49 protein-coding genes, 2 tRNA genes, 2 pseudogenes and 1 other annotated feature are annotated in these 57,671 nt (G+C 36.2%); of the genes and pseudogenes, 7 read left to right on the top strand and 46 right to left on the bottom strand.

Going from position 1 to position 57,671, the window contains the following annotated elements:
- Positions 1–13 precede the first annotated feature (13 nt).
- Both JCM12304_RS01485 and JCM12304_RS01480 read right to left on the bottom strand, forming a co-directional pair.
- The gene (locus tag JCM12304_RS01485; RefSeq protein ID WP_157360417.1) at positions 14–937 is read right to left on the bottom strand and encodes an SPOR domain-containing protein; all 924 of its coding nucleotides are present in this window, start codon (positions 935–937) and stop codon (positions 14–16) included.
- A 95-nt stretch (positions 938–1,032) separates the two neighbouring features.
- On the bottom strand, positions 1,033–2,313 hold the full coding sequence (locus tag JCM12304_RS01480; RefSeq protein WP_060678352.1) for a bifunctional folylpolyglutamate synthase/dihydrofolate synthase: 1,281 nt from the start codon (positions 2,311–2,313) through the stop codon (positions 1,033–1,035).
- 61 nt (positions 2,314–2,374) lie between these two features.
- Between JCM12304_RS01480 and JCM12304_RS01475 the strand changes: the two genes are divergently transcribed.
- Both JCM12304_RS01475 and JCM12304_RS01470 read left to right on the top strand, forming a co-directional pair.
- On the top strand, positions 2,375–3,271 hold the full coding sequence (locus JCM12304_RS01475; RefSeq protein WP_019376800.1) for an ATP-grasp domain-containing protein: 897 nt from the start codon (positions 2,375–2,377) through the stop codon (positions 3,269–3,271).
- Positions 3,272–3,280: 9 nt separating this feature from the next.
- On the top strand, positions 3,281–4,147 hold the full coding sequence (locus JCM12304_RS01470) for an ATP-grasp domain-containing protein (protein WP_060678351.1): 867 nt from the start codon (positions 3,281–3,283) through the stop codon (positions 4,145–4,147).
- Between the two features lie 19 nt (positions 4,148–4,166).
- Here JCM12304_RS01470 and JCM12304_RS01465 read toward each other — a convergent pair whose 3' ends face one another.
- Entirely contained in the window at positions 4,167–6,812 is a 2,646-nt protein-coding gene (locus tag JCM12304_RS01465; protein WP_060678350.1) for a valine--tRNA ligase, read from the bottom strand.
- A gap of 233 nt (positions 6,813–7,045) precedes the next feature.
- Positions 7,046–7,290: a binding site (T-box leader), on the bottom strand.
- Positions 7,291–7,433: 143 nt separating this feature from the next.
- Between JCM12304_RS01465 and JCM12304_RS19845 the strand changes: the two genes are divergently transcribed.
- Positions 7,434–7,622: a YszA family small membrane protein gene (locus tag JCM12304_RS19845; RefSeq protein WP_019376797.1), complete on the top strand. Its 189-nt coding sequence runs from the start codon at positions 7,434–7,436 to the stop codon at positions 7,620–7,622.
- Here JCM12304_RS19845 and JCM12304_RS01455 read toward each other — a convergent pair.
- The 8 genes from JCM12304_RS01455 to hemA all read right to left on the bottom strand — a co-directional run bounded on the left by JCM12304_RS01455 (position 7,619) and on the right by hemA (position 16,159).
- A complete protein-coding gene (locus tag JCM12304_RS01455) occupies positions 7,619–8,632 on the bottom strand; it encodes a phosphotransferase (protein WP_060678349.1) in 1,014 nt (337 codons plus the stop codon). The two genes, JCM12304_RS19845 and JCM12304_RS01455, sit on opposite strands and share 4 nt — an antisense overlap.
- Positions 8,633–8,686: 54 nt before the next feature.
- Positions 8,687–9,769, bottom strand: coding sequence for a stage VI sporulation protein D (gene spoVID, locus JCM12304_RS01450; protein ID WP_060678348.1), 1,083 nt, complete (start codon positions 9,767–9,769; stop codon positions 8,687–8,689).
- A gap of 162 nt (positions 9,770–9,931) precedes the next feature.
- Positions 9,932–11,221, bottom strand: a complete 1,290-nt coding sequence (gene hemL / locus JCM12304_RS01445; protein WP_060678347.1) for a glutamate-1-semialdehyde 2,1-aminomutase — start codon at positions 11,219–11,221, stop codon at positions 9,932–9,934.
- A 33-nt stretch (positions 11,222–11,254) separates the two neighbouring features.
- Entirely contained in the window at positions 11,255–12,235 is a 981-nt protein-coding gene (gene hemB, locus JCM12304_RS01440) for a porphobilinogen synthase (protein WP_019376793.1), read from the bottom strand.
- A gap of 6 nt (positions 12,236–12,241) precedes the next feature.
- Positions 12,242–13,003: a uroporphyrinogen-III synthase gene (locus JCM12304_RS01435; protein ID WP_060678346.1), complete on the bottom strand. Its 762-nt coding sequence runs from the start codon at positions 13,001–13,003 to the stop codon at positions 12,242–12,244.
- Positions 13,003–13,932, bottom strand: a complete 930-nt coding sequence (gene hemC, locus JCM12304_RS01430) for a hydroxymethylbilane synthase (RefSeq protein ID WP_019376791.1) — start codon at positions 13,930–13,932, stop codon at positions 13,003–13,005. Before hemC ends, JCM12304_RS01435 begins: the two co-directional genes overlap by 1 nt.
- Before the next feature lie 11 nt (positions 13,933–13,943).
- Positions 13,944–14,768: a cytochrome c biogenesis protein gene (locus JCM12304_RS01425; protein WP_019376790.1), complete on the bottom strand. Its 825-nt coding sequence runs from the start codon at positions 14,766–14,768 to the stop codon at positions 13,944–13,946.
- Positions 14,769–14,797: 29 nt separating this feature from the next.
- Entirely contained in the window at positions 14,798–16,159 is a 1,362-nt protein-coding gene (gene hemA / locus JCM12304_RS01420) for a glutamyl-tRNA reductase (RefSeq protein WP_060678345.1), read from the bottom strand.
- Positions 16,160–16,438: 279 nt separating this feature from the next.
- Between hemA and JCM12304_RS01415 the strand changes: the two genes are divergently transcribed.
- Positions 16,439–16,918: a LiaI-LiaF-like domain-containing protein gene (locus JCM12304_RS01415; RefSeq protein WP_019376788.1), complete on the top strand. Its 480-nt coding sequence runs from the start codon at positions 16,439–16,441 to the stop codon at positions 16,916–16,918.
- An 82-nt stretch (positions 16,919–17,000) separates the two neighbouring features.
- Here JCM12304_RS01415 and JCM12304_RS01410 read toward each other — a convergent pair whose 3' ends face one another.
- The 16 genes and pseudogenes from JCM12304_RS01410 to JCM12304_RS01335 all read right to left on the bottom strand — a co-directional run bounded on the left by JCM12304_RS01410 (position 17,001) and on the right by JCM12304_RS01335 (position 33,837).
- Positions 17,001–17,741, bottom strand: a complete 741-nt coding sequence (locus JCM12304_RS01410; RefSeq protein ID WP_060678344.1) for an amino acid ABC transporter ATP-binding protein — start codon at positions 17,739–17,741, stop codon at positions 17,001–17,003.
- A 17-nt stretch (positions 17,742–17,758) separates the two neighbouring features.
- Positions 17,759–18,409 carry an amino acid ABC transporter permease gene (locus JCM12304_RS01405; RefSeq protein WP_026041359.1) on the bottom strand — a complete coding sequence of 217 codons (651 nt, stop codon included), beginning with the start codon at positions 18,407–18,409 and terminating at the stop codon, positions 17,759–17,761.
- An 83-nt stretch (positions 18,410–18,492) separates the two neighbouring features.
- A pseudogene (locus JCM12304_RS01400) lies at positions 18,493–19,310 on the bottom strand (transporter substrate-binding domain-containing protein).
- Between the two features lie 671 nt (positions 19,311–19,981).
- Entirely contained in the window at positions 19,982–20,563 is a 582-nt protein-coding gene (gene yihA / locus JCM12304_RS01395) for a ribosome biogenesis GTP-binding protein YihA/YsxC (RefSeq protein WP_019376783.1), read from the bottom strand.
- On the bottom strand, positions 20,550–22,880 hold the full coding sequence (gene lon / locus JCM12304_RS01390) for an endopeptidase La (RefSeq protein WP_060678343.1): 2,331 nt from the start codon (positions 22,878–22,880) through the stop codon (positions 20,550–20,552). Before lon ends, yihA begins: the two co-directional genes overlap by 14 nt.
- A gap of 423 nt (positions 22,881–23,303) precedes the next feature.
- Entirely contained in the window at positions 23,304–24,584 is a 1,281-nt protein-coding gene (clpX, locus tag JCM12304_RS01385) for an ATP-dependent protease ATP-binding subunit ClpX (RefSeq protein WP_019376781.1), read from the bottom strand.
- Between the two features lie 315 nt (positions 24,585–24,899).
- Positions 24,900–26,186: a trigger factor gene (gene tig / locus JCM12304_RS01380; RefSeq protein ID WP_060678342.1), complete on the bottom strand. Its 1,287-nt coding sequence runs from the start codon at positions 26,184–26,186 to the stop codon at positions 24,900–24,902.
- Between the two features lie 132 nt (positions 26,187–26,318).
- Positions 26,319–27,299 (bottom strand): tetratricopeptide repeat protein, encoded by a 981-nt coding sequence (locus JCM12304_RS01375; RefSeq protein ID WP_060678341.1) that lies wholly within the window; start codon positions 27,297–27,299, stop codon positions 26,319–26,321.
- A 907-nt stretch (positions 27,300–28,206) separates the two neighbouring features.
- Positions 28,207–28,280, bottom strand: a tRNA-Arg gene (locus JCM12304_RS01370).
- A gap of 13 nt (positions 28,281–28,293) precedes the next feature.
- Positions 28,294–28,366 (bottom strand) — tRNA-Gly (locus JCM12304_RS01365).
- A 139-nt stretch (positions 28,367–28,505) separates the two neighbouring features.
- A complete protein-coding gene (locus JCM12304_RS01360; RefSeq protein ID WP_060678340.1) occupies positions 28,506–29,015 on the bottom strand; it encodes a metallophosphoesterase in 510 nt (169 codons plus the stop codon).
- Positions 29,016–29,041: 26 nt separating this feature from the next.
- Complete coding sequence (locus JCM12304_RS01355; protein WP_060678339.1) at positions 29,042–29,635, bottom strand: XTP/dITP diphosphatase; 594 nt, start codon at positions 29,633–29,635, stop codon at positions 29,042–29,044.
- Positions 29,636–29,645: 10 nt separating this feature from the next.
- Complete coding sequence (gene rph, locus JCM12304_RS01350; protein WP_060678338.1) at positions 29,646–30,392, bottom strand: ribonuclease PH; 747 nt, start codon at positions 30,390–30,392, stop codon at positions 29,646–29,648.
- A gap of 238 nt (positions 30,393–30,630) precedes the next feature.
- Complete coding sequence (locus tag JCM12304_RS01345; protein WP_060678337.1) at positions 30,631–31,707, bottom strand: GerMN domain-containing protein; 1,077 nt, start codon at positions 31,705–31,707, stop codon at positions 30,631–30,633.
- An 849-nt stretch (positions 31,708–32,556) separates the two neighbouring features.
- On the bottom strand, positions 32,557–33,363 hold the full coding sequence (gene racE / locus JCM12304_RS01340; RefSeq protein WP_060678336.1) for a glutamate racemase: 807 nt from the start codon (positions 33,361–33,363) through the stop codon (positions 32,557–32,559).
- Between the two features lie 21 nt (positions 33,364–33,384).
- Positions 33,385–33,837, bottom strand: coding sequence for a MarR family winged helix-turn-helix transcriptional regulator (locus JCM12304_RS01335; protein WP_019376772.1), 453 nt, complete (start codon positions 33,835–33,837; stop codon positions 33,385–33,387).
- Between the two features lie 221 nt (positions 33,838–34,058).
- Here JCM12304_RS01335 and JCM12304_RS01330 point away from each other — a divergent pair, with 221 nt between their 5' ends.
- Positions 34,059–34,283, top strand: a complete 225-nt coding sequence (locus JCM12304_RS01330; RefSeq protein ID WP_019376771.1) for a helix-turn-helix domain-containing protein — start codon at positions 34,059–34,061, stop codon at positions 34,281–34,283.
- A gap of 45 nt (positions 34,284–34,328) precedes the next feature.
- On the opposite strand, the gene JCM12304_RS20245 is transcribed toward JCM12304_RS01330, so the two are convergent.
- The 5 genes from JCM12304_RS20245 to JCM12304_RS01310 all read right to left on the bottom strand — a co-directional run bounded on the left by JCM12304_RS20245 (position 34,329) and on the right by JCM12304_RS01310 (position 38,156).
- Positions 34,329–34,454: an acyl-CoA thioesterase family protein gene (locus JCM12304_RS20245; protein ID WP_369813123.1), complete on the bottom strand. Its 126-nt coding sequence runs from the start codon at positions 34,452–34,454 to the stop codon at positions 34,329–34,331.
- Between the two features lie 41 nt (positions 34,455–34,495).
- On the bottom strand, positions 34,496–34,771 hold the full coding sequence (locus tag JCM12304_RS20240) for an acyl-CoA thioesterase (protein WP_369813122.1): 276 nt from the start codon (positions 34,769–34,771) through the stop codon (positions 34,496–34,498).
- Positions 34,772–34,976: 205 nt separating this feature from the next.
- Positions 34,977–35,741 (bottom strand): succinate dehydrogenase iron-sulfur subunit, encoded by a 765-nt coding sequence (sdhB, locus tag JCM12304_RS01320; protein ID WP_060678335.1) that lies wholly within the window; start codon positions 35,739–35,741, stop codon positions 34,977–34,979.
- Positions 35,742–35,743: 2 nt separating this feature from the next.
- Positions 35,744–37,507, bottom strand: coding sequence for a succinate dehydrogenase flavoprotein subunit (gene sdhA / locus JCM12304_RS01315; protein ID WP_019376768.1), 1,764 nt, complete (start codon positions 37,505–37,507; stop codon positions 35,744–35,746).
- A 28-nt stretch (positions 37,508–37,535) separates the two neighbouring features.
- On the bottom strand, positions 37,536–38,156 hold the full coding sequence (locus JCM12304_RS01310) for a succinate dehydrogenase cytochrome b558 subunit (RefSeq protein ID WP_019376767.1): 621 nt from the start codon (positions 38,154–38,156) through the stop codon (positions 37,536–37,538).
- 296 nt (positions 38,157–38,452) lie between these two features.
- On the opposite strand from JCM12304_RS01310, the gene JCM12304_RS01305 reads away from it, so the two are divergent.
- Entirely contained in the window at positions 38,453–38,887 is a 435-nt protein-coding gene (locus JCM12304_RS01305) for a YslB family protein (RefSeq protein ID WP_060678334.1), read from the top strand.
- A 66-nt stretch (positions 38,888–38,953) separates the two neighbouring features.
- Here the strand turns inward: JCM12304_RS01305 and uvrC are convergent.
- From uvrC to zapA, 12 genes and pseudogenes are all read right to left on the bottom strand, one after another.
- Positions 38,954–40,743 (bottom strand): annotated as a pseudogene (uvrC, locus tag JCM12304_RS01300) (excinuclease ABC subunit UvrC).
- Positions 40,744–40,833: 90 nt separating this feature from the next.
- Complete coding sequence (gene trxA, locus JCM12304_RS01295) at positions 40,834–41,148, bottom strand: thioredoxin (protein ID WP_060678333.1); 315 nt, start codon at positions 41,146–41,148, stop codon at positions 40,834–40,836.
- Between the two features lie 186 nt (positions 41,149–41,334).
- Positions 41,335–42,306: an electron transfer flavoprotein subunit alpha/FixB family protein gene (locus tag JCM12304_RS01290; protein ID WP_060678332.1), complete on the bottom strand. Its 972-nt coding sequence runs from the start codon at positions 42,304–42,306 to the stop codon at positions 41,335–41,337.
- 30 nt (positions 42,307–42,336) lie between these two features.
- The gene (locus JCM12304_RS01285; protein ID WP_060678331.1) at positions 42,337–43,110 is read right to left on the bottom strand and encodes an electron transfer flavoprotein subunit beta/FixA family protein; all 774 of its coding nucleotides are present in this window, start codon (positions 43,108–43,110) and stop codon (positions 42,337–42,339) included.
- Between the two features lie 17 nt (positions 43,111–43,127).
- Positions 43,128–43,901 (bottom strand): enoyl-CoA hydratase, encoded by a 774-nt coding sequence (locus tag JCM12304_RS01280; protein WP_060678330.1) that lies wholly within the window; start codon positions 43,899–43,901, stop codon positions 43,128–43,130.
- Between the two features lie 55 nt (positions 43,902–43,956).
- A complete protein-coding gene (fadR, locus tag JCM12304_RS01275; protein WP_019376760.1) occupies positions 43,957–44,541 on the bottom strand; it encodes a fatty acid metabolism transcriptional regulator FadR in 585 nt (194 codons plus the stop codon).
- Between the two features lie 117 nt (positions 44,542–44,658).
- A complete protein-coding gene (locus tag JCM12304_RS01270; RefSeq protein WP_060678329.1) occupies positions 44,659–46,365 on the bottom strand; it encodes an AMP-binding protein in 1,707 nt (568 codons plus the stop codon).
- Positions 46,366–46,549: 184 nt separating this feature from the next.
- Complete coding sequence (locus JCM12304_RS01265) at positions 46,550–46,960, bottom strand: DUF350 domain-containing protein (RefSeq protein WP_019376758.1); 411 nt, start codon at positions 46,958–46,960, stop codon at positions 46,550–46,552.
- Positions 46,961–46,993: 33 nt separating this feature from the next.
- Entirely contained in the window at positions 46,994–49,336 is a 2,343-nt protein-coding gene (locus JCM12304_RS01260; RefSeq protein WP_060678328.1) for an endonuclease MutS2, read from the bottom strand.
- 52 nt (positions 49,337–49,388) lie between these two features.
- Entirely contained in the window at positions 49,389–51,107 is a 1,719-nt protein-coding gene (gene polX, locus JCM12304_RS01255; protein ID WP_060678327.1) for a DNA polymerase/3'-5' exonuclease PolX, read from the bottom strand.
- A 284-nt stretch (positions 51,108–51,391) separates the two neighbouring features.
- Entirely contained in the window at positions 51,392–51,946 is a 555-nt protein-coding gene (locus JCM12304_RS01250; protein WP_060678326.1) for a CvpA family protein, read from the bottom strand.
- A 1-nt stretch (position 51,947) separates the two neighbouring features.
- Positions 51,948–52,211 carry a cell division protein ZapA gene (gene zapA / locus JCM12304_RS01245; RefSeq protein WP_040955165.1) on the bottom strand — a complete coding sequence of 88 codons (264 nt, stop codon included), beginning with the start codon at positions 52,209–52,211 and terminating at the stop codon, positions 51,948–51,950.
- A gap of 156 nt (positions 52,212–52,367) precedes the next feature.
- Here zapA and rnhC point away from each other — a divergent pair, with 156 nt between their 5' ends.
- The gene (rnhC, locus tag JCM12304_RS01240; protein ID WP_060678325.1) at positions 52,368–53,300 is read left to right on the top strand and encodes a ribonuclease HIII; all 933 of its coding nucleotides are present in this window, start codon (positions 52,368–52,370) and stop codon (positions 53,298–53,300) included.
- 550 nt (positions 53,301–53,850) lie between these two features.
- Here rnhC and pheT read toward each other — a convergent pair.
- Positions 53,851–56,277, bottom strand: coding sequence for a phenylalanine--tRNA ligase subunit beta (gene pheT, locus JCM12304_RS01235; protein WP_060678324.1), 2,427 nt, complete (start codon positions 56,275–56,277; stop codon positions 53,851–53,853).
- Between the two features lie 14 nt (positions 56,278–56,291).
- Complete coding sequence (gene pheS, locus JCM12304_RS01230; RefSeq protein WP_060678323.1) at positions 56,292–57,326, bottom strand: phenylalanine--tRNA ligase subunit alpha; 1,035 nt, start codon at positions 57,324–57,326, stop codon at positions 56,292–56,294.
- Between the last annotated feature and the right edge of the window lie 345 nt (positions 57,327–57,671).

Raw genomic sequence — 57,671 nt, 5'->3', positions numbered from 1 at the left:
ATTTAGCCTGTTTTTATTTTGATTCTAATTCTTTTATCGTATTTTCATACGTAAGCCACATAGATAATAACATTTCTTGCGCCTGATCGTTATTGCCTTCACTCAACTTATTTAAATTTTCCTCCAGATGTGAATTCAATTGTGACAATTTTTTTGTATCTTTTGGAAAACCATCAACTATTTGTTTCCAAGCTTTTGATTCAAGCTCTTCACCTGCGGATAATAATTTTAAAGATTTATTCCATTCGTTCTGAAAATTTTCCAACCATTGATGTTCAACACTGGATAAATTAGCTTCAACCCCTTCTGTCTGCCATTCTTTCACATATACTTCTAATTCATTTTTTTGAAATTGCTGACTTAAATGGTTAGCTTGCGATTCTGTTTCAGCTATCCCCGCAAATAAGTGAAACCGCTTATCTTTCTCCCACACTACTGTAGGTATCTTTTTATTCTCATACTTTTCTTTCCATTCTAAAGCATTTGCTTCTTCACTAAATACACCTGCTTGAAGAACATATGCCTGTACACCTTCTACGTGGACTATTGATGACTCGTTTTGCAACTTTTGCTCCTCTTTGTCTTTTTCTATTGCAGAAATAGGAATGTCATCATTTCCTGAAGTTGCATCACTATCCAATGTTACAAACATTTTTAGCATAATTAGTCCTAAAACAGAGCCTATTAAGAGGGCTGAAAAAATTGGAATAATAACAGGTTTTATATATTTGCGCTTTAGTTTGTTCGCCATATTTTTATTTGTATTTGTTGTTAATCTAGCGAATGTTGGTACAGGTTCGTTTTCTTCTTGAACAGCAGCTTGTTCTTTTCTAAATAACTGGTTGGAGTGCTTACAGCTTGTCTCTTTCACCTTTATTTTTACTGGTTTACCGTTCTCCCATACAGTTATCACTCTTTGCTTATCTATTTCGCTCACCTCCGCTAGAATTAATTATACTTACTCTAGCATAGGAAAATTAAAAAGTAAGACGTAAATTGTCACATTACTAAAAAATAATTTCGCATAAAACGTCAACTTTCTTTATTTCTAAAAAATTCTCTAACTCTTGATATAAAATGCAATGAACCAGTAATAAAATAGATATGCTCACTATGTTGTATTTTTTTTATTGCTTCCTGCCAATCCTCAGTCATAAATTTATGCTTATGATTTGTCATTTCATAAAGTTTATCTGCTTTAGCTGCCCGTGGATGCTCAAAAGAGGTAAGGATTATAGAAGAAAAAGTAGTTTTTAATCTTTCTAGCATTGCAGAAAAATTTTTATCCTTAAATGCAGCAAAAATTAGATGCTTCGTATTATTTGGATAATATGCTTCTACCGTATCCAGAAAAGTCTCTATTCCTGCAACATTATGTGCGCCATCTACTATCACAAGTGGATGACTATTGACCACTTCAAACCTTCCTGGCAGCTTGGATATATTAAAAGCTTCCACTGTTTTGTCCATATCTATAGTAAAGTTCATTTGTTTAAGTAAATATAAACTCATAAAAGCAAGGGATGCGTTTTTTACTTGGTGTTTTCCTCTCATTTGAATGGTTAGGTTATACTGTTTCCCCAACCGAATCCAAGAGAAATGTTGATAATTGTCATCTATTACAATGTTACTGTAACTAAAATCTTTTCCTAATTTATATACTGCTGTTTGTACAGTCTTCGCCTCTTGATTAAACACTAATTCAGCATCAATTGTGACTTCACCTATAATTGTTGGAGCATTCGTTTTTATAATTCCAGCCTTATGGTAGGCTATTTCTTCTATTGTATTACCCAAAAACTGCGTATGATCCTTTGCTATGTTTGTTATAATGGATAAGATTGGGTGAAAGCAGTTTGTTGTATCTTCTCTTCCCCCCATCCCTGTTTCAATAATAGCAATTTCTTTATTTTCTTGAAAATACATAAAAGCAATTACCGTCAATATTTCAAATTCGGTGGGCATCTCTTCTTCACTATCTAAAACTTTAATGGCAGGATATAACCTATTAAATAGAGAAAGAAAAACTTGTTCCTTAATCGGGGCATCTCCATCCAGTATGTGACCTGGCAATCCATACATACTTGGAGAGGTAAATATCCCTACATTGTATCCGTTGGCCACCAACGCTCGCTGAATAAACTGAATGGTAGAACCCTTTCCATTCGTACCTGCAACATGAATTGCTTTAATTTTATCTTGGGGGTCCCCTACTTCTTTGAGAAGCTTTTTCATTCGGAATAAACCAGGTTTAATTCCTAAGCTTGCTCTCGAAGAAAAAAAGGCCTCTACTTGTTCGATTTGTTGAAACATATGTACACCACATTTCTTAATTATTATACTGTAGGTAAGTATAACAGAAAGGATAAGGACTATGAATTTACATGGATGGATAATATATAATGGAAGTTTAACAGGAAATAAGTTTCTTGATTATGCTGAGTGGATCCAACAAGCCGCTTATGCAAGAGGAAGTGAAACAACTATTTACAAAAATAATGAACTTAATCCCTACCTTGTCTCCGGGGAGTCAGGTCTAATTAAAAAGAAAGATGAAAAAATAGCAGATTACGTTGTTTTTGCTGATAAGGACATCTACTTGGCAAAACAGCTCGAATTAATGGGATTACATGTTTTTAATTCTTCTCAAGCAATTGAAATTAGTGATGACAAAATTGCCACGTACCAGCACTTAGCAAAAACAGGATTACCAATTCCACGAACAATCGTATATCCGAAAGTTTTTATTACAACTCAACCTGATGAGGATGTAATTAACAATGCTATAAAATCTCTTGGCTTTCCTATGGTAGTAAAAGAGTCTTTTGGCTCTTTTGGTGAACAAGTTTATTTAATTCATACTAGAGAGGAACTATGGAACAAAGTGAATGAATTACTGGGAAAAGCATTTGTCTTTCAAGAATTTATTTCATCAAGTTATGGAAGAGATATGCGGCTTCAAGTAGTTGGTAATGAAGTAGTTGCAGCAATGAAGCGAGCGTCCAAAAATGATTTTAGAGCAAATGTTTCTGCTGGCGGTACAATGGAAGCGTACACCCCAACCAAAATAGAAAGGGAGATGGCTGTACAAGCAACAAAGTCAATTGGCGCGGATTTTGCAGGAGTTGATTTGTTATATGGAACAGATGGAACTCCCTTAATTTGTGAAATTAACTCTAATGCTCATATAAGGAACATGTACGACTGTACCAATATTAATGTAGCAGATTTTATTATGGATTATATATTAAATACATTAATTCAAGAATGAGGTTAAAACATGGTAACAGGATGGCTAATATACAGTAGGATAGATGCTAACGAAAACAGCTCTTACATTAACTGGTTTTTGGAGGAAGCAGCTAAACAAAATATCTCCCTTACCCTCATTATAAGGGAAGAAATGACTTTTGGAATTATTAATAACCAACGAACAATTTTAGTTGGAGGAAAATCGTTACATCTCCCTGACTTTGCAGTTGTTCGAACAATAGATACAATGATTCAGCTACAACTGGAAGCTTGTGGCGTTCTTTGCTGCAATTCTTCTGCGATTTCTCATATTTGTAATGACAAAGCTTTAACCCATCATCACATTAAAGATCTAGGGATACCTATGGTGGACACTATTTTTCAACATAACAAAAGCTTACCAAAAAAGTCTCCCTTGCCTCTTCCTTGTGTAGTGAAGGAAGTTTCTGGCAGGGGAGGAAAGCAAGTATATCTTATCCGAAAAGAACAAGAATGGGACAAGATTTCCAAATTAGCCACTAATAATCTTATCGTACAATCCTGTAATGTCCAACTAGGAAAAGATTTGCGTGTATTTGTAGTAGGAAAGAATATTATCGGCGCAGTTCTAAGACAAAGCAACAACGATTTCCGTGCAAACTATAAGCTTGGTGGTACAGCAACCCTTTTCAAATTAAGCAACGAACAAGCTTCTATGATTCAAGATATTATTGATTATTTCGATTTTGATATGGTAGGAATTGATTTTTTATTTGATAAGACAGGTGACCTTCTCTTTAATGAGATTGAGGATGTGGCAGGATCAAGGATTTTAAGTGCTGTCACAGACTCTAACATAGTTAAGACGTATATTTCTCATATCATAGAGAAATTGAAAAAACGGAATCCCATTTGACAGGATTCCGTTTTTATAATTACCCTTTTAATTCATTCAATCTTGCAGTAACCTTTGCCTGCTTCTCAAGGTAATCCTTCTCTTTTTGTCTCTCTTCTTCTACTACAGCTTCCGGTGCCTTACTAACAAATCCCTTATTAGAAAGCTTTTTCTGAACACGCTCTACCTCTTTTGTCCACTTAGTTAATTCTTTTTCTAATCGCTCTATTTCTTTATTAAAGTCAATTAAATCCTCTAATGGTAAAAACAATTCTGCACCTGTTATCACTGCTGACATTGCCTTTTCAGGTGCTTCCACATTTGTGGCAATTACTAACTCACTTGGATTACAAAAACGTTGCAAGTATTCCCGATTGCTTTCCAAAGCGTCCATAATTGATTGACTTTCTGCTTGTATAATTAATTTAATTTGTTTAGACATCGGTGTGTCTACTTCTGCTCGTATATTTCTCACTGACTTAATAATTGATACGAGCAGTTTCATTACCTTCGATGCTTCTTCATCGTGAAATTCTTCTCTCACCTTAGGCCATTTTGCTACAGTAATAGATTCACCTTTATGTGGGAGCTTCTGCCAAATTTCCTCTGTGATAAACGGCATGTATGGATGAAGCATTCGCATTGTTTGATCTAGCACATAAGCGAGTACAGATCTCGTTGTAGTCTTCTTAGCTTCATCATCGCCATATAATGGTAATTTCGCCATTTCAATATACCAGTCACATAGGTCATCCCAAATGAAATTATATAAATATCGACCAGCTTCCCCAAATTCATATTTATTTGTGTTCTTTGTAACATGCTCAATTGTCTCATTTAAACGAGTTAATATCCATTTATCAGCAATAGTTTTTTCACCAGACAAATCAATATCTTCATAATTGAATCCTTCCATGTTCATGAGAGAAAAGCGAGAAGCGTTCCAGATTTTATTTACAAAGTTCCATGTTGACTCTACTTTTTCCCAATGAAAACGAAGATCCTGTCCTGGGGTAGATCCAGTCAATAAGAAATACCGAAGTGAGTCTGCTCCATATTTATCAATGACCTCCATAGGGTCGACTCCATTTCCAAGTGACTTACTCATTTTTCTTCCATCTGCATCTCGAATCAATCCGTGAATTAAAACATCTTTAAATGGCTTTTGATCAGTAAATTCTTTGGATTGAAAAATCATACGGGCTACCCAGAAAAATATAATATCATAGCCTGTCACTAATACATCTGTTGGGAAAAAGCGTTTAAAATCCTCTGCCTCTAAATCTGGCCATCCCATCGTTGAGAACGGCCAAAGTGCAGAGGAGAACCATGTATCCAAAACATCTTCATCCTGTTCCCATTTATCAATATCGTCGGGAGCTTCTTTACCTACATATATTTCTCCTGTTTCCTTATGGTACCAAGCAGGAATACGGTGGCCCCACCATAGTTGGCGCGAAATACACCAATCTCGTATATTGTCCATCCAGTTCAAATATGTTTTTTCAAACCGATCAGGCACGAAGTTCACTTTATCCTCAGTATTCTGCAGATCAATAGCCGAGTCAGCTAATGGTTGCATCTTTACAAACCATTGGGTGGATAAGTACGGTTCTACAACAGCGCCACTTCGTTCTGAATGACCAACTTGGTGAGTATGATCTTCTATATCAAATAGAACTCCTAGGGCTTGTAGATCTTGGACAATCTTTTTACGACAATCAAATCGATCAAGACCTTCATAACTTCCGGCATTTTCATTCATTGTGCCGTCCTCATTCATTACCAAGACACGTTCCAGATTATGTCTATTTCCGATTTCAAAATCATTTGGATCATGAGCAGGGGTTATCTTAACAGCTCCAGATCCGAAATCTCTATCTACATAATCATCAGCCACTATTTCAATTTCCCGACCGATTATCGGCAAAACAACCTTTTTGCCAATTAAATGCTGATATCGTTCATCTTTTGGATGTACAGCCACTGCTGTGTCTCCCAGCATTGTCTCTGGACGAGTAGTGGCTATCTCAATCGTTTCATCGCTATCTTTAATTGGGTATCTTAAATGATAAAACTTGCCTTGAACTTCCTCATAAATAACCTCAATATCAGATAAAGCGGTCTTTGTTTTGGGGTCCCAGTTAATTATATATTCCCCACGGTAGATTAAACCCTTTTCATACAACTTTACAAATACTTCTTTTACTGCTTCTGACAGTCCTTCATCCAAGGTAAATCGTTCTCTGGAATAGTCCAATCCCAGCCCCATTTTTTCCCACTGTGAACGAATAAAATCAGCATATTCTTCCTTCCATTCCCATGCGGTTTCAAGAAATTTCTCTCTCCCTAAATCATAGCGAGTTGTGCCTTGCTCTTTCAGCTTTGCTTCCACTTTTGCTTGCGTAGCAATACCTGCGTGGTCCATTCCTGGTAACCATAACACATCAAATCCTTGCATTCGTTTCATCCTTGAAATGGTATCCTGCATGGTTGTATCCCAAGCATGCCCTAAATGTAATCTTCCTGTTACATTCGGAGGGGGAATAACAATTGTAAATGGCTCTTTATCTTTATCGCCACTAGCCTCAAAAAACTTTCCTTTTAACCAAAATTTATAACGATCTTGTTCAACTTCCTGAGGATTATACTTTGTAGATAGTGAATTTTGTTGTTTATCATTCATTATGGAAAACCTCCTTATTCATTTAAAGACTTTGTCAAACAGGCTAAACACATGTATGAACAAAAGGGCCAGCATCTTGATCATCACCGCTATGCCTAAGCAAGAAATTGTAATGATGTTGTTTGCAATGTAGAGTTATTGCTTAAGTTTTCGGGAATGGGAAGCACTGAAGCTGGTCATGGTGTGATACTTGTATAAAACTTAATAAAAAACAAAAAAACCCTTTCATCCTAAGAAAGGACGAAAAGGTATATTTCCGTGGTACCACCTTTGTTTACAAGTAAAATACACTTGTACACTCATGTTCAGTAACGGTTTCTCACCGGCATTCTTCTACATGTATAATCAGTTAATTACACGTTCAAAGAAGCAGCTCAAGGGCGACCTTCCAATATAATTCATCCTAGGAAGTTTTCAGCTTAATACTTCCCTCTCTTATAGGTAATCATAATGTACTCTTCCCATTCATTGCATTTACATCCATTATTCAACTAGTTTCATCTTCTTATATTTTATAGATAACCAGTTCAATCGTCAACTATTAATATAGTTGCACAGAACAGCTATCTTTATACATATCATATTACATAATGAAAGAAAAGTGAATAAAGAGGTGATAAAATGGCTCGCTATTATCGTTATAAACTCCCGCCATGGTGTAGAAAATGTATAATTGTTATAGAAAGAGTAACTCTGCCAATATTACTTTTCCAATTGATCCGAACACTTTTACTGCCTACAACGTTTGATGTAATACTGCTTGGTCTGCTAGTGGGATTATTTGTTGCTTTTTATTTAGAGTGGTTTTAACTTTCAAGGTCATCTAAGGATATAGTTTCATATTCTCGCTCCACATATGCTGTCCACTTTAAAGCAAATATGATCCTTCGATATGTAAATTGCAAATTTCTTACTTGGTTGAACATCGTATCATTTAATGGATCCATCATGTATTTATCTATGAATTCCAAATAAGGAGATGGGTTTAGCAAGTATATAGACAGAATAAGTAGTTCTATTTTTGAAAGCTCGTTTTCTTGATAATAAGTGGAAAAAGACTCAATTAATTCATCAACAGGTGTATTAAATCTCCACGTTTCATTTTCAAAGAAAGATACCAAATCCATTATTGGATTATCCATTTGTGCTCTTTCCCAATTGAGCAGATAGGTTTGATCACTGCGTATACTATGTTCAAATGCCAAATTGCCATGACATAAACACCTATCCCATGATAGTTCTTTTTCTTCAATTTCATTCAGCGCCATAATCCGCTCATCAATTTTTTGAAATGCTTGGTCTATGTCTCGAAAGTGGGTACAGACCTGAAGCTCAAGTGGAGACATGAATTGAATTTGTTCATAAGCATCTACAGCTGAGTACAATTTTTTTCTCATCTGGGAGCAAAATGTTCTGTATTCTATAAAGGGATCTTTTACTTTATGCATAGGAATAGTCTTCAATACTTTAGTTTTTGCATGAATTCGGCCAATTGCCTGATATAATGGATTAATTTCTTCATTTCTTTCCGCACCATCTTTACGTTCCAACCATGGCTGCAAATAATAAGTTTGTCCATCAACCATTGAATATAAAGCCCCGGCGTCAGAAAGGTAAATAGGTAGGATTTCTGAGAGTTGTTTACTATACGCTTGCTGGTACACACTCTCCCACATCGAAAAAGTTGTCTTGGAGAAATTTGCTTGCTTAATTGCATAGTCCTTATTACCATCAGAAACCTTATATAAGCGATCAGTTATTTTAGTAATATGCATTGGATATATTTTATAGTTACGTAAGACATTATATATATGCTCCAATTTATTACCCCCTATGTAGCAGACCCCTTGATTTTTCAACCAAGGGGCCCATTTTTATTTCTTAGTATGAGGGATATAAAGTAATTGCCCTTCAGATACATCATATTCTTCATCTAATCTATTCTGCTTTATCAATTGTAAAGTTGTTATCTGATAACGTTCAGCTATGGTTTCAATCGTGTCATTTGGCTGCACAAAACAGAGTCTCATCTTAGAATATTGCTCCTCATCAGAATGACGGAACATGTCAGACAAATAACTCACATCCTCAACTTCACGACTATTACTACTTTCCATTATTTCATGTGAGATTGATGGTGAATCAGAGGATGGAGAAGAATAATCATCTGCAATACTAGAAGAGGAGATTTCTGGATCCTCGACACTTAGTTCTTCTTTAGATGATAAATCTTCAAAAAACTGCGTTAACGTTTTTGTTTCCTTATACTTCCATCGGTTTCCTTTTTCGTCTTCCTCTATGTTATTCTCTTCCTCCTTATCTTCCCCTTCTTCTTCAAGAGAATCATCCCTTAGAGAGCTTGGAAGAAAACGCGGAATTTCTTGTTCTTCCTGTGTAGAATCCAATTCATTTATTGACTCATTCTCTGGCTTAATCTCAAATTCAAATGTTTCTTGCTCTACTCCTTCAGATGACTCTTCTTCCTGTTCTACATCCACGCGGTTTTCAGCACTTTCTACCAGTTGATTTACCCCATGGATTTGTACGGTAGAATAGAGTTTCAAATGATCTTTTTCGGGTAACTCATAATCGAAAGACTCAATATATACGCTTACCTCTTCCAAGTTTTCTACACGGTATGTTGGTACCGAAATCTCTACTGGAAATCGATGTGTAAATTCCAAGGTGCCATCATCATTATCCATAACCCTTTCTACAAAACGTTTTGACTGAAAAGCATCATAGTCGAATCGATTTTCCTTATCTTCTATTTGGACTTCTTTTACATATTCTCCTTGCAATTCAATAACACCACGAATGGAAATGTATTCATTGAATGGTTGTATAGAGATTTCTGGATCAAGTGAAATGCCTCTCATTTCCAAAACTTCCTGTCCCTTTTCAAAATAAAGGGACTCGTTCAACTCAAAACTGAAAACTGAACTTTCGTTTTCCAACAGACTTCCTCCCTTCAACATATATTTCCTTAAACTCATATGTCTTAATTATCTATATGTTCTTTTCAAATAAGATATGCTTTAAAAACAATAGAAAAATAGAAAAAGCTATTCCTTAATTAAGGAATAGCTTTTAGTGTATTATTAAGATTAAAATTCATTTTATTTTTCAATTTTAGAAAAGGCATTTCTTATCGCTTTAACTGTTTTCTCAATATCCGCATCAGTATGAGCAGTAGAAAGAAATAATCCTTCAAACTGAGAAGGCGGAAGGAATACGCCTTCTTCAATCATATTTCTATAATATTGTGCAAAATAATCGAGATTGGAGGTCTGTGCTGTTTCATAATTAATTACTTCTTCATTAGTGAAGAACACCCCAACCATAGAACCAGCACGGTTAATTTGTAAAGGAATATGGAACTCTTCTGAAGCTTGTTTAAACCCATTAATTAACTTATCCACTTTTTTATTTATTTCTTTGTAAGATTCTTCATTTAGAGCTCGTAGCGTTTCATAACCAGCCGTCATGGCCAATGGATTTCCTGACAAGGTACCCGCCTGATAAATGGATCCTGTAGGCGCTACTTTTTCCATAATCTCGCGTTTTCCACCATATGCCCCTACAGGTAGACCTCCACCAATCACTTTACCAAGACAAGTCAGGTCAGGTGTTACACCGAAATGCCCTTGTGCGCAATTATATCCGACACGGAAACCAGTCATCACTTCATCAAAGATTAAAACTGTTCCGTTTGCTTCAGTAATTTCTCTTAACTCTTTTAAGAAATCATCTTTTTGTGGAACTACTCCCATATTACCAGACACAGGCTCTACAATTACAGCAGCTAAATCCTCACCATAGTTCTCAAATGCATAACGTACACTTTCCATATCATTGTAGGGTACAGTAATCGTATTTTTAGCAATTGACTCTGGAACACCTGGACTATCAGGTAATCCCAGTGTTGCAACACCAGAGCCTGCCTTAATTAATAAGGAATCGCCATGTCCATGATAATTTCCTTCGAACTTTAATATTTTATCTCTTCCTGTATAACCTCTGGCCAATCGTAATGCACTCATCGTTGCTTCTGTGCCTGAATTAACCATACGAACCATCTCAATAGATGGCACACGATCGATCACAAGCTTTGCCAATTCATTTTCCAACTTAGTTGGTGCACCGAAACTAGTGCCCTTCTCAGCTACACTTTTCAACTTCTCTACCACCCTATCATCGGCATGTCCAAGAATAAGTGGCCCCCAGCTTAATACATAATCTATATATTCATTTCCATCAATATCCACAATTTTAGAACCCTTTCCGGACTCCATAAAAATTGGCGACATGCCAACAGATTTAAATGCACGAACAGGTGAATTTACACCACCAGGCATTAAATCAACAGCCTCTTTGTATGCATCTACTGAATTTTCAAAGCTCTTCATAGTTTCTCACTCCAATTTAAGTTAATCTGAATCTTACTCACTTAACCACTTAGCAACATCTTTAGCAAAATAGGTAATGATTAAATCTGCTCCAGCTCTTTTCATGGAAGTAAGCTTTTCAAGTACTAATTCTTTTTCGTTTATCCATCCATTTAATGCTGCTGCTTTAACCATTGAATATTCACCACTGACATTGTAAGCTACTACAGGTGCATTAAATTTATTTTTCACATCACGAACGATATCCAGATAAGATAAAGCTGGTTTTACAATCAAGAAGTCAGCACCTTCTTGCATATCAGATTCTGCCTCACGCATGGCTTCTAGTCTATTTGCAGGATCCATTTGGTAACTTTTTCGGTCTCCAAATTGAGGAGTACTATCTGCAGCATCACGAAACGGTCCATAAAAAGAAGAGGCATATTTTACCGCGTAAGACATGATCGGAATATTTGTAAACCCTGCTTCATCCAAAGCTTTACGAATAACTGTTACAAACCCATCCATCATATTGGATGGAGCAATAATGTCCGCACCGGCTTCAGCCTGGGAGACAGCCGTTTTGGCCAATAGTGCAAGTGATTCATCATTATCTACATCTTGATTATGAATTACTCCACAATGGCCATGAGATGTATACTCGCAAAGGCAAGTATCTGCGATTACTAGCATATCAGGGACTTCCTTTTTAATCACACGTGTTGCTTCTTGGATAATCCCGTCTTTTATGTATGCACCTGTTCCATGTTCATCTTTTTCATTAGGTACTCCAAAAAGTATCATGGATTTTATTCCAAGGGAATGAATTTCTTTTACTTCTTCTTTTAAAATATCCATTGTAATTTGGTAAACACCTGGCATCGAAGGTACTTCATTTTTCGTGTTCTCACCTTCCAAAATGAATAAAGGATAAATTAAATCATCTGTGCTTATATGTGTTTCCCTCACCATGGAACGCATAGCTGCTGAAGATCTTAATCTGCGATGTCGCTTAAATTCCGGCATGTTCTTCATATCTATCTATCCTTTCATAGAAATATATTTACTTATACTTCTTACCATTTCTTCTATAGTAAATTCGCTTGGAGAGATAATAGGTGATAACCCTACTTCCCTCGCCTTATTCTCAGTGGTCGTTCCAATACATACATACACAAATCCTGTTTTTTTAGCAGCCATTGCGCAAAATGACTCTACCGTTGAAGGGCTTGTAAAGGTAATAAAATCAATTTGGCTTTTTTCCAGATGTTTGTTCAATTGCTCTTTGACTAGAAAATTATAAGATGTTTCATATACTTCTATAGAATCAAAGTTTAAACCATTATCAATAAAAGTAGTTGGAAGTACATCCCTGGAAAGGTTCCCTCTTACAAGTAGAATAGACCCAGGGTTGGGGAATTCTGTTAAAAATTCCATCCCCATTACTTCTGCGTTATAAACGGATGGTCTGAACTTTGCACTATAACCAAACCTTTTTAACGCGTTTTCTGTCTTATGACCAACTACGGCAATATTAGTTGGAAGTGCATTTTCAGGGGTGAGATACTTCTCTACCGTTTCAAAAAAGCACTTCACCCCGTTAGCACTTGTGAAGAAAATCCAATCATAATTTGAAATGGATTGCAAAACCTCTTGATTCTCTTTACGATCCTTGCATGAAACAGTTAATAGAGGAACTTCAATGGGTATTCCTTGATGCTCCAGAATTAAGTCAGCAAATTCTTTTGCTTGTTTTTTTTCTCTAGTTACAAGTATTTGTTTTCCTTGTAAGGATACATTCATTATTGATCCAATTCCTCTTTTACTTTTTCCACTATTTCTTTTGCACCCTGCTTAATTAATCGATTTGCTGCAATTTCTCCAACTGATTCCGGATCTTTTCCTCGCACTTCTTCCTTTAATATTGTTTTCCCATCCGGGGTACCAACCAATGCAGTAAGAATTATTTCATCACCTTCCAGGTAAGCATATCCTCCAATCGGAACCTGGCAACCACCTTCCAATAAGCGCAAGAAGGTTCTTTCCGCTTCCACAGTTCTTGTAGTATACGAATTATTGATCTTTTCTAACAAGTTGCGCATTTCCGTGTCATCTTCTCTACATTGAATAGCTAACGCACCCTGTCCTACAGCAGGGACACAAATTTCAGGTTCAAGATATTCGGTTATCAACTCTTCACTTAATCCAACGCGTTTAAGTCCCGAAACTGCCAGTATAATGGCATCATAGTCCTCTTCCTCTAGCTTACGTAATCTAGTTTCAATATTACCTCTTATCCATTTAATAGTTACATCTGGTCTCTCTGCGAGTATCTGAGCAGATCGTCTTAAGCTACTTGTACCTACAATCGCTCCAGCTGGAAGATCACGAAAAGGTGTGTTTCCCTTAGCAATATAAGCATCACGATGATCTTCCCGATCAGGAATTGATGCAATTACGAGCCCTTCTGGCATAACTGAAGGCATATCTTTCATACTATGAACAGCAAAGTCTATCTCCTCATCATACATAGCCTGTTCAATTTCTTTCACAAACAGACCTTTCCCACCTACTTTTGACAATGTTACATCAAGAATTTTATCCCCTTTTGTCACAATTTTTTTCACTTCAAAATCATTTGTAACTCCAGCTTTTTTCAACTGGTCAATCACCCAATTTGTTTGTGTTAATGCAAGGTTACTCTTTCTTGAACCAACAACTATTTTACGCAACTAAATTCCTCCTAAAATGAAAAATGAAAATTTGATAGCAAGCTAAATAAAAAGAAGTTAATTAAGAGAACTAGAAACGCAGCGGTATTATAAATTGCTATCGTCTTCCCTTTGTAGCCACCTACCAATCGCAAGATTAAATATAAAATATACACAGCTAACACAAGTATAGACCCTATTGTTTTGAGATCAAACCAATAAAACTCCGCACGGGAAGAATATGCCCATACGACACCCAGAATAATCCCTATTAAAAGTAAAGGTACTCCTATTGTTATTGCCCAAAAAGAAAAGGTATCCAATCTATTCAAATCACCAAATCTCCACATCCACTTAAATCCTTTTTTCTTCTTGAGCAACTTATATTGAACTAAGTACATAACAGAAATTAAGAAGGATACAGTGAAAAAGCCATAAGACACGATTGCTAATGTAATATGGCTCACTAAGATTTCATGCACCAATTGGACGCCATTAGCTTTCATGTCATTTTGTGCAACTGTAGAGATATGAAATAACAAAATAAAAAAGCCAAATAAATTAGTAAAAAAAGCGATGAAATGAATCGTAAAAAGCTTGTTAATGATTAAGGATATTGTAACAAGTACCCAGGCATAAAAAAACAGGCCGTCATTTAATGTGATTACAGGAAAATTCCTTTCTATCACTACTTCAAGCAATAAAAAAAGGGTTTGAATAACCCAAACCATACTAAGTAACCAGAAAGCAATCCGATTTGCTCTCCGGTTATCTTGGATAAAATCAAGGAAGTAACTAACCAAACTTAAGCCATAAATAATTAAAATAAATTCATAAACCCATTTTAATTCAAACATAGTTAGAATCCTTTCACCTTAAAAAGTAGTTAATGGACTAATATTCGGAAAGGATACTTCTTTCTCGTTGTTTTTTTCATTATTATTCTTTTTTTAACTACTTGTTTTGCTAACTCTTCTTTCACTTCTTCTTCAATACCAAAAATATTGACAAACAGTGCTAATGCTTCATCGGCATCTTTACTATCCGCTAGTTCCTTTGCTTGAGTAACCGGCTCTTTAAGAAGCTGATTTATAATACTTTTCGTATGTTTATTCAATACCTTTTTCTCTCTTACTGTTAGATCAGGGATCTTTCTTTCAATGCTTTTCATCGTTTCAGCTTGAATAGAAAGAGCCTTTTGGCGCAGAGCGGAAATAACCGGAACAACTCCTAAGGTTTTTAGCCACTCTTTAAATAAAACAATTTCTTCTTCAACTTGAATTTCAATTTGCTCAGCAGCCGCTTTTCTTGCTTGAAGATTTTCATCCACAATATGTTGTAAATCATCAATATCATACAAGAATACGTTCTCAAGCTCTCCAATTCGTGGATCTAAATCTCTAGGCACAGCAATATCTACAAGAAATAAAGGATTACCCTTTCTTTTCTTTTGAATAGCTGCCAAGGACTGTTTTGTAAGGACAAGCTCTTCTGACCCCGTCGAACTAATAAGAATGTCCGCTTTCTGCAAAACAGGAAGTAAATTATCGAATTGATCTGCTTTCGCTGCGAACTTATCAGCTAATGCCTCAGCCTTTTCTAATGTACGATTAACCACCGTGATTTCAGTTGCTCCAGAACCTTGAAGATTTTTAGCAGCCAACTCCCCCATCTTGCCAGCACCAAGAATAACAACATGCTTATTCGAAAGGTCCCCAAAAATCTTTTTTGCAAGTTCTACAGCAGCATAACTCACGGATACTGCATTTTCACCAATTGTTGTTTCTTTTTGCATTCGTTTTCCAAAGGTGATGGCTTGCTTAAATAATTGGTTAAAGATAGTCCCTGTTGTTTTTGTATCTTGCGCAGTAAAAAAGGCTTGTCTTACTTGTCCGAGTATCTGGGTTTCCCCTATAATCATGGAATCAAGTCCTGATGTAACACGAAATAAATGCTCTAATGCTCCGTCATTTTCAGCAATACGAAGATATGAGGTAAATGCTTCTTTTTCTAATTGAAACCAGTCAGCTAAAAATTGTTTAATATAATAACGACCAGTATGAAGTTGATCTACAACGGCATAAATCTCTGTTCGATTACATGTTGAGACGATTACATTTTCCAAAATACTCTTCTGCTGCTTTAAATTATTTAAGGCATCAGGAAGTGTATGCTCGGCAAATGTTAGTTTTTCCCTGACTTCCACAGGAGCTGATTTATAATTGAATCCTACTTTTATGATATGCACATGATCTACCCCCAACTAAACGCTAGTCTACATAGACAAACGCACAGCGAAAATGATTAATGTTTACACTATTATTATATCCCACTAATATAAAATAAATCTCAGTCGATACTTATTATAACATGGATGAATCATCAGTTTCAGCTAAAATGTGAACACATTCTGAAACTATATGTTAAGATGGTACGTAACTATATTGTAAATTGTGTAACCCGAATGTACTTTATCACATTGAAATACATATGGCAAGAAAACAAGATGGTTAAATGGGGTGAATATATGAGGAAGAATAGCTTAGCGGCTTATATCATCATTGGCATTGGTATTTACTTTTTGCTAAAAGAATTGCGATTACCTATTATCACCAATTTTTATTCATGGCAGACACTACTTATTATTATTGGATTAGCTTTTCTTATACATAGTTACACAACAAAGCAACATCAAAATTTATTTGTTGGAACAATTTTGCTTGGTTTTGGTATTCATTTTCACGGAGTACAAAATTATTCTTTTTGGATCGATCATTGGGGTGTTTATTTATTAATAATAGGAATCGCCTTTCTTATTAAATTCACGCAAACAAAAGAAGGGTTATTTCCTGGATTATTACTCATTAGTATAGCTCTAGTATTCATATTTTCTGTTCAATTACCGGAATGGCTGACATGGGTCTATGTATTAATTGATTATGGGGAAAGATTTTGGCCGATTATCCTTATTATTCTCGGAATCTATTTATTAAAGAGAAAGAAGTAGATTCTTTTAACATAATAAGGCAAAAATCCTATCTAAAAAAGAACCCCTTCAGGACGAGGTTCTTTTTTAGAATAGTTGAATGCTATAGTACGGAGCTTATAAAGGATCGAGTTCGCTCTTCTCTTGGTTGATCAAATATTTCGTTCGGGTGACCATATTCAATGATCCTTCCATCATGCATATATACAACCCAATCACCTACTTCTCGTGCAAACCCCATTTCGTGTGTGACTACTACCATTGTCATTCCTTCTTCAGCAAGTTCCTTCATTGTAGAAAGAACTTCACCGACCAACTCTGGATCCAAAGCAGATGTCGGCTCATCAAACAACATAACTTCCGGTTTCATTGCAAGGGCACGAGCAATAGCTACTCGTTGTTTTTGTCCGCCAGATAAAGTAGAAGGATAAACATCATATTTATCTTCCAAACCTACTTTATCCAATAGTTTTTTCCCTTCCTTTATAGCATTTGCTTTATTCTCTCCTTTCACATGAATAGGAGCTTCAATTACGTTACCGAGAACAGTTTTATGTGGAAAAAGATTGAAGTGCTGAAACACCATGCCCACCCGTTGTCTAATATCATTTAAATCATGGGTACTTTTGTTGATTTTCTCTCCATCCAGAAAAATTTCTCCACCATTTTTCATTTCCAAAAAATTCAAGCAACGGAGTAATGTACTTTTCCCTGAACCACTAGCCCCAATTAATACGACAACCTCACTTTCCATAACTGTCAAATCAATATCCTTTAATACGTGCAAATCACCAAATGACTTATTTAATTGATCTACACGAATAATTTCCTTTTTATTATCCATTGTGCTCTTCCCCCCTTTTAATCACTTACTGCCAATCTTTTTTCAATTCTGTTAACCAATACGGTTAATACTAATACAATGAATAAATAATATACTGCAACTGTAAAGAAGTATGATAAGTAATCAAAACTATTTGACCCCATCGTACTTGCTACTCCAAATAAATCCTGCATCCCGATAAAGGAAACTAAGGAAGAATCCTTTATGCCTATAATAAACTGATTACCTAGAGATGGGACTGCTCTTCTAAATGCTTGCGGAAGGATGATTCTTCGCATAGTTAAACTTGTACTCATTCCAAGCGATCTCCCTGCTTCCCTCTGTCCTTTTTCAATTGACTGAATTGCACCTCGAATTATTTCAGCTATATATGCCCCACTATGAAAAGCAAGTCCAGCTACTCCTGCCCAAAACATTGGTATTAATAATATGTCTGTTAAACCATAAAACAGGATAAAAATTTGAACGATTAAGGGTGTGCCTCTAACAATCCAAATGTAAGCATCAGCAATCCATTCAAGAATCCTAATATTCGATATTTTTAATACTGCAAAAAACAAACCTATAAAAAAAGCTATGACCAAAGAGGCTAGTGATAATTTGAAGGTTATCCATAATCCATCAAGGAAAACATCATAACTATTTATAAACACATCAAAAAAATGCATAATTGCTGCCAAACTTATCCACTCCCTTATATCCATATAAACACAAACGTGCGCATATACTGCGCACGTTACAGACAAGTAGATTATTCTTCTATCTCCTCTGGTTTCTCAGTAATATCTACGCCCACCCATTTTCCGCTAATGCTGCCAAGTCGCCACTTTCTTTCAATTCTTTAAGTGCATTATTTATATCCTCAAGTAGTTTTTGGTCATCTTTAGCTACAGCTACAGCTTGTTCACTAACACCTAACTGACCGCGATTTTCAATATCTAAACCATTCTCAATTGCTGTTTTTCCAGTAATATCATCTGTTATTACTGCATCATGATGTCCTTTTGCCAATGATTGCAGTGCAACTACATCACTGTCTACCTGTGGTATATTATCTGTATATTCTTGAGCCATTTCCACATATGTAGAACCCCGTGACACGGAGATTTCTTTTCCTTTTAGATCATTAGCTTTTTCAATATCACTATCAGTCCTTGTATAAATAACCGGCCCTGAATAATAATAAGGGTCCGAAAAGTTCACTTGCTCTAATCTTTCGTCGGTAATTGTATGACTTGCGACCGCGATATCATAACGACCTTGGTTAACACCTGTAACAATCCCTGAAAATTTAGCTTTTTGTTGCACAGCTTCCAATCCAAGTTTTTCAGCGATAGCTTCAGCCACTGCAATGTCGTAACCTACCATTTTGCTTCCTTCCATATAACTAAAAGGTTTGAATTCTCCGGAAGCAGCAAAAGTCAATTTTCCTTTCTCCACGAGATTGTAGTTATCTTCTTTTCCGTTCTGAGCTGAGGAAGTATCTGTTTCTGTTTCATTTTCAGCACCACAGGCTGCCAACATTAGAGTAATTATAACTAATATTAACGCAATATTCAGTCTTTTCATTCGCCAAAATTCCTTTCACTAGGTATTTTTTCTCTTTCGCTAAACTGTACTATTAAGTATACAAGCAGTGGGAAAAAGAACCAAGTGCCTGAAAATTTGATATAAGCCCATATACTCCCATATATACTAGCATAGCGATAATAACTCCATCCACCTTACATATACCCCAAAATGCTAAAATATAATACTGAACAATTAAACTTTTTTGAATTTTACCCAAAATTGACTGTCTGTAGTTTAAAAATTTTGCTATATTGCAACTGATAGGCGGACAAGGTTATCTCTGTTATTTATAGTTGGAGTAAACTGCTCATTAGAGAAAAACTTATTTCTCAGTTAATATAAAATAGCTAAATAACACCGCTACGGAAAAACACTGCGCTTTTCGGGGGCGGCTGATGCCATGCCGGGCGGCAAAGAAGACACTGCGAGATAAAGAGGAGCACGATGTTGCACTTGTACCCGGGGATGTGAAAGCGTCCGCCTGAAACGCAAATCAATGGGGGCTTCCTCTGTAAAATGAATTACTCCATTCTCCACAAATTACGTAATAGTTTATCTGTTTTGCGAATCATGGGATAATGACTACCTACATATTAAAACCATCCATTTAAATAATTATAAATAAAAAAGCTATCGAAGTTTTTGTTTATTCTTCGATAGCAATAATATTAAATAAATTTCTTTAGAAGATTCCATGCTTCTTCTTTTCCGTATCCTTTTTCTGCCGAGAATGGCAATAGATAATCATCTGCTTCCATTTCTAATGTTTCTTTTGTTCTCTTTAAATGGGCATCTATTTTATTCTTTGGAACCTTATCCAATTTTGTTGCAACCACAATGACTGGAAGCTGATAATACTTTAGAAAATCATACATTTGGATATCATCTGAAGTTGGCTCATGTCTTACATCAGTAATGAGGATCACAGCATTTAAAGTATCCCTTGTCTGAAAATACTCTTCCATCATCTTGCCCCATTTTTCTCTCTCTTTCTTTGAAACCTTTGCGTAACCATATCCGGGAACATCAACAAAGTAAAATGCATTATTTAATTTATAAAAATTAAGAGTTTGTGTTTTCCCAGGTTTTGAAGAAGTTCTCGCTAAATTTTTCCGGTTTATTATGGTATTAATAAAGGATGATTTACCCACATTAGAACGACCTGCCAAAGCAATTTCCGGTAACTGATCATTTGGATATTGTTTTTGACTAACCGCACTAATTACAATTTCAGCATTAGTTATTTTCATTGTTCTCCCCCACTAAAGCGTGTTCCAATACTTGATCCAAGTGACTAACAGGTATAAAAGTTAGATCTTTACGGACACTTTCAGGTATGTCCTCGATATCTTTTTCGTTTTCTTGCGGAATAATAATTGTTCTAATTCCAGCTCTATGAGCACTTAACGATTTCTCTTTTAACCCGCCTATTGGCAATACCCTGCCCCTTAGTGTAATTTCTCCTGTCATGCCTACTTCTTTCTTTACAGCTCTTCCTGTAAGAGAAGAAACCAGCGCAGTTGCCATCGTTATCCCAGCTGATGGACCGTCTTTTGGCGTAGCCCCTTCAGGAACATGGATATGAATATCAAATTTCTGATGGAAATCACGGTCAATATTTAATTCTTCTGCTCTTGATCTAATATAACTAAACGCCGCTTGAGCAGATTCTTGCATCACTTCACCTAATTTTCCTGTTAAGGTTAATTTACCTTTTCCTGGGTAATGTGATACTTCGATAGAAAGCGTATCTCCCCCAGCAGAAGTATAAGCAAGTCCAGTAGCAGTACCTACCTGATCTTCTTTTTCCATTAATCCATATCTGTAAACTGGTTTTCCGAGCAACTCTTCCAAGCTGTTTTCCGTAATAATAACTCTTTTCTTTTCATTCGAAATAATAATTTTAGCAGCTTTTCTACACAACGCTGCTAGTTGTCTTTCTAAATTACGAACTCCTGCTTCTCTAGTGTACTTACGGATCAGTTTCAATAATGCTTCGTCTCTTACTTGTAGATTGGCTTTCTTTAACCCATTTTCTTTCAGTTGCTTAGGTAGTAAATGCTCCTTCGCAATGTGCAGTTTTTCCACCTCTGTATAACCAGCGATAGAAATAAGTTCCATACGATCAAGAAGTGGACCGGGTATATTATTTACATAGTTAGCCGTTGCAATAAAAAGAACATTTGATAAATCATATGTTTCTTCGATGAAGTGATCACTAAAGCTATTATTTTGTTCAGGGTCTAAAACTTCCAGCATAGCTGATGAAGGGTCTCCTCTAAAGTCATTTGACATTTTATCAAGCTCGTCCAATAGAAAGACTGGATTGATTGTTTTAGCTTTTTTCATACCCTGGATAATCCGCCCAGGCATTGCTCCAATATAAGTTCTTCTATGTCCCCTGATTTCAGCTTCATCTCGTACTCCACCTAAGGAAATACGTACAAAATTCCGGTTAATAGATCTTGCAATTGACTTGGCTAACGAAGTTTTACCAACCCCAGGAGGTCCCACTAGGCAAAGAATAGGTCCCTTTATTGAATTTGTCAATTTTTGTACAGCAAGGTATTCTAGAATACGTTCTTTTACTTTTTCTAAGCCATAATGATCGTGATTCAAAATACCCTCTGCACGTTGAATATCAATAGTATCTTCCGTAGCGTTTGTCCATGGTAATTGTAATAGCCAATCTAAATAATTTCTAATTACAGAACTTTCGGCAGAACTTTGAGGTACTTTTTCAAAACGACCTAGTTCCTTGGTGGCTACATGCCTAATATGTTCAGGCATATCAGACTGCTCTATCTTTTCCCTAAGTTCATTTACCTCACCGCTTTTACCATCTTTCTCCCCAAGTTCTTGTTGAATAGCTTTCAACTGTTCCCGTAGATAATACTCTTTTTGAGTCTTCTCCATTGAAGTTTTTACGCGTGCCCCTATCTTTTTCTCTAAATCGATTACTTTTTTCTCATTAGAGATTAATTTCACAAGTCTTTGTAGTCTTTTACGAACATTAGTCATTTCCAATAGTTCTTGTTTCTCGTTAATTCGTAAAGTCAAATGGGAGGTTATAATATCAGCAAGTCTTCCAGGTTCTTCAATATCTGCTACAGTAGAATAAATGTCTTTCGTTACCTTACGAGATATTTTTGTGTATTGCTCAAATTGCTCTAGTAAAGATCGCATTAATGCTTCTTCTTCATTTTCATTTTCATGCACTTCTTCAAGTTTCACAAATTCAACCATGAATTCATCATTATCTTCAATAAACCGCTCGATTTCCGCTCGATATAACCCTTCCACTAAAACCCTGATTGTGCCATTGGGGAGCTTAAGCATTTGATTAACTTTTGCTACAGTACCCACTTGAAAGATTTCATCTGGATCAGGCTCATCTATACTAACTTTCTTTTGAGCAGCCAGAAAAATGGTTTGGTCACCCATCATCGCTTTTTCCAAAGCAGCAATTGATTTATCTCGTCCTACATCCAGGTGCAACACCATGGATGGAAAGACAAGCAAACCTCGTAATGGAAGGAGGGGTAGTTGAATAGTCTCTTTTGTCATTTTTATTCCTCCAATTTTTATGTAATCTATACAGATTTTAATCGATTTTTTTTGTTCATATGTTCTTAAAGTCTAAATAATACTCTTAATGTTGTAAAGCTCAACTTCTTAAAGCAATCAATTAGCTACTTTTAGTATTCACCTTCAAAATTATACTAAACATGTAATTTAGAAACAAATCAGAACACCGATTGTAGAATTTCGGATAAAATATTCCGTTCTAAACAAAATATTTTATTACCTTTAGCATATGTATTATTTTATTATTAAACTTCCACCAAATAGAATGAGAATTTAGATCTTTCAATCCATACCTAATCATTGGACCAACTTTTATAAAAATTAATTCTGCAATGAAAAAGACTGACTACAGCCATTTCTAATTGAAACGACTAGCCAGTCTCCTTCTTTAGATTTTATAAATTAAGCACTCTCTTTTGGTAGCTTCTTATTTCCTTCTTTAACTGTACCGTCTCTAAATACCAGTTTCGGACTACCGTCTTCATCCAATACTGTATTTTTTGTAATAATACATCTCTCAATGTCTTCTCTTGAAGGCAACTCAAACATTACATCAAGCATAATGCCTTCTATAATAGAGCGAAGACCACGAGCACCGGTTTTTCTTTCTATTGCTTTTTTAGCAATCTCACGTAACGATTCTTCTTCAAATTCCAATTCAACATTATCGATTTGGAATAATTTTTCATATTGCTTGACCAAAGCATTCTTCGGCTTAGTTAGAATTTCAACCAATGCATCCTCATCTAACGGCGTCAGACTACCGATAACTGGAATTCTTCCTATAAATTCCGGTATTAAACCATAACGAAGGAGATCTTCAGGTAATACCTTCGAAAGTAATTCGCCCATTTCTAAATCTTGTTGTTTTTCGTTTGCACCAAAGCCAATAACTTTCTTTCCAAGACGGCGTTTAATTACTTGGTCAATCCCGTCGAAAGCACCGCCAACTATGAATAGAATGTTGGTTGTATCAATTTGAATGAACTCTTGATGAGGATGTTTACGACCACCTTGTGGAGGAACACTTGCAACTGTTCCCTCAAGAATTTTCAATAGCGCCTGCTGTACACCTTCGCCAGAAACATCTCGGGTAATCGATGGATTTTCTGACTTGCGTGCAACTTTATCGATCTCATCAATATAAATGATTCCTTTTTCTGCCTTTTCAACATCATAATCTGCTGCTTGAATTAATTTAAGAAGAATATTCTCTACATCTTCACCTACATAGCCTGCCTCTGTCAATGATGTTGCATCCGCCATCGCAAAAGGTACATTAATAATTCTGGCTAGGGTTTGAGCAAGTAGAGTTTTACCACTACCTGTAGGTCCAAGCATCGCAATATTACTCTTTGAAAGTTCTACATCGTCAGTTGAAGTCTTAGGGGAATTTATCCGTTTATAATGGTTATAAACCGCTACAGATAAATTCTTCTTTGCTTTATCCTGACCAATTACATAATCGTCCAGCGTTTCGCATATTTCTTTTGGTTTGGGAATTTCCTTGAGCTCGGTTTCCTCCTCAGTTCCCAATTCCTCTTCCACTATTTCAGTGCAAAGTTCAATACATTCATCGCATATATAAACGCCTGGACCGGCAACTAACTTACGAACCTGATCTTGACTTTTACCACAAAACGAGCACTTTAATTGTCCTTTTTCTTCATTAAATTTAAACAATACACTTCACCCCTAAAAGTTTAAATCTACTCCTAAACACTTATTCAGGATTCAACTTTTATAGTCATCATATCAGATCAAAAATAAAAAACAAAACAATATACTTTAAAATTGTTAATAAAACATATATTTTCCATTTCTGGTTCATCAGCTTAACTTGTATATTTCAATTTAGGCTTCTTATACTATATGACAAAAATGAATATATATACGCTTCAACTTCAATCTGACTTAATATGAAAACAAGGTGCGTTTATAGCACCTTGTTTTCATATTAACCTTATTCAACTGCAATTAAACCTTTTAGTAGAGTTATTATACAGTTTTACTGTTCTCAACTAAGAAATCAATTGCTTTTCTCATTTTAAGTTCACCTTTAAGTGCATCTGTATTTCCGCCAAGCATTTGTTTCAATTGCTCAATATCTGTTCCGTACATAGAAGCCATGTTTTCCAATTCAGCGTTCAAGTCATCTTCAGATACTTCAAGATCCTCGTTTTCCACGATTGCTTCTAAAGTAAGATTTGTTTTAACTCGTTTCTCTGCATCTTCTTTCATTTGCTCTTTTAATGCATCTACGTCTTGACCAGAGAACTGGGAGTACATTTCAAGAGTCATTCCTTGCATTTGCAGACGTTGTTCAAATTCTTTAACCATTTGATCTAACTCTGTATCTACCATTGCTTCCGGAATAACTACTTCTGCATTTTCAGATGCTTTTTCAAGAAGTGTTTCACGCTTCTGATTTTCTGCTTCTTGTTTCTTTTGTTCTTCTAGTTCTTCTTTTTTCTTCTTTTTTAGCTCATCAAGTGTTTCTACTTCTTCGTCAATATCTTTTGCGAACTCATCATCTAATTCAGGTAGTTCTTTAGATTTCACTTCATGAATTTTAACTTTAAAAGTTGCCTCTTTACCCGCAAGCTCTTCTGCATGATAGTCTTCAGGGAAAGTTAAGGTGATTTCTGTATCTTCCTCTGCTTTCTTCCCTACCAATTGTTCCTCAAATCCTGGAATGAACTGGCCGGATCCAATTTCCAAGGAATGATTTTCACCTTTTCCACCTTCGAAAGGTTCGTCACCAAGAAAACCTTCAAAGTCAATTACTACTGTGTCACCCTCTTCAACAGTACCTTCTTCTTTCACAACTAGCTCAGCATGATGCTCACGTTGATGCTCTATTTCCTTTTCTACATCTTCATCTGTTACTTCAACAGACTGTTCCTCTACTTCAAGGCCTTTGTATTCACCAAGCTTAACTTCTGGTTTAACAGTTACTTTAGCAGTGAAAACTAAAGGCTTTCCTTGTTCAATTGTTTCAATATCCACTTCTGGTTGTGCTACAGGCTCTATATTTGTCTCTTCGATAGCTTTCATGTAAGCATCTGGCAGTACAATATCTACAGCATCCTGATATAAAGATTCTACACCAAAACGGTTTTCAAAAATCTTACGAGGAATTTTCCCTTTACGGAAGCCGGGAATTTGCACATCTTTGGATACCTTTTTGAATGCTTGATCCAAAGCTTTATCAAATTCCTCCGGTGATACTTCAATTGTTAAGACTCCTTCATTTCCTTCTTGCTTTTCCCATTTTGCTGACATAAGTTTCCCTCCAAAATCTATTGTTTCATACATTTTTAACGTCCGTTACTATAAACAAAACATAGTTTAAATTTACAACCATCTTATTATAACATAATTAATATGCCTTTCAAGCATTTCTATTTAATCCACTCATTCTTCAATAACACTTAGATAGAGTGCTTCAAAAAATTTAATTTCTTCTATATATTTATTTACTCTATCATTTTTATCTGTTTCTAACAAATTATGTATACTAACATACTCCTTGCCAATCATTATTATGGCATTAGCTATATGCTCTATATCTTCGGGAGGAGGTGATAGCGGATAACGAACATAAGCATATCGATACAGTAGCTTATTTATCAACTGAAACATAGATGGATTTTGTTGTTCCAGATCACGTAATAGAAGAACAATTTCTTTAATAAAAACTTGCTCCATCATTTGCTCTGTATCCATAGGAACAACATTCACCGTATGTCCCAATTTGTTTATAGTAACAGCCGTTTCAAGCTCACTTTGCTGAAGCCAACAAAACAAGGCTGTTTTATTTACCGGATGTATTTCTTCATCGGCCAGATAAATAATCACTTTTTCGGATGGTTGCATATCTATATTACGTAATTTATCTATTATTCTCCACTGTTCTGCATGATTTTTATGAACTACTGCTTGTTCAAGTTCATTCATATATGTAGTTGATCTATCAATTGTTACATCTAGCTGCATCTTTTTACTCATATTGTAAAGCTGGTCAAATTGCTCTTTCATTTCGATCGGAGTTTTCCCAGAGGCATATTCATCCTCCACTTGCTCCATAAGTAATTGATATTGATTCGTTTGAAATAACAGTGTTAAATATACATGAAGATAGTGATAGTAATGCTGGTCTCTATTTTGTAATAAACCTTCACATATTTCTTGTGCCTCATTCTCTCTACCTAATTCCATAAGACAAATCAACTTTCCTACCATAACCTCATGACTATCTACCTGGTAGCTTATTAATTCATCAAGCTTGGTTAATGCTTCTTTATACCTTTTTTCCTTTAGTGCCTGAAGACTTTCTTCCTCTAAAACACTTTTCCACTTAGGAAAAAGAATTACGTTACTTGAATGGTGCTGCATTATTTCCCTCCTTTCTTTTCCATGATGTAGTAATAGTATTTATGTATTTCTATTTCATATACATTCCCCTTCACCATTGGATCTAAACAAACTAGGAAGGAGAGTTATAGTGAAAAAAGGAGAAACCAACAAGTAGGTTTCTCCTTGGTGACGTCTCAAGGCGGACATATATAAAAGGTAGAAGCTCGTCTAAACGATTGGATCGTCATCAGCTTTTGTAAAATATATGTAAAAAGATTATAACATAGCTCTCAAAAATTTCATTAGAGATATACTCTTTTATGTTAACATTAAATGGGAACTTTTCAAGGAATAATTACATCTTGTTTTTTAGGAGCAGTTCGTTAGTCTTATTTGGTCTTATTAAGACAAAAAAATATAGAGGATCTGTTGGTAGTTTTATATCATCTTTCCTTAACTCTTATTTTAATTTATCTTCCCTTGCATAAATTTTAAGCTAAGTCATATCATAAAATAGAGGTGAAAGACAAATAGAAAATTTTCAATATATTTGCCAACAATATGCACAAATCGTTAACGGCAAGCCCAAAATAAAAGATGGTTCTATTGAAAATCCCATCACATTTGCTCAAAAATTTGCAAATGCGTTTAGTGTACTGAAAGAAAAATAGCCTCTATTTAAAGAGGTGCCCTCTCTATTTTATTATTCCACTTCAAATACTTTTCAATCTTATTAATCGTAACCGTTACTGGTTTTTAACTGTCCGTCAATTATCTTCAATAAAATGATGGTGTAATTTCTTGTGTAAAATTTGTGTAAAAACTTTACACAAACGACCTTATTTAAAATTAATCCTACAAATAAAAGATCACTTACAAACACTGATATTTCAATGTTCATAAGTGATCCTCTGTGTCTTTATCTTACTCTGAATTGTTTTAATGACGTCCCAGGCAGGATTCGAACCTGCGACCCACAGCTTAGAAGGCTGTTGCTCTATCCAGCTGAGCTACTGGGACAAAAAGTTATGTATGGAGCGGGTGAAGGGAATCGAACCTCATCATCAGCTTGGAAGGCTGAGGTTTTACCACTAAACTACACCCGCAAATAGAAAAAATTAAAATGAACTTTTTTAACGGACAAGAATCATTATATGTTTTATTTAAAGATTTGTCAACACATTAAATAACTTTTTTTAAAAACTTATCAATCCCTCCCATAAGAGACTGATAAGCTTTTTTATTTTAAAAAGATGCATTATAAAATAATTCGGTTATAGGTTCTCCGCTCTCTTCATAAAAAGAGACGGTAATATTAGAAGATGTTTCCCACTCCATTATTGCATAAGTAGCTTCTTTACGTCCTCTCGGTAAGCGGATGCTTCCCGGATTAATGAACAGCTGACTCCCCACTTGTTCAGCACCTGCAATATGAGTATGACCAAAGCAAATAACCTGGGCACCTAGTTCTTTAGCTCGATAACCAAGAGTTAATAAATTTGATTTGACTTGGTGCAGGTGACCATGCACAACACAAAAGGTTACTCCGTTTATTGTTAACGTTTGTTCCGTTGGATATCGATTATCAAAGTCGCAATTCCCTCCAACAACATAAAACTGATCTAATTCATCAGCATCAGCGTCTAATTCCGAATCTCCACAATGGATCATATAATCTGCGTTTTCCCTGTCTCTGACCGATAAAATTTCACTAGTAAGTCCATGGCTGTCACTAATGATTAACACGCGTGTCATATATATACCTACCTTTTTAGATGTTCTTATATATTTTTTATCCAGTCTTCCAATTGATTAATCGCATTCCTACGATGGCTAATTTCATTTTTTTGTTGTGCAGAAAGTTCAGCCATCGTTTTATTATAGCCTTGAGGAATAAATATCGGATCATATCCGAAACCGTGTGCTCCTCGAGGAGAAAAGGCTATTTCTCCTTCACAATATCCTTCGCGAAACACTGTTGCCTCTCCCGGAATTGCTATAGCCAGAACACACACAAATCTAGCCTTTCTTTTGTTTTTTGGCACATCTTGTAATTCTTTCAATACTTTATTCATATTAGCCTGGTCGTTTTTAGGTTCACCCGCATACCTAGCCGAGTAGATACCAGGCTCTCCATTTAGCGCATCAATGACCAAACCAGAGTCGTCGGCCAAAACAGGAATGGAAAGCATTGTAGAAATCTCTTCTGCCTTCAGTGCGGCATTTTCCTTGAAGGTAATGCCTGTTTCTTCCACATCTGGCATCACTTCTTGAAAATCTAACAGCGATTTTATGCTTATACCATACTTCCCAAAAAAACTTTTAAACTCCTCTGCTTTCCCTTTATTCTTTGTCGCAATAATTATTTCCTTCATGTTTTCACCCTTATTTCGTTTCTCCAATTCTATCGGACAAGTCACCAAGCGTATTGCGTTGAATTTGAAAAATTTCTTGCAGTCCATCATTTGCTAGCTTCAACATTCTCATTAACTGAGCATTGGTGAATGTTGATTCTTCTCCAGTACCTTGTATTTCCACAAACTCTCCTGTTCCAGTCATGACAACATTCATATCAACTTGTGCTTCAGAGTCTTCTAAATAGTTGAGATCCAGTATTTCCGTTCCATTAGATAAGACACCAACCGATGTTGCACCAAGAAAGTCTTTCACAGGCATTTTACTAATGGTACCTTTATTAAGCAATTCACCAAATGCCAGCACCACTGCAACAAATGCACCGGTAATGGACGCAGTACGTGTACCACCATCAGCTTGAATTACGTCACAATCCACCCAAACAGTACGTTCCCCAATTTTCTCCAGGTCAACAACAGAGCGTAAAGCTCTTCCTATTAATCGTTGTATTTCCATGGTTCGGCCGCTTACTTTTCCTTTTGAGGACTCCCTAATATTCCTTTGTTCTGTGGCTCGGGGAAGCATTGCATATTCCGCAGTGATCCACCCTTTCCCCTGCCCACGCATAAATGGAGGAACTCTATCTTCAATACTTGCATTACATATGACTTTTGTATTTCCTACCTCAATTAGTACAGAGCCTTCAGGATGGTTTATATACTCTGTTGTTATCTTAATAGCACGTAAATTATCTGAATTTCTTTGATCGTTTCTCATTTAAATTCCTCCTTGTTTCATCAATTAGCTTAACATATTTTTCCGTAAATCAACATGTTAATACATAATCGGGAACACAATTAGTTAGTGTAGGCCTCAGAAATTGAAAGTCTGTATAGGGTCGATTAACTGAACCCATTTATAAATCAAAAGTAACAGCCACATGAAAGCACACAGGATAATATAGGCTATTTTTAAGAAAGAAGAAAAAGAAGAGGCTTATAAAAGCCCCTCCTTCCTAAAGTTTTTCATTAGGCATAAAAGTTTGTTTTGTTACAGGTTTGCTATAGGCTTCTCCGTTCTCGTTAACTATTTTTTCAATTCCCTCTACACTTACTTTCACGGCATCGATTGATTGCTGTTCCGTAAGAGTACGAACTAAAGTTTCCATAACCTCATCTGAGATCATTGACTTCTCTTGATCTTTTAGTATATCTTTACTAAACTCTATTTCTAACACGCCATCCTCTAATTTAGGTGCTTTTGTAATTAATGTCTTCGCATTAAATACGTGCTTTACGTTTGTATTAAATCCAGGTCCTTCAAGTAGTGCCTGGACAATAGATTGGTACGTATTTTCACTATCTGTTTCAATATATTGAGTTACTGGTACATAGTAGCGGTTTTCATTATGCTGGGTTGGATAATACATTGTTACTGGTTTACTTCCAATCAAGTCAAGTGTGTCTGTATCTGTTATGTTAATCCCATTAGCCTTGGAATAACCCTCATTGATCGGAGTCCCGTTTACAGGCATTTCACTTAATGGGTAACCATTTACCCTAAGTTGTATCTTATCCACGTTATCAAACTGAGTTAGCGTATGTGTCATCGATTCAAGTATTTTTAATTCCTCTTCTGCTTTATAGTTCTCAAATTCTTTCGAAACATCTACAACCATGGTGCCGTCTTCCTGTAAATCCAATCCTAATATTTCTGTACCTTCTGGCAGGACTGCCTGAAACCCATTTGGCAAAACAGACGTAACAGGTCCACCTTTCACTAAGTACTCTAACACCTGACTAGCTACTTCATTTGTTTCTGGTTTAGGTAATTCTACTGTTTGAGCTGCAACCATTCCGTTCGCATCAATTAAATATAATTGGCGAGCAACCATTTCGGCTGGAGCTTCCTCTCCACTTGCTTCCTTATTTTCCTTAGCTTCACTTTCTTGTTCAGGGTTTTCCAGTTTATCAACTTCCTCAGCATTTTTTGGTGGATCCATTTCCTCTAAAGACTGTTCTCCCTGAAAACATCCTGTCAATATAATCGAAAGCGTTACAGCACCTGTTACAATTAAACCGCGCTTCAGCATGTCTCTACCCCCTATGATGGTTTGTACTACTATATATACGAGCTATGCATTAAAATAGACCATTCAACTTAAAATTTATTTAAAAAAACATAAGAAAAATAAGTAGGCTCCCTTTGCCTTAACATATGAATGGAGATGGACTGAAATATTCGCTATTTAAATTAAGGTGGCTTTCAATGGGTGCTCTTCCATATTTAAGAAGATAAAGACAAAGGAAGTTTATAGAACATGTATTTAAAAATACTTTGTGTTGAAATGGCTGGATTAACACATGGTTCAATTGGTTAGCCGGAACTGTATATTACTAGTTTTCTAAAGGTAGTTGCATTTCTACGCAGTTGGAGTAAACTGCGACGTAGTGAAAACTTATTTCCCAATTAATATAAAATAGCTAAATAACACCGCTACGGAAAAATACTACGCATTCCGGGGTCTCACCTATGCCTCATCTCCCGCAGGAGTCTCCGTATTTTTCCTTCGCTACTATTTACTATTATACCTAGGAAGAAAAATTGCGTCTGCATACCCCTTAATATGCTGTGTACGAATTGATTGGAGTGGAGGGCGGCGACTCCTGCCGGAATAGCATGAGGCGAAGACCCTGGACGGAGCGTAGCGGAGGAAGCGGCTGAGGCCATGCCGGCGGAAAGCGTCCGCCTGAAACGCAAATCAATGGGTGCTTCCTTTGCAAATTGAATTACTCCATTTGCCACAAGATACGACGTAGTATATCTATTTTGCGAATTTGTTAAAAAAACACCATTTACTTAATATCATTGAATTAAAATTTCATAGTTCTTAAACAACAAAAAGTCAGAACCCATTTGTAGTTATGGATTCTGACTTTTATTAAATCATCGCCTTCTCAATACGTACACGTTTGAAATTTGACTTTTTAAAAATGGTTTCTGATATTTTGCTAAATATCTTCAACTCTCCAGTAGTATAAAATTCATGAGTAGGTTTTTTGTTGCCATTGGCTAATAAATGATGCATTGAGAGCAAAGCACTAGTTTCTCTTGCTGTTTCCTCACTGGAGGAAATAATTGTTATATTTGCTCCCATTTCCTTCTGAATAGTATTTTTAATTAATGGATAATGTGTACAACCAAGGATTAAAGTATCCATTATTTTATTATTTTTCAACGGTTTTAATGTTTCCTTTACAACGCTTTCTGCTTTTTCACCAAACATTATCCCTTGTTCAACCATAGGTACAAACATAGGACATGCTAAAGAATCAACAGTTATTTCAGGGTTTATATTTTCCAAGGCATCCTTGTAAGCATTACTGCGTATTGTACCTTCTGTACCAATTACCCCTACATGATTATTTTTTGTCCACTTTATGGCAGCGCGAGCCCCTGGCTGAATAACACCTAATACAGGTATATCCAGTTTATCTTGCAACTCTTTTAGTGTAAAAGCAGTTGCCGTATTACAAGCAATTACTAACAACTTAATATTTTTTTCAAGCAAGAAAGAGACCATTTCCCATGTGAATGCTCTTACTTCTTGCTCTGATCTTGGGCCATAAGGGCATCTCTTTGTATCTCCTATATAGATTAACTTCTCTTTAGGTAGTTGACGCATTAACTCGTATGCTACTGTTAAACCGCCGACACCGGAATCGATAACACCAATCGCTCTTTGCATATATTCCCCTTCTTTATGCTATTATTTATTATTTACTTTCCTCATTTGCTCATGTAAAAAATCCAATAATTCGTTTAGAGATTCTGTTTGCTCTTCAGTAAAATCTTCTAAAACTTCCCCTAAATAAACTTGTCTCTTCTCAATTACCTCTTGTATAATCTGCCTTCCTTTATCCAAAACGCGAATGCGCACAACTCGTTTATCTTTTGAATCTTTAACTCTTTCTACAAGTTCGTTTTTCTCCATACGGTCTACTAAGTCAGTTGTTGTGCTAAAAGCAAGGCTGATTTTATTGGATAACTCACCAATTGTTAGTTCCTCATTTTCCACTAACCATTGTAAGGCAACAAATTGTGGTGAAGTGATGGGATAATTAGTCAAAATCTTTCTGCCATTTTGCTTAATAATCCCAGATATATAGCGCATTGTTCGTTCTATATTATTTATTGTGTATGTTGAAGAATTTTTTTCCAAAAGAGCTACCTCCTGCTTGCATATATGTAAATAAAATAAGTCTTTTCGACATAAGATTATTATAACAAAGATTTCTTTATTCCATATTCAAAATGTTGTTTGTATATTGGGCATTCCATAAACTAAATATACGCACTGTTTTATAACTTCCTTCATACGCTATATTGACTAAATAATTTCCCTTCATTTGCAGCTCTATGACAGCAAGGAGGGGTTAACACTTGAAGGACAACGAGTATAAACCGAAGCAATTACTGACAAAGCGAGAAAAAGAAGTGTTTGAATTGTTAGTACAAGACAAAACAACAAGAGAAATTGCCCAAGAATTATTTATATCAGAAAAAACTGTCCGTAATCACATTTCTAATGCTATGCAAAAGCTTGGAGTCAAGGGGCGTTCACAAGCAGTAGTTGAGCTCCTGCGCATGGGGGAGTTAAAGCTTTAGAAGAACCGACTTTCCTTCGGGAAGTCGGTTTTCCATCTTTCACACCTAAGCGTTCGCCAGCTTTTCTTTAATGGATTGTTCGAGTGATATCGGCTTTCCTGATTCAGCTTGAACAAATACCAATCGTCCTCTACCTGTTAATGCGATTTCTTCCTTTTCATCAATAGCCATATAATGTAAATCAACAGATGAGTTACCGATATAATGTACTTTTACATATAATTGTATTTTTTGATCAAAAATATCTGTTTTAAATAATTGCATTGTAAGTCACCGACAACCGGAATTGCCTTATCTGTTGATGAGCTAGTAAATAATTCCAGTGACTTTAAGAACTCAATTCTGGCTTCTTCAAAATAAATAAACGGAGAAACATTATTTACGTGGCCAAACATGTCCGTTTCTGAGAAACGAATGGAAATAGGGATTGAAAATGAAAATTCTGAACGCCATTGTTCCATATCCTCAATATAAGTTATCTTTGACAATATATATCCTCCTAAATAACTAAAAATTTCTCTCTTTAAATTATTGTTTTTGCTACTAACCTCGATTATTTGCATGAAAACAGAGTAATCCAGAAATTATTTGATATTGTTCTTTAAACAACTGTCGCTTATAACTTTGATTTAAAAAAATGACCCCGACCATTTTATTGGACAGGGGCCATAGTATACAAATATAAATTTTTACTTAATGCGCGTTGTCACTTCCAAAGAAGTTTTTAAAGGCTTGAATATTTGTAGCCCTGTTCATCGCTGCAATAGAAGTAGTTAAAGGAATTCCCTTAGGACAGACTTGAACACAATTTTGTGCATTTCCGCACCCGTCAATTCCACCGTCGTCCATTAGACCATCTAATCTTTCACTCGCATTCATTTCACCAGTTGGATGTGCATTGAATAAACGAGCCTGCGAAAGCGCTGCAGGTCCAATGAAGTTTGATTTATCGTTAACGTTAGGACATGCTTCTAAGCAAACTCCACACGTCATGCATTTTGAAAGCTCATAAGCCCACTGTCTCTTTTTCTCAGGCATACGTGGGCCCGGCCCTAAATCATGTGTTCCATCAATAGGGATCCAAGCTTTTACTTGTTTAAGTGCATCAAACATACGTTCACGATCAACAATTAAATCGCGAACTACAGGAAACGTTGACATTGGTTCTAAACGGATTGGTTGTTCCAATTGATCCACAAGTGCAGCACAAGACTGTCTTGCTGTTCCATTAATTACCATTGAACAAGCTCCGCAAACTTCCTCGAGACAGTTCATATCCCAATAAACCGGAGTTGTTTTCTCCCCACTAGCGTTAACCGGATTTTGGCGAATTTCCATTAACCCAGATATCACATTCATATTTTTACGATAAGGAACATGAAATGTTTCCTCATAAGGAGCAGATTCTGGGCTGTCTTGTCTAGTAATAATAAAAGTAACAGTTTGTTGTTCAGCCATGATTACTTACTCCCTTCGCTTTTTTTCGTATAGTCACGTTTACGTGGTGGAATCAGCGACGTATCAACCTCTTCGTATGAAAATACCGGTGAATTATTATCCTTATCAAAAGAAGCAATTGTCGTCTTCAACCACTCTTCATCATTTCTTTCTGGGAAATCAGGCTTGTAATGAGCTCCTCGGCTTTCGTCACGATTATAAGCTCCCATTGTAATCACCCGTGCTAGATGTAACATGTTCTTTAACTGCCTTGTAAACATTACTCCCTGGTTGCTCCAGCGGGATGTATCATTAATATTGATATTCTCCCAACGTTCAAGTAATTCTTTAATCTTCTCATCTGTTTTTAGAAGCTTATCATTATCTCTAACTACTGTAACGTTATCTGTCATCCATTCTCCAAGTTCTTTATGAAGTTGATAAGCGTTTTCTTCACCCTTCATATTCATCAAGGCTTCGAAGTTTTCTTGTTCTTCCTTCGTATTTTCATCAAATAAATCAGTAGGTAAATCCTCTACATGCTTTTCTAAACCATCAATATATTTAATAGCGTTCGGTCCAGCTACTGAACCACCATAAATTGCTGATAGAAGTGAATTTGCTCCTAAACGATTACCGCCATGTTGAGAATAATCACATTCACCTGCTGCAAAGATACCAGGAATGCTGGTCATTTGTTCATAATCTACCCAAAGTCCACCCATAGAGTAATGGACAGCAGGGAATATCTTCATTGGTACTTTTCGTGGATCTTCTCCAACAAATTTTTCATAGATTTCTATAATACCACCAAGTTTAATATCCAATTCTTTTGGATCTTTATGAGAAAGGTCCAAATAAACCATATTTTCACCATTAATACCTAATTTCTGATTAACACACACATCGAAAATTTCACGTGTAGCTATATCACGTGGCACAAGATTTCCATATGCCGGATATTTTTCTTCTAAGAAATACCAAGGTTCACCATCTTTGTATGTCCAAATTCGGCCACCCTCCCCACGAGCAGACTCACTCATTAAACGGAGCTTGTCATCGCCAGGAATAGCGGTAGGATGAATTTGAATAAACTCACCATTGGCATATTTTGCACCTTGCTGATAAAGTTTACTTGCAGCTGATCCTGTGTTTATCATTGAATTTGTTGATTTACCAAATATAATGCCAGGACCACCAGTTGCAAATATAGTAGCATCAGAAGGAAATGCTTTTATTTCATGTGATTTAATATCCTGGGCTACAATTCCTTTCCCAACACCTTCATCATCAATTATTGCACGAACAAATTCCCAATTTTCATATTTCGTTACTAAGCCTTCTACTTCATAGCGGCGAACTTGTTCATCCAAGGCATATAACAACTGCTGCCCAGTAGTCGCCCCTGCATATGCAGTTCGATGATGCTGTGTACCACCAAAACGTCTAAAATCTAGTAAACCCTCTGGAGTACGGTTAAACATAACACCCATGCGGTCCAACATATTTATGATACTCGGCGCAGCATCACACATTGCTTTTACCGGGGGCTGATTTGCTAAGAAATCCCCACCATAAACAGTATCATCAAAGTGAATTGCCGGAGAATCACCTTCTCCTTTTGTGTTTACCGCGCCATTAATACCACCTTGGGCACACACAGAGTGAGAGCGCTTCACAGGTACAATAGAGAAAAGGTCTACATTCACACCTGCTTCAGCAGCTTTTATTGTTGCCATTAAGCCGGCAAGACCTCCGCCGATAACAGCTATTTTTCGGTTACTCATAATACTTGCTCACTCCTTATATTTCTATTTACGCTCCGTACGCAAATTGGATAAGTGTTCTAACACCTATATAACTAACAACAAAAAATATGATCACCGTTACATATGTAGCGATTTTTTGGGATTTTGGTGATTGGGTAAGTCCCCAAGTCACTGCAAAGCTCCATAAACCATTTGCGAAATGGAATACTGCAGAAACAACCCCAATAATATAAAACCAGAACATAATAGGACTTGATAGAATCCCTTCCATTAAACTGTAATTTACTTCAGCATTGCCCAATGCAACCTGCACTCTTGTTTCCCAAACATGCCATGCAATGAATACAAGTGTAATTATTCCAGTTACTCGTTGCAAAAAGAACATCCAGTTTCGGAAAAATCCGTATCTTTTTGTATTGTTTCTTGCTTCAAATACAATATAAACTCCTAAAATTGCATGAAACAAAATCGGTAAATAAATTACAAATGTCTCCAGTACAAGTACAAATGGTAAATTCGCCATAAAACCTGCAGCTTTGTTGAAACTTTCTTCACCATACACAGCAAAATGATTCACCACTAAGTGTTGAACCAAAAATATTCCGATTGGAATTACTCCTAACAGTGAGTGCAGTCGTCTGCTTAAAAACTCACGGTGTTCTGCCATGTGTTACCCCCCTTTAGTTTGTCAAATGCTCTTCATAGTAAATACAATTTATGCTCGATAACCTATACTTATCTGTCAATATCGTATCGCTAAATAAATTGTACTGTTTGTGACATATTTATTGTACTTCTATCTACAAAAAGCGTCAAGAAAACGAGATACATATTTCGTTAAAATTATATAGTTACTTTAAAGGTTTTACTTAAATGTACTTGCGAAATAAATAAAATATATACATAATAAACTAATAAACTAAAATTCTATTTGAGTCGAAAAGCAAGGAAAGGATGACCTCCATGTCGAATAATAATACTGTTTTTCCAATTTCCCAACTAACTGATTTACAGTCTTCAGGAGCTGGTTATGATATATTACGTTACTTGGGATTACCGGAAATTTTAGGTACAGAGTCAAATACATTACTTTATTTTTTAGGAAGAAACCTTGCAAGAAAATTTGAATTTAACTCAATGGAGGACATTGCTCACCTATTCGAACAGCTTGGATGGGGTTACTTAGAAATCGTTAAGGAAAAAAAAGAAACAATTATTTTTCAACTAATGTCAGATGCAATCGTACAACGTTTGAAAGCACCGATTGATACAGAATTCAGATTAGAAGCTGGCTTCCTAGCTGAAGCATATCAGAGAATTGACAATTCTGATTGTGAATGCACAGAAGAAATCAATAGCAAACTTTTTCTGGTACAATTTACCCTCCACCGTGTTTGAGAAGCTGAGTTCAAAAAAACATAACTGCCATTTAAAAAAATATTTAAAGAAAACCTGTAATCTAAATTACAGGTTTTCTTTTTGATCATTATTTAAATAGCTTATAATATCTTCAGCAATATTTGATGGTATCCCTAACTTAGTAATATCTTTGATGTTGGCTTTCTTAATTTCCGTAATAGATTTAAAATGAGTCAATAACAATCTTCTACGTTTTTCTCCAATACCGGGAATTTTATCTAGTTCAGACTGCACAAGGTTTTTCCCGCGTAACTGGCGATGAAATGATATAGCAAAACGGTGTACCTCGTCTTGTATTCGTTGTACAAGGTAGAATTCCTGTGATTGTCTTGACAGTTCTACAACTTGAGGTGGTATCCCATAAAGTAACTCACTGGTTTTGTGTTTATCATCTTTAACCAGGCCGCACAATGGTATATCAAGCCCAAGCTCATTTTCTAATACATCTAATGCAGCACTCATTTGCCCCTTTCCACCATCTACAATAATTAGATCAGGCAAAGGAAGTCCTTCCTTGAGAACTCTAGCGTAGCGCCTCCGGATAACTTCTCTCATTGTTTCATAATCATCCGGGCCTTCTACATCCCGGATTTTATATTTACGATATTCTTTTTTATTAGGCTTTCCATCAATAAATACAACCATTGCCGAGACAGGGTCGGTGCCTTGTATATTAGAATTGTCAAATGCTTCAATTCGATGGGGAACTTCTATATTTAAAATTTCTCCCAACTTTTCAATTGCTACTATAGTACGCTCCTCATTTCTCTCAATTAAGGAGAATTTTTCTTCCAAAGCAATTTTTGCATTCTTTTCTGCAAGCTCGACTAACTCTTTTTTTCTGCCCCGATATGGTGTGTGCACATCAACTTCTAAAAGCTCTTTCAGCAGATTAACATCTGTTCCGAGAGGCACCAATACCTGCTTCGGTTTCAGGTGATGCTGGTGAAGATAAAACCTTCCAATATAACTCAAAAAAGTTTCCTCAGCATCGTCAAAAAATGGAAATACCGCTACATCTCTTTCCATTAATTTCCCTTGCCTGATAAAAAAGACTTGAACGCACATCCACCCTTTATCATAACTATAACCAAATATATCTCTATTTATTTGATCATTTAACGTCATTTTTTGTTGTTCCATTACTACTTCAATATGTTGAATTTGATCCCTTAATTCCTGGGCTCTCTCAAAATTTAATTGTTCACTGGCTTCATACATTTTACGCGACAGGTCATTTTTAATACCTTTGTATCCTCCATTTAGAAACGAACTGATACTTTGAATAATTGAACCATACTCTTTCCTTGTCGGGGGTGTCTCGCTGCATGCCAAGCACTGATTCATATGATAATACAGACACACCCTCCAGGGGGATTATTACATTTTCTTAATGGATAAAGACGATCAAGCAGCTTTTTTGTTTCTCTTGCTGCTATAACATTAGGATAAGGTCCAAAATATTTACCTTTATCTTTTTTAATTTTTCTAGTAATAAGTAAGCGAGGATGCCTCTCAGATGTAATTTTTAAGTATGGATAAGATTTATCATCTTTTAACATGACATTATATTTAGGGTCATACTTTTTAATTAGATTCATTTCAAGAATTAATGCTTCAATCTCTGAATTGGTAACTATATACTCGAAATCTTGAATTTCCTGTACTAATCGTTGTGTCTTTCTATCATTTGCTCCCGTAAAATAGGAACGAACTCTATTTTTCAATAATTTTGATTTCCCTACATAAATAACAGTGCTTTGCTTATCTTTCATTAGATAGCAGCCTGGTTGTGCCGGAAGCACTGCTAATTTCTCCCTAATTGTTTCATTCATGTTATCATTCCTCATATATTTAGAAAATCCCTTGTTACAAAAAAGCAACAAGGGATTTGAAATTTAATTTATAGTCTTATTATACATAAATTAAGCGTGTTTGTTAATAAGGTCAACTAAAGCTTCTTTTGGTTGAAAACCAATTACCTGATCAACTACGTTACCGTCTTTGAATAGTAGTAGCGTTGGAATACTCATTACGCCGTATTTACCAGCTGTTTCCTGATTTTCGTCTACATCCAATTTGACAATCTGTACTTTTTCTTCCATTTCGTCATCAATTTCTTCTAATACAGGCGCGATCATTTTACAAGGTCCACACCATGGAGCCCAGAAATCAGCTAATACTAAGCCCTTTGAAGTTTCTTCCGCAAAATTTTGATCTGTTACATTAACTATTGCCATTTATATTCCTCCTTATTGCTCATTCTTGCTTGATTCATAATGAAAGTATAACATCGATATTATTTACTAGCTAATACTTTGCTTATACTTAATTTTAGGTTGAATTGAATTTCTTTTCCGTATAGATACTTTTAATAAATGAAATATGCTTCTTCCTAACAAGGAGAAGCATATTTACTGCTATATTTATTTTATTTTCTTTATTTCTTCAATAAGTACAGGGATAACTTCAAATAAGTCACCAACAATTCCGTAATCCGCTACGTTAAAAATATTTGCTTCTGGATCTTTATTGATAGCCACTATTACTTTAGAGTTTGACATACCGGCTAGATGCTGGATAGCCCCTGAAATACCTACAGCAATATATAAATCAGGAGTAACAACTTTACCTGTTTGTCCAATTTGGAGGGAATAATCACAATACTCCGCATCACATGCCCCACGGGAAGCGCCTACCGCCCCTCCAAGAACATCTGCGAGTTCTTGTAACGGCTTAAATCCTTCCTCACTCTTAACGCCACGACCACCTGCAACTATAACGTTTGCTTCGGATAAGTCTACACCTTCAGAAGCTTTACGTATTACCTCTTTTACGATCGTACGAATATCTGTAATATCAATTTCCTTAGTAGTAACATCGCCTGAACGTGCTTCATCTCGTTCAAGTGAAGGTATGTTATTCGGTCGGATAGTAACAAAAGTTATACCACTTGTTGTGATTTTTCTTTCAAATGCCTTTCCTGAATAAATAGGTCTAATAAATTCAACTTTCCCATTTCCTGTTTCAATATCAACTGCGTCGGATATTAAACCAGTTCCAAGTTTACTAGCAAGCTTTGGAGTAAGGTCTTTACCAATGGACGTATGACCCATTACAATACCAGCAGGGTTTTCCTCATTAATTATAGTCATTATCGCCTGTCCAAATCCCTCTGATGTATACGTTTTCAAATTATCGTGCTTTATAGTTATAACTTTATCAGCACCATAATAGATCATTTCTTTTGCTTGCTCGGATAAATCCTCATCTCCACAAACCACACCAACGATTTCCGCATCTGAATTTATTTTTCTTGCAGCCGCAATAGCTTCGAATGTAACGTTACGTAATGACCCATCTCTTGTTTCACCAATAACTAAGTATTTTTCACTCACGTCGCTTTTCTCCTCTCTATCTATTAATTATTAAAGGACTTTCGCTTCATTTTTTAATAAAGATACTAATTCCTGAACTTGTTCTTCTATTTCACCTTCCAACACTCTACCCGCTTCTTTTTCAGGTGGTAAAAAGATATCTGTTGTTTTAGTTTTTGGTTCCAGCTCATCTTCATCTAAATCTAAATCGTCAATTTCCAATTCTTCAAGTGGTTTTTTCTTCGCCTTCATAATACCCGGCAAAGAAGGATAGCGCGGATCATTAAGCCCCTGTTGACAGGTAACAAGAACTGGAAGACTTGTTTCAATAACTTCAACGTCTCCTTCGACGTCCTTTTCAATATTTACTTTTTCACCATCAATTTTCAAACTGGTAATCGTAGTAACATACGGAATACCTAACAGCTCTGCAAGCCTGGGACCAACTTGGCCACTTGCTTCATCAATTGCTACATTACCCGCAAGAATTAGGTCTGGTTCTTTATCTTCAAAGAATGCTTCGAGAATTTTAGCAGTTGTAAACTGATCCCCTTCATCTAAGTCGTCTTCCGTGTTAATCAAGACAGCTTTGTCAGCTCCCATAGCTAATGCAGTACGTAGCTGTTTTTCTGAATCTTCATCACCAATAGTTACAACCGTGACTTCTCCCCCGTGTGCGTCTCTTTGAACAATTGCTTCCTCAACAGCATATTCGTCATAAGGGTTAATAATGAATTCGGCACCATCATCTTCAATTTGTCCATTGGACACAGAAATTTTCTCCTCTGTATCAAAGGTCTTTTTTAATAATACAAAAATGTTCATCTGTACTCCTCCTTTGTTTATTTATCCTGGAAGTTTGGCTTACGTTTTTCAATAAATGCCTGAATGCCTTCTTTGGCATCGTCAGAGCCAAATATCTGACCAAATTCCTTCGCCTCTTCTTCAACACCTAAACGAAACTGACCGGTTTTTGCAAATGGGATTAGCTTCATTACACTATTAATTGTCAACTTGCTTTTATTCGCAATTTTTTCTGCTAGTTTAGTAGCTTCCGAGAATAATTCCTCCTCAGACACTGCCTTATTAGCCAATCCCAAATGATACGCTTCCTCTCCACTAATCGGCTCCCCTGTAAGTACCATTTCATAAGCTTTTGAGGTTCCAACATAAAGAGGTAATCGTTGAGTCCCCGCAAAACCTGGTATGATTCCTAACGTTAGTTCAGGTAATCCTAGTTTAGCAGAACCACTAACCAGTCTTATGTGACAAGCCATAGCCAATTCAAGCCCCCCGCCAAGCGCTGCTCCGTGAATAGCGGCAATTACCGGAACGTGAAAATGCTCAATACGCTCAAACAATTTCTGTCCCTTTTCAGCTAGAGTTTGGTAATCTGAAGCATGCTGTAGGGAAGTGAACTCCTTAATATCAGCTCCTGCAGAAAAAAACTTCCCTTCCCCTTTTAATACCACAGCTTTAATTGCATCATTTTGTGCAATTTCATCCAACTTTTCAGAAAGGTCATTTAATAATCTGGTAGATAATGCATTTGCTGGGGGACTTTGGATTGTTAGATATGCAACTTGATTGCTCGTCTCAAATGTTAATGTTCCCATAACAAAACCTCCCTTTCAGTATAATTCAAATATAAGAAAATTGGAAACTCAATATCTATGATACAGAAAGTCCATTTATTAATAAAGCATGAACATCTTCTGCTTGAGCTACTAAATCATATTTCCTTTCCTTCATCACCCAGTTGGTAACTGTTTCATCCAATGTTCCAAATATCATTTGTCTAACGAGTTGGGTGTTCAAATTATCCCGGAAGCTGCTTCCTTCTATACCTTCCTTTATAATGGAATCAATAACTAATAAGTATGGTTTCAATACTTTATTAATTTTCAGCCGTAGTTGAGGATCAGATTGCCTTAACTCCAACTGGGTTACAGTTGCTAAATGATGATTATCAGCAAGCTGGCGAAAATGTAACATAATAAGTGTCAAAAGTTTATCGTTTGCTGTTTGTTTATCGCTAATACCTTTTTCTATTTCCTCTATAAACTGACCCATTTTCTCCTCAAAAACAGAAACAAGAATGTCCTCTTTATTTTTGAAATATAGATAAATTGTCCCATCTGCTACCCCGGCTTTCTTAGCAATTTTAGATACCTGAGAAGCATGATAACCATTTTCAGCAATAACAACTACAGCTGCATCAATTATTTGTTTGTATTTTGGTTTGTTTTTTTTCATTGTTTACTCCTTAGAATAGATACATAATGAATGAATCATCATTCATATTTATTCTAACGGCACAAACAGAAGATGTCAATAATTAGCTTGTCTTTATTTTTTGAAAAAACGAACGGTTTACACCGTTTTCTTACCTTTACTCTCCTGAGGTTTTTTTTCTGTTTCTTCATCAATTAATTTTCTTCTTAGAATCTTACCAACTGCAGTTTTAGGCAGTTCATCTCTGAATTCATATATTCTAGGTACCTTATATGCAGCCAAATGTTTTCTACAATAGTTGTCTAAAGTTTCTTCCGTAGTGTCAAAGCCCTTCTTTAATACCACATAAGCTTTGACAGTTTCCCCTCTGTATGGGTCAGGTATCCCAGCTACCACAGCTTCTTGTACACCTTCATATTCATACAATACCTCTTCTACCTCTCTAGGATAAATATTATACCCTCCTGCAATAATCATATCTTTTTTCCGATCTACCACATAAAAATAACCTTCTTCATCCATATAGCCTAAGTCACCAGTAAATAGCCATCCGTCTTTTAAAACATGCTCAGTCTCTTCCTGCTTATTCCAATACCCTTTCATTATTTGCGGGCCTTTTACAGCAATCTCTCCAACTTCCCCAATATCAGCTTCTTCTCCCGTTTCCATTTTAAATATTTTTGAATCGGTATCCGGCCATGGTACCCCAATACTCCCGTTAATACGCTTATCCCATACAAAGTTTGCGTGGGTGACAGGAGATGTTTCTGTCAGACCGTAACCTTCCACTAATTTTCCGTTTGTTACTCTTTCAAATTTGTCTTGCACTTCTACTGGTAAAGGGGCAGACCCACTTATACATGCTTTAATGGAAGAAAGATCGTATTTCCTTAAATTTTCGTGATTGAGTAACCCAACATAAATAGTAGGGGCTCCTGGAAATAGTGTTGGCTTTTGTTTATCGATTGTCTTTAGAACATCCTCTACTTTAAATTGTGGTAATAATACCATTTTGGCAGCAGTCATAATCGAATTATTCATGACAGTTGTCATTCCGTACACATGGAAGAATGGCAAAACTCCAAGGATTATTTCTTCGCCATGCTTTGTGTTATATAACCAAGCATCACACATTTGTACATTGGCAACTAAGTTATAATGTGTTAGCATCACACCTTTTGGGTAACCTGTAGTTCCACCAGTATATTGAAGTAAAGCCAAGTCTTCTAATGGATCAACTTCGACCGGGGTAAAATCTTCGCTTGAATGACTCAACATGTAGTTCCAAAGATGTGTATCCTCACTTTGTTCAGCTTTTACAACCATGTTGTATTGTTTACGTTGGATAAATGGATAAATGATATTTTTAGGGAAAGGCAGATAATCTTTTATCCCTGTAACAATGGTATGTCTTAATTCTGTATTTTTCCTTACTTTTGTTACAAGTGGCAATAAAATGTCCAAGCAAATAATAAAAGTAGCTCCAGAATCCTTCAACTGATATTCAAGTTCCCTATCTTTATATAAAGGATTCGTCTGGACAACTATGCCACCGGCCATCAATGTGGCATAATAACTTACTACAGCTTGAGGACAATTGGGTAACATAATTGCCGCTTTATCACCTTTTTGAAAACCGAGCGATTGCATATAGCTCGCCATCTTCTTTGCCTGTTTTTCAAGTTCTGCAAAACTCATCTCTTTCCCCATAAAATGAAGCGCTTTCTTATCCGGGTAACGAGTAGCATTCTCAAGTAAGAATGCAAATAAAGGTTTTTCATCATACTTTATACTTGTAGGGATCTCAGGTGGATAATGCTTTTGCCATCTTTTCAACTGACTCATCTTTTTTCCTCCCTTACACTACTTTATACTCATTATACCGATTCTTTTCTATTTTTTGAACTTTTAAGCGAATTTTTAAAAATTTTTATTATTTTATTAAGTATATGATACCCACAATCACAAATATAACTGCTACAACACCTAAAATTTTTGCTAATCTGTCTAATACCATTGTTTTCTCTCCTTATCCAATACTCGCGCCAATGACAAATGCCAAGCCAACAGAAATAGTCATTGAAATAAAACCTACTGCGATATTTCCTTTACCTATTTCTTCATCTATTTTAATAGTAGGGGTTAAAAATTCGAACATAATATAACCGAATAATAGAAGAAGAAATCCGATAACTCCCCACCCGATACTCTGTAACAAGGTATCGTTATGTTCTATGGAATACCGAAAAATAGTTGCGATGCCGAAAATTTTCCCCCCGGTAGCCATCGCAACTGCAAAATTACCACTCTTGATTTCCACCCAATTCTTATATGAAGTAACCAGTTCAAATATAGAGAGAAAAACAACTGTACACAACACAACTACACTGTATCTTGCAGCTGTTTCCACAATAATATTCTCCCAAAAACCATCGCCCATAAACGGACACCCTTTCCCTGTTATACCTCTTTATTAATTTAATTCTATTACCGTAACCCCACTACCGCCTTCTCCCGCGGCGCCAGATCTAGAAGACTTGATGCGTGGATGTTTTTTCACAAAGTCTTGCACACCTTTACGCAATGCGCCCGTACCCTTACCGTGTATAATGGATACCTTTGAATATCCAGCCAGAAATACATCATCCATATATTTTTCGAGTTGAAGTAAAGCATCTTCAAACCTCTCTCCACGAAGATCAAGCTCAGGTTTCACATGATAATTAGAGCCTTTAATTGTTGTTAGGGGTTTCTCATACGTTTGCTTCTGTTTACCTATTAGTTGAAGATCTTTTCTATTAGCTTTTACTTTCATTATTCCTACTTGTACTAGGTACTCCTTATCATTTATCTTTTCAACAACAGTACCCTTTTGGTTAATTGTGAGCAGTTTTATTTCATCCCCATTACGTAGCTCTTTATCCGTAGAAGCTTTTGGCAGCTTAATTTCCTGCTCCTTAGAAGAGAGTTCAGGCTTTGCTTCCTCAAGCATTTTTTTTGCTTCAATCCATTCATGTTCTTTTAGCTCAGCACCTGTTTTCATCTTTCTAATTTCCTGGACAATCTCTTCCGCTTCTTCTCTAGCTCTAGTTAAGGCTTTCTCCGCCTTTTCTTCAGCCTTTTTATATAGGCCTTCTCTTTTCTGCTCAAATTGTCTCCATTGTTTTTTTATTTCATCATGAATCTTTTCACTTTCCATTAAAATATGATGAGCTTTTTCATAATCATTTTCTGCCTCTATTTGTGATTTTTCCAACGAAGCAATCATATTTTCCACACTTTTAGAATCTGTGCCGATATGTGATTTTGCATTTTCAATAATAGTATCCCGCAGACCCAAACGCCTAGAAATTTCAAATGCATTACTTCTACCAGGCACTCCCAATAATAATCGGTATGTTGGTCGTAACGTGTTCACATCAAATTCAACTGAAGCATTTACTACCTGTTCACGATTGTATCCAAAGGCTTTTAATTCTGGATAGTGTGTTGTAGCAATTACCCGAGCATTCGTGGAAATGACCTCATCCAATATCGACATTGCCAGAGCTGCTCCTTCTTGTGGATCAGTACCAGCCCCAAGTTCATCAAATAAGACAAGCGATCTGTCATCAACTTCTTCCATGATGTTTACAATATTTGTCATATGAGAAGAAAATGTACTTAAATTTTGTTCAATGGATTGCTCATCACCAATATCTGCAAAGACCTGGTTAAAAACTGATAATTCACATCCGTCCAAGGCAGGCACTTGCAGGCCGGACTGTGCCATTAATGTACATAATCCTACCATTTTTAATGTTACCGTCTTTCCCCCGGTGTTCGGGCCAGTAATTACAATTGTGGTATAATTATCACCTATTTCTACATCGTTTGCCACCACTTCGTCGGCAGCGATTAATGGATGACGTGCTTGTTTCATTTTAATGATTCCACGTTCATTCATCTTTGGCTTGGATGCTTTCATACTATTTCCCAATTTTGCTCTAGCGAACATAAAATCAATTTGTCCAAGCACAGCTATGTTCTCAGTTAAAAATCCTTCTTGATTTGCTATTTGTTCACTTAACTCACGAAGGATCCGCTCTACCTCTTGTTTTTCTTGAATAGACGCTTCCTGAAGTTGATTATTTAAATCCACGACAGCTCGAGGCTCCATAAACAACGTTTGGCCAGAAGCTGACTGATCATGAACTATTCCACCTATCGATCCACGATATTCTTGTTTGACCGGGAGAACATACCGATCATTTCGAATGGTTATTATCGAATCTGATAACATATTGCTTTTTGTTTTGGTAAAGCTGTCCAGCTTATCTCTAACTCTGCTTTCAAGTGTTCTTATCGTAGTTCGTATACTGCGTAACCGTTGAGAAGCACTATCCATCATGTGACCATGGTCATCGATGCTACTTTTTATACTCTTTTCCAGCTCTCTTAAAGGAGTAATCCGCAAAACAAGGTCTTGAAGTATTGGAATATCTTCCTCTAATTTTTCAATAAAATCTTTTACCTGCCTGCCTCCATAAATTGTATTCGCTACATCCAAACATTCAACCGTAGATAAGATCCCGCCAATTACAGTTCGTTTCAAGGACTCATTAATATCACGAATTCCACCTAATGGGACATTCAAGTTTAAACGTATAATTTTCATGGCCTCATCTGTTTCGTCCTGCAAATGTAGAACTTCATTAAATTCTGTTGAGGGGTTCAATTTACCGGCCATTTTCTTACCCAAAGTTGTTTCTGTTTTATTAATTAATTCATCTCTAATTTTTTTATACTCAAGTACCCGTAGCACACGATCATTCATACATTCTTACTCCTTTTAAAAAATACTCTCGATTACTAATAACTAATCACATCTATTTATTACGATTAAAGTAGGCAATTAGTTCCTCTTTGGACCATGTATTTAACACATTTTTTTTAATGGTCCAACCCTTTCTGGCTGTTCCGACCCCATATTTCATATGATCAAGCATTTGATAATTATGGGCATCCGTATTCACAGCAAGCTTAACCCCCATATCATTTGCCTTTCGAGCCCAATCAGCCGAAAGATCCAACCGATTTGGATTAGCATTTATTTCCAATGCAGTATCTGTTTCCTTTGCTCGCATAATTAATTTATCCACATCTACGTCATAACCATTTCTTCTGCCAATTAATCTCCCAGTCGGGTGTGCAATTAGTGACACGTAAGGATTTTCCAAAGCAGCATATAAACGATCCATTATTTTTTCCTTCGATTGATTGAAGTTTGAATGAATAGCTCCAATTACAAAGTCCATTTCATTTAGGAAATCAGTGGAGAAGTCCAGCTTACCATCTGGTAAAATATCCATTTCTACACCTGCAAAAATATGAAAATCTTTATATTTCTGATTTAATTCATTTATCTTCTCCCTTTGCTCTCTTAACCTTTTCTCATCCAATCCATTTGCAACTCGAAGATACTTCGAATGATCTGTAATCGCAATGTAGGAATATCCTTTATCTCTTGCCATATTGGCCATTTCTTCAAGGGACTGAGCACCATCACTCCATGTTGTATGCATGTGAAGATCCCCCTGGATATCTTCCAATTCAAGAAGGTCTACATGCTCTTCATATGCCTCAAGCTCTCCGGTATTCTCTCTGACTTCAGGAGGAATGAAAGTAAGACCAAAGTGGTTAAAAAAAGCTGCTTCACTTTGAAAAGTAAGGAGCTCTTCAGTTTCTTCTACTTCCACACCATATTCACTAATTTTTTCTCCTCGTTCTTTAGCAAGTTGCCTCATTGCAACATTGTGCTCCTTCGAGCCAGTAAAATGGTGTAATGTGGAAGCAAATTCACTCTTAGTTACAAGGCGAAAGTCTACATTTACATCGTAGACGTCATCAATCGTAATTGAAACCTTAGTTTCTCCCTTAGCAATAACGTCCTTAATACCTTCCATTTTAAGGAGAGTGTCACGCACAATTTCGGGCTCCTCAGTTGCAATTATAAAATCAATATCTTTAACAGTCTCACGCATCCTTCGTAAACTGCCCGCCCGGGAAAAGTCCTTTACCTCTTCAATTTGCTTCACATATTGTTCTACTTTTTCAGCAATCGGAAGCATGATAGCTATTGGCAGGCGTTCCGGTCTTTTACCGCTTTCTTCAATAGCCTCCAAAATTTTTTCTGCTGTCTTCTTCCCGAAACCAGATAATCCTTCTACTTGACCATTCTCACAAGCTTCTTTCAATGCTTGTTTATTCGTGACCCCCAACTCCTGATAAAGTTTGGCTAGTTTTTTACCTCCTAGACCGGGTAACTGTAGAAGTGGAACTAATCCCTCAGGTACTTCTTCTTCTAATTGTGCAAGCGTTTCAGATTCACCTTGTTCAATGAGTTCTTCAATAACATTACTTGTTCCTTTACCAATCCCATTTATCTTCGTAAAATCATCTATATCCCCTAATGATCTGTCATCTCGCTCTAGTGCTTGAGCGGCTTTTCTGTAGGCAGAAATTTTAAATGGGTTTTCACCTTTTAATTCTAAGTAAATAGCGATTTTTTCCAATAATTTTATAACATCTTTTTTATTGACCGTCATTCGTTCACACCTGCTTTTATAATGATTTTAGTTATGGAGAGAAATATATAGGATACAAAAAATTGTTTTTTATAATGTAATTAAACCTAGCAATTTTTCATTTAGCCGATTCTCTTGGAAAACTACTCAAACGGATAAAAGCTTTAGCAAAAAAGACTGGTTCAATCTAGTTAACACTTATTGTACATGACATATAAGTGTTCCTCTAATACTTTGAACCAGTCTCATATTAATAATAATAGCTTCTGTAATAAATACGCCATTCAGTTCCCCTCACCATGCAGCTATCCATTTAAAGCATCTGCGATATGGGTGAACCATAATTCCTTAATTTGTTCAGATAGGTATGGAGTGTGTTCAAGAATTAAGAGTGCCATATTTGATCCATTTATCCATGATTGTATGCCCTCCATTGGAGTTAAAGCCAAGATATATAATACAATAAAGAGCAGCAAATAAATTTCCACAAATCCAAGTACTGCCCCCAATAGCTTGTTTAAGGAATTTAAGACTGGAAGGGACGCAATAAAGTCAAGCATAGAGCCAATAATTTGTAAAATAATCTTTACAGCGAAAAATATGATAGCAAATGCTATTGCATTGTAAAAGCCGTTTTCCAAAGGTAGTGCCTGAAGAAATTCTGCCCATTTACTTTCGTCTGATAATTCAGGATAAGGAATCCATAATGCAAGCTTTGGCCCTAACTGATCATAATATAGAGCTGCAATTATAAAGGCAACCACAAAGCTAATAAGATGAAATAATTGCAGGATAAAACCTCTCTTTAATCCAATTAAAAAACCAAAAATCAAAATCATAATGATAATAATATCAACCATTTTATTTATCCTCTTTCTTATTCAATGAGCCTAATAATGTAGCATAATCTTCTTTAAGTTTTAAATAGTCACTCATCGTATTAACAGCAGTCAAAACTGCCAATTTAGCTGTGTCTAGATGACGATTCGAATCTTGTATCTCATTCATTTTCTGATCAACAAGGCTGGCAACCAACCTTACATGACTTGGAGATTCTGAGCCAATGATAGTATATGTTTTATTATGTATTTCAACAGTTAGTCTAGATTTTTCATGTTCGGACATCTCATATCCTCCTACCGGGAAAATTGTACATCTTATATTAACATGAACTAAACTATTTAGGAAACTGTGATCTATTCATATTGCTTATGAAAGTCGTTTCTTTCTCTCTTTAAATTTGCTATAGTCTATATTATCGAATGAATTGGAGTGATCTCAATGTCTCAAGTAGTTTCAGCGATATCAAAGGACAAAATTATAGAAATGAAAAGCTTTTATTCCACATATTTAACAAACACTCCACAGGGAGCTATATTTCGAGCGAAAACACCAAACGCTGTTATAACCGCCTATCATTCTGGAAAGGTTCTCTTTCAAGGGAGCAATCCAGAAGCAGAAGCTGGAAAATGGCCAGAAAGTAGTAATAAAAAGAGCACCCATAAAAAAACTCAGAAGTTGAACAATAGTTATGCTCCACCGGAATCATTGTTCGGTAGCAATCATATTGGTACGGATGAAGCGGGAACAGGTGATTACTTTGGACCCATTACAGTAGCCGGTGTTTTTATAAAAAAAGAACAAATCCATTCATTAAAGACAATGGGCGTAAAAGATTCAAAAAATCTGACTGACTCGGTAATTAGAAAACTTGCACCTGAAATAGTAAAACTCAACCTCCCTTACTCCTCTCTTGTGTTGCCTAATGAAAAATACAACCGGCTACAAGAGAAAGGTTGGACACAAGGTAAGATGAAGGCAATGCTTCACCACCATGTTATAAAGAATATTTTTGGTAATATTGATACAACTCAATTAGACGGCATCCTCATTGATCAATTTTGCGAACCACATGTCTTCCAAAGGCATATATCATCTGAAAAAGAATCTATTCTTGAAAAAACATATTTTATGACAAAAGCTGAAAGTTATTCCATTGCAGTAGCCGCAGCGTCTATTATAGCAAGAAGTCGTTTCTTAAGTGAAATGGACCTTTTATCTGACAAATTGGGTATTGTTCTCCCTAAAGGCGCTTCAAAAAAAGTCGATCAGACAATAGCTAAAGTAATATTGGAAAAAGGAGAGTCTACCTTGGATGGTTGTGCAAAAACGCATTTTGCCAATACCAGAAAGGCACAGGCTTATATTAAATAAGAGAAAAAGGGTATAAAAACAAAGTCCTGAAATTTACCAGCACTAAAGCATCCTTGTACGTTTCAGATGAGAATGGCCGTTTATGAATAAGAAATTGATAAAACATAATTTCTTATTCATCCTTATCTTTTAAAAAGCAGTTTTATTGCAAAAGTTAAGGAACTAACGTATTTTGTTCATTCATATTTGGAGGAAACTGCGACGTAACTTTATTGATGAAAAGCTCAGTAAAATATTTGAGGAGAAGTGACCCATTGATTTCCGTTTCAGGCGGACGCTTTCACACCTCCGGGGTACAAGCGCGACATCTGCTCGTGCCCTCACAGTGTCTTCTTTGCCGCCGGCATGGCCTCAGCCGCCCGCGGAAAGCGGAATATTTCCCCGTAGCGGTGATCTACGCAGCCTCTATATCCTTAGTTACTTCGCATTCTATCTTTTTTGTAAATCAGTGGATAACCTTAACATATATTAGAATCTAAAAAGCCGAACGAATTTGAAATTAACTCAAAAATTTCAAATACTGTTCGGCTTTTTCTACTGTTACAAACTTTTAACTACGAATAATGGTATTATACTTGTTATTTACTGTTTCTACAATTTGGTTGAAGGATTTTTCAATTTCCTCATCTGTCAACGTTTTTTCAGGATCTTGATAGAGCAAGCTATATGCAACTGACTTTTTACCTTCTTCAACATTCTCGCCGTGGTATACATCAAATATGTTAACACTTTTCACTAAAGGAGCACCTATTGCTTCAATTGTTTCTTTCACTTTACCTGCATGGATATCCGCGTCCATAATGAAAGCAACATCTCTTGCAATCGAAGGATACTTTGGTATTTCATTGTACGATGGAATAGATTGGAATTCAGAAAATACAGTTTCCATATTCACATCAAATACATACGTATCTTTCACTTCTAATTTCTTCTGTAGTACTGGATGGAGTTGTCCTATAAAACCGATCACTTGATTATTCAATTTCATGATTGCACTTCTGCCTGGATGCAAATCATCCAGCCTTGCAGGTTCAAAGACAACAGGAAGTTTTAGGTAATTAAAGAGCGCCTCCATAATACCTTTGACCACATAGAAATCAACTTCCTTCTTTTCTTGCTGCCATGGATGTTCCACCCATTGTCCACTAAGTGCTCCAGATAGTCTTAATCTTTCGTCAGGTTGACTTGTAAGCACTTCTTCATCAGATATAAATATTTTACCTAGCTCATAGTATCCCAAATCATTTTGATTTCTAGCCTGATTATATGCAAGTATATCCACTAATTCAGGTAATAGACTAAGTCGTAGATACTTATGATCCTCACTCATCGGCATTGCGAGCTGTACAGCATGCACATTCTCTTCTTTTATTTCTGGACTGATTAATTTACTTATAAAATTTTCATTTGTTAGAGAATACGTGATCGTTTCCAACAAGCCTGCACCCTGCAAGAAATTATTAATATTTCTTTTTAACTGTTGGTTATTAGTTAAACCACCTGCCTGGGAAGCGCCTGAAGGTAAAGTATACGGGAGTTGGTCATACCCATAGATCCTTGCCACTTCTTCTAGCATATCTTCAAATATGGTAATATCCTGCCTACGAGTCGGTGCATACACTGTAAATGCTTCACCTTCATTATCAAAACGAAAACGAAGACTATTTAAAATCTTTATAATTTCATCTGTGGTAATTTTGGTGCCTAATCGTTTGTTAATTTCTGTAGTGTTCATCGTTATTACTTTTTCTGAACGCTCTAATTCATCAAACTCTACTATATTTCGAAGGATCTTACCATTTGCATACTTCTGTAATAACTGACAAGCTCTCTTCCCAGCTGCCTTCACTCGATTTGGATCTATTCCTTTTTCAAATCTGGTGCTTGATTCACTACGCAGGCCAGTATGTTTAACTGTTGCTCTCACAGCAGATGGTGCAAAGTAAGCAGCCTCTAGTAAAACGGTAGTAGTTTGCTCGGTTACCTCGGTATTATGTCCGCCCATTACACCAGCCAATGCTACAGGTTCTTTGCCATTCGTTATTACCAAATGCTCTTCTGTTAAAGTTCTTTCCTGCTCATCTAATGTTACAATTGTTTCCCCATTGTATGCTCTGCGGACAACAATTTCTTTTGTTTGTAATCGATCATAGTCAAATGCATGCAACGGCTGTCCATACTCCAACAAAACATAATTGGTAATATCCACAACGTTATTAATTGGACGGATTCCTGCTGCAATTAAATAGTTACTCATCCATAACGGAGATGGTTTTATTTCTAAATCTTTTATAATAAATGCTCCGTAATATGGATTTATATCTTTTGCATCTACAGATACCGAAATGTGGTCTGAAGCATCCTCTTCTGATGTATCATATTCTTCGTTTGGCAATTGAATATCCTGGTCCAAAATTGCGGCCACTTCATAAGCTACTCCCAGCATGGACAAACAATCTGCTCGATTTGGAGTTAAATCAAATTCGAGAACAGCATCATTTAAATTTAATAAAGGTTCTACACTTTCCCCCACATTTACATCCTCTGGGAATACGAAAATTCCATCGGCTGCGTCCTTAGGAACGTACTTCTCTTCTATTCCCAATTCTTGAAGTGAGCAAATCATTCCATTTGATTCAATCCCACGAAGCTTAACTTTTTTTATTTTAAAATCACCCGGTAAAAGAGCACCTGGTTTAGCAACAGCTACTTTTTGCCCTTGCGCTACGTTCGGAGCTCCACATATAATTTGTAAGGTTTCTTCTCCAACATTGACCTGGCATAAATTTAATTTATCAGCATTTGGATGCTGTTCACATGACTCAACATAACCTACAACTACATTTTCACTCTTTTCTGCTATATACTCAATACTGTCTACTTCAATACCTGATTTAGTTATTTTTTCAGCTAATACTTCTGGTTGAATTGACTCAATATCAACATAGTTTTTTAGCCAATTTAATGATACTAACATTTTTAAGCCCCTCTCTAAGCATTATGATACTGTTTTAAAAAACGAATGTCGTTTGTGTAGAACTGTCTGATATCATTTACTCCATATTTAAGCATAGCAATTCTCTCCGGCCCCATACCGAAAGCGAATCCTGTGTACACTTCCGGATCATAGCCAGCCATTGATAAAACATTTGGATGTACCATACCGGCACCTAATATCTCAATCCAACCAGTCCCTTTACAAACCGAACAACCTTCCCCACCACAAACCTTACAGGAGATATCCATTTCTACGGAAGGTTCTGTAAATGGAAAGAAGCTCGGACGAAGACGAATTTCCCGATCTGCCCCAAACATTTTTTTAGCAAACACATCTAATATTCCTTTTAAGTCACTCATCGTTACATTTTTATCTACATATAATCCTTCAATTTGAGTGAATTGATGAGAATGCGTTGCATCATCAGTATCCCGACGATATACTTTACCAGGGCAAATCATCTTCACAGGCTTTTGACCATCAAACTCTCGCATGGTTCTAGCCTGTACAGGAGAGGTATGTGTTCTCATCAGTAGTTCATTAGTTAAGTAAAAAGTATCCTGCATATCACGGGCGGGGTGACCCTTCGGAAGATTTAGTGCTTCAAAGTTATAATAGTCTGTTTCCACTTCTGGACCTTCTCTTACTTCAAAACCCATTCCGATAAAAAGATCTTCGATTTCTTCAACGATTTTTGTTAATAAATGAGGTCCGCCAACCTTTATCGGACGTCCTGGCAGTGTTACATCAATAGCTTCCTTTTCCAGTTGTTTCTCTAAGGCAACTAGTTCCAGTTTTTCACTTTTTTCGTTTAGGGTTGCGGTAATTGCTTCTCTTACTTTGTTAGCCATTTCACCAAAAACAGGTCTTTCTTCTTTTGAAAGTTTCCCCATACCTCTTAATACATTGGTTAGCGATCCCTTTTTCCCCAAATAAGCTACTTTAATTTCTTGAAGTTCTTTCGTGTCAGCTGCTTGACCTATTTTTTCAAGAGCCTCTGTTTGAATTGTTTCCAACTGTTCTCTCATAGCAAAATACCTCCTTAATTATAGGTTTAAATGTGTCTAATGCCAGATCGGACCATATAAAAAAGCCTCTATCCCAAAAAAGGGACGAGACTTTGCTTCGCGGTACCACCCTATTTGGCCCATGATTTCCCATGTGCCCATCTCTTGACATGATAACGGATGTTAAGTCCGAAACACCTTTACTTGCAAAACAAGGTCCAAGTGCTAGCTCCAGAGTGAAATGACAACAGTCATACGGTAGAAATGCTTACAGTCCAAGGCATTTCTTCCCTTGTCCGTAATCAGCCTGTAATCAGTCTCCTTCAATGCTTCATATTATTTAAAGATCTTTTTATTATAATTTTA

The sequence above is a fragment of the Virgibacillus halodenitrificans JCM 12304 genome (assembly GCF_001310895.1).
In the GTDB taxonomy this organism is placed as follows: Bacteria; Bacillota; Bacilli; order Bacillales; family Amphibacillaceae; genus Virgibacillus_Q; species Virgibacillus_Q halodenitrificans.
This window is presented reverse-complemented; position numbering and strand designations above follow the sequence as displayed.

Coding starts and splice junctions, on each gene's coding strand:
- JCM12304_RS01480 (WP_060678352.1), bottom strand. CDS start 2,313: ATGTTTCAACAAATCGAACAAGTAGAGGCCTTTTTTTCTTCGAGAGCA.
- JCM12304_RS01475 (WP_019376800.1), top strand. CDS start 2,375: ATGAATTTACATGGATGGATAATATATAATGGAAGTTTAACAGGAAAT.
- JCM12304_RS01470 (WP_060678351.1), top strand. CDS start 3,281: ATGGTAACAGGATGGCTAATATACAGTAGGATAGATGCTAACGAAAAC.
- JCM12304_RS01465 (WP_060678350.1), bottom strand. CDS start 6,812: ATGAATGATAAACAACAAAATTCACTATCTACAAAGTATAATCCTCAG.
- JCM12304_RS19845 (WP_019376797.1), top strand. CDS start 7,434: ATGGCTCGCTATTATCGTTATAAACTCCCGCCATGGTGTAGAAAATGT.
- hemL (WP_060678347.1), bottom strand. CDS start 11,221: ATGAAGAGCTTTGAAAATTCAGTAGATGCATACAAAGAGGCTGTTGAT.
- hemB (WP_019376793.1), bottom strand. CDS start 12,235: ATGAAGAACATGCCGGAATTTAAGCGACATCGCAGATTAAGATCTTCA.
- JCM12304_RS01435 (WP_060678346.1), bottom strand. CDS start 13,003: ATGAATGTATCCTTACAAGGAAAACAAATACTTGTAACTAGAGAAAAA.
- JCM12304_RS01425 (WP_019376790.1), bottom strand. CDS start 14,768: ATGTTTGAATTAAAATGGGTTTATGAATTTATTTTAATTATTTATGGC.
- JCM12304_RS01415 (WP_019376788.1), top strand. CDS start 16,439: ATGAGGAAGAATAGCTTAGCGGCTTATATCATCATTGGCATTGGTATT.
- JCM12304_RS01410 (WP_060678344.1), bottom strand. CDS start 17,741: ATGGATAATAAAAAGGAAATTATTCGTGTAGATCAATTAAATAAGTCA.
- JCM12304_RS01405 (WP_026041359.1), bottom strand. CDS start 18,409: ATGCATTTTTTTGATGTGTTTATAAATAGTTATGATGTTTTCCTTGAT.
- yihA (WP_019376783.1), bottom strand. CDS start 20,563: ATGAAAATAACTAATGCTGAAATTGTAATTAGTGCGGTTAGTCAAAAA.
- lon (WP_060678343.1), bottom strand. CDS start 22,880: ATGACAAAAGAGACTATTCAACTACCCCTCCTTCCATTACGAGGTTTG.
- tig (WP_060678342.1), bottom strand. CDS start 26,186: ATGTCAGCAAAATGGGAAAAGCAAGAAGGAAATGAAGGAGTCTTAACA.
- JCM12304_RS01375 (WP_060678341.1), bottom strand. CDS start 27,299: ATGCAGCACCATTCAAGTAACGTAATTCTTTTTCCTAAGTGGAAAAGT.
- JCM12304_RS01360 (WP_060678340.1), bottom strand. CDS start 29,015: ATGACACGCGTGTTAATCATTAGTGACAGCCATGGACTTACTAGTGAA.
- JCM12304_RS01355 (WP_060678339.1), bottom strand. CDS start 29,635: ATGAAGGAAATAATTATTGCGACAAAGAATAAAGGGAAAGCAGAGGAG.
- rph (WP_060678338.1), bottom strand. CDS start 30,392: ATGAGAAACGATCAAAGAAATTCAGATAATTTACGTGCTATTAAGATA.
- JCM12304_RS01345 (WP_060678337.1), bottom strand. CDS start 31,707: ATGCTGAAGCGCGGTTTAATTGTAACAGGTGCTGTAACGCTTTCGATT.
- racE (WP_060678336.1), bottom strand. CDS start 33,363: ATGCAAAGAGCGATTGGTGTTATCGATTCCGGTGTCGGCGGTTTAACA.
- JCM12304_RS20245 (WP_369813123.1), bottom strand. CDS start 34,454: ATGGCTATTGATGAAAAGGAAGAAATCGCATTAACAGGTAGAGGACGA.
- sdhB (WP_060678335.1), bottom strand. CDS start 35,741: ATGGCTGAACAACAAACTGTTACTTTTATTATTACTAGACAAGACAGC.
- sdhA (WP_019376768.1), bottom strand. CDS start 37,507: ATGAGTAACCGAAAAATAGCTGTTATCGGCGGAGGTCTTGCCGGCTTA.
- JCM12304_RS01310 (WP_019376767.1), bottom strand. CDS start 38,156: ATGGCAGAACACCGTGAGTTTTTAAGCAGACGACTGCACTCACTGTTA.
- JCM12304_RS01305 (WP_060678334.1), top strand. CDS start 38,453: ATGTCGAATAATAATACTGTTTTTCCAATTTCCCAACTAACTGATTTA.
- trxA (WP_060678333.1), bottom strand. CDS start 41,148: ATGGCAATAGTTAATGTAACAGATCAAAATTTTGCGGAAGAAACTTCA.
- JCM12304_RS01285 (WP_060678331.1), bottom strand. CDS start 43,110: ATGAACATTTTTGTATTATTAAAAAAGACCTTTGATACAGAGGAGAAA.
- JCM12304_RS01280 (WP_060678330.1), bottom strand. CDS start 43,901: ATGGGAACATTAACATTTGAGACGAGCAATCAAGTTGCATATCTAACA.
- fadR (WP_019376760.1), bottom strand. CDS start 44,541: ATGAAAAAAAACAAACCAAAATACAAACAAATAATTGATGCAGCTGTA.
- JCM12304_RS01270 (WP_060678329.1), bottom strand. CDS start 46,365: ATGAGTCAGTTGAAAAGATGGCAAAAGCATTATCCACCTGAGATCCCT.
- JCM12304_RS01265 (WP_019376758.1), bottom strand. CDS start 46,960: ATGGGCGATGGTTTTTGGGAGAATATTATTGTGGAAACAGCTGCAAGA.
- JCM12304_RS01260 (WP_060678328.1), bottom strand. CDS start 49,336: ATGAATGATCGTGTGCTACGGGTACTTGAGTATAAAAAAATTAGAGAT.
- polX (WP_060678327.1), bottom strand. CDS start 51,107: ATGACGGTCAATAAAAAAGATGTTATAAAATTATTGGAAAAAATCGCT.
- JCM12304_RS01250 (WP_060678326.1), bottom strand. CDS start 51,946: ATGGTTGATATTATTATCATTATGATTTTGATTTTTGGTTTTTTAATT.
- zapA (WP_040955165.1), bottom strand. CDS start 52,211: ATGTCCGAACATGAAAAATCTAGACTAACTGTTGAAATACATAATAAA.
- rnhC (WP_060678325.1), top strand. CDS start 52,368: ATGTCTCAAGTAGTTTCAGCGATATCAAAGGACAAAATTATAGAAATG.
- pheT (WP_060678324.1), bottom strand. CDS start 56,277: ATGTTAGTATCATTAAATTGGCTAAAAAACTATGTTGATATTGAGTCA.
- pheS (WP_060678323.1), bottom strand. CDS start 57,326: ATGAGAGAACAGTTGGAAACAATTCAAACAGAGGCTCTTGAAAAAATA.